This window comes from Streptomyces xanthophaeus (assembly GCF_000725805.1).
GTDB classification, from domain to species: domain Bacteria; phylum Actinomycetota; class Actinomycetes; order Streptomycetales; family Streptomycetaceae; genus Streptomyces; species Streptomyces xanthophaeus.
Genome location: NZ_JOFT01000046.1, coordinates 1 through 57,671, shown reverse-complemented (window position 1 = coordinate 57,671; position 57,671 = coordinate 1). Strand labels below are relative to the sequence as shown.

Below are 57,671 nucleotides of genomic sequence, written 5' to 3'. Positions count from 1 at the left end.
TGGAGGGCCACGTCGCCGGTGAGCTCGGTGGCCTGGATTCCGGAGCCGACCACGACCGCCACCAGCGCGGCGGTGCCGACGAGCTCGGCGGCGGCGCGGGCGATCAGCGGGGAGCGGGACGGGGTAGCGCCGGGCGCGGGCTGCGGGGCCCTGTCGACGGCTATGGCATCGCTCGCGGCGGGCTCGGTGGCGGTCAAGACGGGTTCTCCTCGGGCAGGTGAGGCGGGGCTGAGGGCTACGAGCTACGCCCTACGGGCAGGACCGCTTCAGGTTCGATGCGGCGGTGGCACGCGCGGTCCGGGCGAGGTCGGCGAACTGCCCGGCGAGGGCTTCGATGACTTCCGGGCGCAGGCGGTAGTAGGTGAACCGTCCGCACGGCTCCGTCTCCACGACCCCCGCCTTCCGCAGCACCGTGAGGTGGTTGGTGAGGTTGGTCTGCTTCGCACCGGTCTCCTCGACCAGGTGGGTGGTGCAGAGCGTCTCTCGGGCGAGCAGGGTCACGATCTGGAGCCTGAGCGGGTCGGCCAGGACCCGGATCAAGTCAGTGTCGACTGACGTCATCATGGACTGATACTTTCACATCAGCCAGGACTGACACCAGTCCGGGCTGATCTTATCCGCTCCCCTGGCCCGGCCCTCTGGCCCGACCCGGTCGTCCGACCCCCAAGGAAGAACGATGTCCTCCACCCCCGCTGCGTCCGTCCTCTTCGTCTGCGTTCACAACGCCGGCCGCTCCCAGATGGCCGCCGGGTTCCTGCGCCACCTGGCCGGCGACCGGGTCGAGGTCCGCTCCGCCGGGTCCCTGCCCGGTGACCGGATCAACCCGTCCGCGGTGGCAGCCATGGCCGAGGTCGGCATCGACATCTCCCGCCAGGAACCGAAGGTGCTCACCCCCGAGGCCGTCCGGGCCTCCGACTACGTGATCACGATGGGCTGCGGCGACGCGTGCCCGTACTTCCCCGGCAAGACCTACCTGGACTGGCAGCTGGAGGACCCCGCGGGCCAGGGCGTCGAGGCCGTCCGCCCCATCAGGGACGAGATCCGGACCCTCATCGAGGGCCTGATCGCAGAGATCGACGCCGGGCCGAAGGCCTGAGTCAGTCGCCCGCGCGGTGCCAGGGGATCTCGGCCCACACCTGCTTGCCGCCGCTCAGCGGCACCGAGCCCCAGGCGGCCGTCGTGGCCTCGACGATGAGCAGCCCGCGGCCACCGGTCGACTCCCAGCTCACCCACACCGGTTTGACGGGGCTGCGCGGCGACGCGTCGTTCACGGCGATCCGCAGCCGGTCCGCCGACAGGGTCAGATCCATCCCCACCTCGCCCTGCGTGTGCGCGATGGCGTTGGTGACCAGCTCGGACACGACCAGCAGAGCTGCGTCGAGCTCCTCCACCACCCCCCAGGACCGCAGGGTGCGCGCGGTGAAGCGGCGCGCATGCAGGACCGCGTCGGGCAGCCGCCACACCGTCCAGTGGCTCCGCAGCGGCCGTCCCCCCATGCCGTCGTAGCGCAGCAACAGCACCGCCACATCGTCGTCCCGACGGCCCACGCCGACGACCAACTCGTCGGCGATCCCTCCGGCATCGACCGGGTCGGCCACGGTGATCACGTCACGCACCCGCCGCATGCCCTCCTCCAGCGGCAGCCGGGCGGACTCGACCAGGCCGTCCGTCAGCAGGACGAGCAGGGTGCCGGGGAGCAGCCCCACCTCGGTCATGGGGAATTCGGCTTCCGCAAGGACCCCCAGCGGGGGCCCGCCCTCGACCGCCAACTCCTCGGTGACGCCGTCGGGATGGCGCAGGATCGGCGGCAGATGGCCGGCCCGTACGAACCTGGCGATGCCCTCCTCCATGTCGAGGTCCACGTATCCGCAGGTGGCGAAGAGATCGGTCTCCATGCCGACGAGCAGACGGTTGGCCCGTGCGACGACCACGTCGGGCGGATGCCCCTCCACCGCGTAGGCCCGGACCGCCGTACGCATCTGGCCCATGATGGTGGCGGCTCCCGCGCTGTGCCCCTGTACGTCCCCGATCACGAACGCCACGTGGCCGTCACGGAGCGGGATGACGTCGTACCAGTCGCCGCCGACCTCCAGTCCCGCCGTCGCGGGCAGGTAGCGGGCGACGGCGACCCCGCCCGGCAGCTCCGGCAGTTTGCGGGGCAGCAGGCTGCGCTGGAGCATGGTGGCGAGTTCGTGACCCGCGTCCAGTGCGTGGGCGCGCACCAGCGCCTGCCCCACCAGGCCCGCGGTCGCGGTCAGCAGCGACCGCTCCTCCGGGCCGAACCGGTGCTGCCCGTCCCACCCCACCAGGCACACGCCGACGATCCTGCCCTCGGCCGGCAGCGGCAGCACCGCGAGACCGCCGGGCCCGAGGCCCAGGAGACCGGGTTCGAGGTCCGCACCCGGCGGCCACAGGCTCATGTGCCCCCCGCGCAGCGCGCTCTGCAGGGTGGGGAGGTCACTGAGCGGCACGTCGGGCCACTCGGACCGCCATTGCGAGCGCCAGACATCGGGCCAGGCATCGGGTTCCGGCGGGCCGAGGGCGGTGACGATGAGCCGCTCGGGCTCCAGCTCGCCGACCGCGACCCGGGAGGCGCCGAGCGGCTCGCGCAGGGCGGCGACCGCCAGCCGGCTGACCTCCCGGATGGTCGCCGCCCCCGCCAGCGTGGCGGACAGCCGTTGCACGAGGGAGACCTCGTCGGCGCTCGGGCGCAGATAGGTGGCATCGGCCACCACACCCAGGACGCGCTGCGGCGTGCCGGCGGAGTCCACCTCCACGCGGCACCGCAGCCCCAGCCAGCGCAGCTCGCCGTTCGGTCGGCGGACGCGGAACGCCAGCTGCTGTCCGGCGGCGCCGAGCCGGTCCGGCTCCACGATCGCCATCAGTGCGGGCATGTCGTCGGGGACGGCGCAGGCGAGCAGGGTCTCCACCTGTCCGTCGAACTGCTCGGGCGGCAGTCCGATCAGTTCCAGCACGTGCGCGTGGGCCTCCATGCGGCCGGTGCTCAGTTCCAGGATGAACGCGCCGCCCTGGTGGGGCACCAGGGACTGGCCCAGATGTGCCTGCGGGGATTTGCGTCCGGCGAAGCGGGCGGCGACCGATTCGAGTCCGGCGGCCACCTGATCGGCGTAGAGCTCCAGGAGGCTGCGGTCGTCGTCGCTGAAGCCCTCCCCGGCCTCCCCGGCGACGATCAGACAGCCGAGCTCCTGCTGGCCATGTCCCAGCGGCAGGGCGCCCAGCGAGATCCTGGCCGGCGAGCTGGGGTCACCGCCCCGGACGCGGGTGGGGAAGTGGTGGGGGTCGTCCTCGACGAACGTGGCGAGTTCCTTGGGGGTCAGCCACAGCGGGCGGCCGGAGCGGAAGGCATTGGCGGCGGGCGAATGGCCGGCCACGGCGAGGATCGCGGGCAGTCCGTAGAGGACGCCGCGGTTCCCGGTCAGCTCGGCCAGATGGAGCTCCCGGCCCTCGTCGGCGACGACGTAGACGGCGGCCAGCTCGGCCCCGCAGAACGCAAAGCGATGCCTGGTCACCGTCCGTATCGCCTCCTCCCGAGGGCGGCCCGCCGACCGGCCTCCCTCCATGCTGTCGCGCCCTGGACCGTCCGGGCCAGTCGACAGGCGGGCCGGCCACGGCTGCCCGCCCACGATGCGCACCGCGATCGGCCCGTCGGCCCGGGATCAGGTGCGAAAGATGGTTACACGTGTAACACTGGCTCTGCCCCTTCCAGCCCGCAGGCTCCGGAGCGCAGATGTCCACCTCATCCCGGCCGATGCCGCTGCCCTTCTCCTGGGCCGAACAGGAACGGCACCTCGTCAGCCACCTTTCGGCACTGATCCGCCTGGACACCTCCAACCCTCCGGGCCGTGAGATCGCCGTCGCACGCCACCTCTCCCGCGAGCTGACCCGCTCCGGCATCGCCCACCAGGTGCTGGAGTCCGAGCCCGGACGGGCCAATCTCGTCGCCCGGCTGCCCGGGACGGGACAGGAGGCGCCGCTCATGCTGCTGGGCCACGCCGACGTGGTGGGTGCCCGGCCCGACGGATGGAGCCGTCCGCCGTTCTCGGGCGAGGTGGCCGACGGCCGTGTGTGGGGCCGCGGGGCACTCGACATGAAGGGGCAGGTCGCCGCGAGCCTGCTGATCATGCAACTCCTCGCCGCGCACCGGATCCCGCTGCGGCGGGACCTGCTGCTCGTGGTCACCGCCGACGAGGAAGCCGGCAGCCGGCTGGGGGCGTACTGGCTGTGGGAGAACCACCGCAGCCTCATCGAGGCCGAGTTCGCGTTCAACGAAGGCGGCGGCCAGCGCTTCGTGACTCCCGGCGGCCCCGTGTACACCGTGCAGGTGGCCGAGAAGGGCAGTGCCCGGATGCGGGTCACCGCGCGCGGGCCGGGCGGCCATGCCTCGGTCCCCCGCACCGGGTCGGCGGTCTTCACGCTGGCCGAGGCCCTGCTGAGGCTGCGTGCGTTCGCCCCGGAGTCGGTGCTGCAACCCGCCTCGCGGCGCATGCTGGCCACCTTGGCGGAGCTGTACCCGGGCCCGGGCGCGGAGGCGATCGGGCAGCTCCTGAAGGACCCCACCTGGGGCCGTACGAACAGCCTGCCGATCGATCCCGTCCTGCGGGAGTTCGTCGTCGCCGGGCTGCACAACACCGCCACCCCCACCGTGCTGTCCGCGGGGCAGCGCCAGAACGTGGTGCCCGTCGAAGCCGATGTGGTGCTGGACGGACGTCTCCTTCCCGGCGAGCTGCCCGACCGGTGGGCGGCGGCCGTCCAGCAGGCCCTCGGGGACCGGGTCGAGGTGTCGCTGCTGCACGGCCGGGTGAGCCGGGCCGGCCCCGACGCCCCGGAGCTCCTGCGGGTCCTGGGCGAGACCGTCGCGGCCCACGAACCGGGCGCGCGGCTGCTGCCGTACGTCAATCCGGCCGCCACGGACGCCCGCGCCCTCCCCGGCACGAAGGTCGTCGGTTTCTTCCCCTCCGCGAGCGACGCGGACGTCATGCGGCTCATCCACGCACCGGACGAGCACGCCCGGATCACCGACCTGATGTTCGGCGGGAAATGCCTGCTCGACGTGGTCCTCAGACTCTCCACGTGAAAGGAGCCCATCCCATGGGCGTTGTCATCGAGACCCTGACCGGCAAGGTGGAGGGAACGGCCGAAGACGGGCTGTCGGTCTTCAAGGGCATTCCCTACGCCCTCCCCCCGGAAGGGCCCCTCAGGTTCCGGGCGCCGGCTCCGGTCCCCGCCTGGGACGGTGTCCGTCCGGCCACGTCCTTCAGCGCCGCACCGCCACAGTTGCCGATGGTTCCCGGTATGCCCGCGGCCTGGCGGCCGGAGGACGGCCTGGACTGCCTCGCCGTGAACGTCTGGACCCCGGGGGGCGGCGGTGACCGGCTGCCGGTCATGGTGTGGATCTACGGCGGGGGGTGGAAGACGGGCCATTCCTCCGATCCGAGCTACGACGGGGAGGTGCTCGCCCGGGGCGGCGTGGTCATGGTGACCTTCAACTACCGCGTCGGCTTCGAGGGGTTCGGCCACGTACCGGGGGCACCCGCCAACCGCGGTTTCCTCGACCAGGCCGCCGCGCTCACCTGGGTACGGGAGAACATCGCGGCCTTCGGCGGCGACCCGGACAACGTGACGGTCTTCGGCGAGTCCGGCGGCGGCGCCTCCGTCGCCGCCCTGTTGTCCGCCCCGGCCGCGCGCGGGCTGTTCCGCCGGGCCATCGTGCAGAGCATGGCCGGGCGGTTCCTGCCCGAGGAGGAGGCCCGGCGGATCGCCGTGATGATCGGGGAGGCGGCCGGTGTGGGCCTCGCCGGTCTGGCGTCCGCCCCGCCCGAGGCGCTGCTGGCCGTGCAGGACGTGCCCCTGCCCTCGATGCGGGCGGATCCGGGGAACTGGACGACCCCCGAGGCCATCACCGCGTTCTCGCCGGTCATCGACGGGGTCACGGTGGTCGACAAGCCCTGGCTCGCCCTGAGTTCGGGGTGCGCCCGTGACGTCGACCTGATCTCCGGTTACACGCATGACGAGTTCACGCTCTTCGCCATGGAACGGGGCCAGGTCAAGATCGGGCTCGGCGCGATGGCCAAGGCCCTGCCCATGATGTGGGCGGCGGCGCGTGCGGGACGGCGCGAGCGCGCCCGGGCATCGCGAGGGCCGGCCGCCCAGCCCTCGGCCAGGATCCGCGACCTGGACCTCGGCGCCGTCGCCGACGGCCTGCGGCTCGGCCGTCAGGCCGCGGCCGACTACCGATCCGCCCACCCGGGCCTGACCGATGCCGAGCTGTACGTCGCCATGTACTCGGACGCGTTGTTCCGGATGCCCGCGACGTGGCTGGCCGAGGCACACGCCGCTGCGGGCGGACGGGCCTGGCTCTACGACTTCACGTGGAACAGCCCGGCCTTCGGCGGGACCCTCGGCGCCTGCCACACCGTGGACATACCGGCGACCTTCGGTCACACACGAGGGCCGCTGGCCGGCTTCCTGTTCGGCGGGAAGGCTCCGTCCCAGGACTTCGCGCGCCTGTCCGAGCGGCTCCGTGCCTCCTGGACATCCTTCGCCGCATCGGGGGATCCCGGCTGGGCGCCCGTCACGGCGGACCGGCGGACGACCCGCCTGTGGGACACCGAACCGTCGGTCGTCGAGGATCCGCTCGCGGCGTCCCGCCGGATCTGGCACGAGCAGTCCGGTCTCTGACGTGGCTGTGGGACGAGCCCCGGCGGGTGCTCGTCCCACAGCCCTCGGTCAGCCCTCGGTCAGGCGGCGGTCAGGCGGCGGTCAGGCCTCGTCCGGCCGGCGGCCGGGCATCGGTCAGTCGACGCCCAGCAGGCGCCGCCGGTCCTCGGGACTGGACCGGAAGTCCGCACAGGCCGCCTCGTGGACGATGCGGCCCTTCTGCATGACGGCCACGTCCTGGGCCACGGAGAAGGCCAGCCCCAGGTTCTGTTCGACGAGGACCACCGACATGCCCTGCGCACCCACCTCGCGGATGACCTCGCCGACCTGGGCGACGATCGCGGGGGCGAGGCCGTCGGACGGCTCGTCGAGGAGCAGGAGGCTCGGATTCCCCAGCAGGGCGCGGGCGATCGCGAGCATCTGCTGTTCCCCGCCGGAGAGCTGGTCGCCGCGGTGCCCGAGCCGCTCCCCCAGCCGTGGGAGCAGGTCGAGGATGCGGGCCCTCGTCCACGGGCCCCGGGCCGGTCGCCTCGCGGCGATCGCCAGGTGCTCGGCCACGGTCAGCGGCGCGAAGACCCGGCGGCCCTGCGGAACGACGCCCACCCCGGCCCGGGCGATCACGTCGACACGGGATCCGGCGAGCTCGCGGCCGCCGAGGGTGACGCTGCCTTGGTACGGCCGGACGAGTCCCATGACGGTCGATATGAGGGTGGTCTTGCCGACCCCGTTGCGGCCGAGGACCGCGACGATCCCGCCTTCGTCGAGGTCGAGGTCGACACCTCCGAGGACCACGCCCCCGGCGTAACCGGAGCTCAGGCCGCGGATGCTGAAGAAGGGCTTCACGAGGCGGCCTCCATCGTGCCGAGATAGGCGCTCTGGACCTCGCTGGAGGCCCGCACCTCGTCCGGGGTTCCGGTCAACAGGTGTCTGCCGAGGTGCATGACGGTCACCGTGTCGGCGAGCTCGAAGACCATGTCGAGGTCGTGTTCGATCAGGAGAACCGTCACTTCGGCGGGAAGGGCGGCGACGAGTTCGGTGAGCCGCGCCGTCTCCGCCGGGGACATCCCGGCGGCCGGTTCGTCCAGGAGCAGCAGCCGGGGTTCGGTGGCCAGGGCCACGGCGACCTCCAGCTGCCGCCGTTCGCCGTGCGAGAGGGCGGCCGCTTGGACCTCGTGCCGGGTGGGCAGGCCGACCCGCTCCAGCAGCGTCCGCGCCTGCGCGATCGCCGCCGTCCGGGCACTCACCCTGCGCCAGCCGCCGAGTCCGGCACCGGCCCGGCGCAGCACGGCGAGCAGTACGTTCTCCAGCACGGTCTCCCGCAGGAAGAGGCTGGAGTGCTGGAACGTCGCGGCGACGCCGAGTCCGACCCGGCGGTCCACGGGCAGCCCGGTCACGTCCAGCCCGTCGACGCGGATGGTTCCGGCGGTCGTCGCCAGCGTTCCCGAGATCAGGCCGAACAGGGTCGACTTGCCCGCGCCGTTCGGGCCGATGACCGCGTGCCGGGCACCCTGGCGCACGGTGAGGTCCACCTCGTCCAGGGCCCGGAAGGAGCCGAAGTGCCGGGACACCTGGCGCAGTTCCAGGAGTTCGTGTTCTGTCACGCCGTCCTCTTCCGGGTCAGCTGGGGCGGGAGCCGTACGCCGGCGAGCCCGCGGGGGAGCGCGTAGACGGCGATGACGAAGAACAGTCCGAGCAGCAGGGGCCCGCGGCCCGCGACGGCTTCGAGGTTTCCGAGGTAGTCGCGGGTGAGCCAGACGAGGGCGGCCCCGGCGCAGGCTCCCCACAGCGAGCCGGAGCCGCCGATGACGACGGCGAGCAGGGCAAGGGCTGCGATCTCGAATCCGGCGTCGCCGGGCGAGACGAACCGCTGCACCGACACCCACAGGCCGCCTGCGACTCCGGCCAGCGCACCGGCGCCGCAGTAGACGGCCAGGGCGTACCGGCGGGTGGGGTATCCGATCGCGCTCATGCGGCGCTCGTTGTCGCGGATTCCGCGCAGGGCGAGGGCGAACGGTGTCGCGCCCAGGCGGGAGACGGCCGCGAAGAGCGCCAGGAACACGGCCAGGACGTAGAAGTACACCAGCCCGTCGAGTTCCAGCGCGGCCATGCCCGGCAGCGGTACGACGGGCGGGATGCCCGACAGACCGTCGGTGCCGTTGGTCAGCGACTTCCAGTTGACGGCGGCGCTGTAGGCGATCTCGCCGATGGCCAGCGTCAGCATCAGGAACACCACGCCCCGGGCCCGCACCGCCAGCCATCCCGTGGGCACGGCCACCAGTGCGGAGACCGCGGCGGCGATGAGCAGTTGGAGCACCCCGATGTCGGTGAGCCGGGTCGCGACGACGGCCGCCGTGTACGCGCCGACGCCGAAGTAGGCCGACTGGCCGAGGGTCGGCAGTCCGGTCAGGCCGGTGAGCAGGTTGACGCTGATCGCGAGGAGGGCGAACACCAGGATGCGGGACAGGGTGCCGACGGCGTACGGGCCGAGGAGGAAGGGTGCCGCCGCGAGCCCGAGGACGACGGCGGTCACGGACAGCCGCCGCAGCCTGCGTGCGGGGGATCCGGCGGATCCGGAGGGGCTCATGTGCGTACCCCCGAGGGGACCAGGCCGTGCGGGCGGACGACGAGCACGGCCAGCATGGTGCCGAAGAGCAGGAAGGGCGCGTACTCCGGGAGCAGCGCCACCCCGAGTGTCTGCACCTGGCCGATGAGGAGCGCGCCGGCGAGCGCGCCGCGTACGGATCCGAGACCGCCGACGACCACGACGACGAGCGAGAGGACGAGGACGGTCTCGTCGACGCCGGGGCCGGGGCCCAGGATCGGCGCCCCGAGGACGCCGCCGACCACGGCCAGGGCCGCGCCGAGCGCGAAGACCCCGTAGAGGACCTTGCGGATGTCGACGCCCAGTGCGCGGACCATGTCCCGGTCGGCGACGGTGGCCCGTACCAGGGCTCCGAGCGAGCTGCGTTCGAACACGAGGTACACGGCGGCGGCCAGGCCGGCCGCGACGCCGATGAAGACGAGCCGGTAGACCGGATAGGCGTGGCCGAGGAGGTCCACCGTCCCGCGCAGGACGGTGGGCGGGTCGGTGGGGAGCACCTCGCCGCCGAAGGCGGCGGCGAGGAGGTCGGCGACGATGAAGGTGACGCCGAGCGTGAGCACGGCCTGGTCCAGGTGGCCGCGCCGGGCCAGCGGCTGGGTGAGGAACGTCAGCGCCGCTCCGCCCAGGGTGCCCACGAGGACACCGGCCGCCAGTGCGAGGAGCAGGCCCCACAGGCTTCCGTCGGACAGGGCGTAGGCGACGTAGGCCCCGGCGAGGTAGAGCGTGCCGTGGGCCAGGTTGAGCACGTCCATCATGCCGAAGACCAGGGAGAGGCCGACCGCGATCGTGAACAGCAGCAGACCGAAGGCGACCCCGTCGATGACGCTGACGAAGTTGCCGTCCAACCATCCGTACATGTCAGCCGCCCAGCCGGATGAGCTCGGAGCTGACGGTGTTGGTCCCCTGCTTGACCTCGCGCAGGTACCAGGGCTGGACGGGCGTGCCGCCGCTGTTGAAGCGCCAGGTGCCCCGGGGGCTGTCGACGTCCCCCGTCCTGGCGATGGCGGCGTTGACCGTTTCCGGGGTCGCCGTGTCACCGGCGGCCTTGATCGCCCGGTCGAGGACCTGCGCCGCGTCCCATGAGGCCATGGCGTAGGTGGTCGGGTCGGCGCCGTAGGCGGACTTGTAGGCGGGGGCGAACTCCTTGTTGGCGGCGTTGTCCAGGTCGGCGCTGTAGTTGAGCGCGGTGAGGACGCCCTCGGCCGCCTCGCCCTGCCCCTTGAGCACTCCGCCCTCGGTGAGGAAGCCGGGCGCGTAGAGGGGGATCTTGCCGGCCAGGCCGAAGTCCCGGTACTGCTTGACGAAGTCGACGGCCGCGCCGCCCGCGTAGAAGCAGAAGACGGCCTTGGCTCCGGAGCGCTCGATCTGTGCGAGGTACGGCTGGAAGTTCTTGGTCCCGGGGAACGGGGTGTAGACCTCCTCCCCCGCGAGTTGGCCGCCCGCCGGGAGGAAGGTGGACTTGAAGCCGTCCACCTCGTCCTTGCCCGCCTGGTAGCCGGCGGCGATCAGGAAGACCGGCCCGCCGGCCTGCTCGGCCACGTGCTTGCCGAGGGCCTTGCCGGGTTCGTCGTTGACGTACGAGGTGCGCCAGATGTACTGGGTCCCGGTGAGGGTGGTGGGTGAGGCGTTCGAACCGACGAGCGGGACCTTGCTGCTCTCGAAGAGGTCCTTGACCCCGTTGATGGTGGCGGAGCTGACCACGCCGCTCACCGCCAGCACGCGGTCCTGCTTGACCAGCTTCTCCGCCGCGGCCTTGCCCGAGTCGGCGGTCTCCCCCTCGTCCGCGATCACGATCTCCACCTCGCGCCCGCCGAGCTTGCCGCCGTGCCGTTCGACGTAGAGCTCGAAGCCCTGCTTCATGTCGTCGCCCAGCGCCTTGTAGGTCCCCGACTGCGGGACCAGGAGCCCGATCTTCACGGGCCCGTTCTGCTTGTCGCCGTCGCCTGTCCCCAGGCTGGCGCCACCACATGCCGTGGTCAGGAAGAGGGCTGCCGTCGTCACGGCGATCAGACCAACGGGACGAAATCGACCTGCCATGGAAACTCCGAACGTTGTCAACCGGCCCTGACGGGCCGGATGTTGCTGATGGGGCTGCCTTAAGGGGTCCCAGAGGAGGGGCCGGCTCCAGGGCCGGCCCGGCTGCCGGTCGGGATGCGCGTGTCGTCGCCGCCCGGACGGGCTCGAAGCGAGGCCGATGCCTGGGTGAGGGCGCTGACCGCCCGGCAGGGATATCGGAAGTGACACGTGTCTATCGCGTATCACCGACGCACGTCAAGAGTTCGCGATATTGCGTTACGTACGGGGAGTGCGGGCAGCACGCACCCCTTGACCCCGGCCTCAGGCATGTCGTAACACTGACCCTCGTCAAAATAACGCCATGCAAATTCGGCGACGGGCTCTTGATCAGTCAGGGAGTGAAGCACCATGACCGACGATCCATCGCGGCGCAAGATCCTCAGGAACAGCGGGGTACTGGCCGGTGCCGCGCTGCTCTCCGGCATGCCGGGAGCGGGCACGGCGCAGGCCGCCCCGCGCACGTCCGCGTCCTCGCCCGTGGTCGACGCGCCCGCGGGCCGACTGCGCGGAAGCGCCGAAGGGGGTCTCGGCGTCTTCAAGGGCGTGCCCTACGCGGCGCCGCCCGTCGGCCCCCTGCGGTGGCGGCCGGCCCAGCCGCATCCGGGATGGCAGGGGGTCCGCGACGCGGTCGCCTTCGGCCCGAGCGCCCCGCAGCCCTACCGGGAGGGCGGTGACCAGGTGCTCGGGACACACGGCTCGCCCCCCTTCGACGAGGACTGCCTCACGCTCAACGTCTGGACGCCCGGAACCGGCGGCGCCAAACGGCCGGTGATGGTGTGGATCCACGGCGGCGGGTTCATCTCCGGGTCCGGCTCGATGCCCAACTACTCCGGCGAGACCTTCGCCCGCAACGGCGACCTCGTCGTCGTGACCATCAACTACCGCCTCGGACCTCTGGGTTACCTCTACTTCGGGGAGGACGGCGCGGGCGGGAACTTCTGGCTCACCGACCAACTGGCCGCACTGAACTGGGTACGGGAGAACATCGCCGCCTTCGGCGGCGACCCGGACGACATCACCGTCGCCGGCCAGTCCGGCGGCGCGCTGTCGGTCGCGGCGCTGGCCGGCGCCCGGACCAAGGGCCGCCCGCTGTTCCGGCGCGCGATCCTGCAGAGCCCGCCGCTCGGGCTGAAGATCCCCACCAGGGCCGAGTCCCTGCAGCGCACCGCGACCTTCCTGAACATCCTCGGGGCCAAGGACGTGACGGAGCTCCGGGCCGTGCCCTGGCCGCGCCTGGTCGCCGCCACCTTCGAGATGTTCGGGCGCACCGGGCAGTGGGGGTACTGGTCGACCCCCTTCCTGCCGGTGATCGACGAGGTCACCCTGGACCGCCACCCGGCCGACCTGCTGCTCAGCGGGGCCGGGACGGACATCGAGGTCCTGATCGGCTGGACCAGGGAGGAGGCGAACTTCGCCTTCGCCCTCAGCGAGCCGTACGCCGCGGCGACCAAGGACCAGGTGATCGCCAGGGCCCGGAACACCTTCGGGAGCCGGGCGGCCCAGGCCTACACCGCCTACGAAGAGGCCCGGCCGGGCGCCCGCCCGCTGGACGTGCTCATGGACCTGATCACCGACGACCTGTTCCGCATGCCCTGCGTGGCACTGGCCGAACGGCGGGCGGCCCGCGGACGTCCGGTCTGGGCGTACCAGTTCAACCTCCCGACACCGGCGCACAACGGTCAGCTCGGGGCGGCGCACTGCCTGGAACTGCCGTTCGTGTTCAACAACTTCGACAAGTGGTCGCAGGCGCCCTTCCTGACGGGGCTGGGGCCCAGGGTCCGGGACGGTCTCGCCGCGACCGTGCACGCGTCCTGGATCTCCTTCATCCGCACCGGCGACCCCAACCACGGCCCCATGCCGCAGTGGGACCGCTACGGACGGGACACCCGCACGACGATGACCCTGGACTCGGTGACCACCGCCACCGAGGACATCGCCGGATACTGGCGCCGCCTGCACCACCCGGCGGTGCCGTAGCCACCTGCCTCGGAGCGGGGCCGTCCGGTATTCGTGTCCGACCCGTGATCCGATATGCGGACACCCGCTCCACCACCCCCTCTAAAATGATCATGTTCAAAACGAGGGGGAATCCAGAAGTGAAGATCAAGCACATCGCCGCCGTCGCGGCCGCCGCCGTCGTCGGTCCGGTCCTGCTGACCACGCCCGCGATGGCCGAGGAACAGAAGCAGCCGGCCGTGACCGCGCCGGACGTCCAGCCGAAGGACGACACCGCACCGGCCGCCGGAGCCGCGGCGCAGACGGCGAAGGCCGCGGCGGCCGCGGACCCCGCGGCAGCGACGTCCACCGGGACCCTCATGGGGCCCGGTGTCAGCGTGCAGGGGATCCCGAAGACCGGCTTCAAGGCCGACGGCAGCTGGACCCAGCTGACCGTGAAGGTCGACAACTCGGGGCACATAGCGGTCGCGAACTACACGCCCGAGATCTCCGTCATCCAGTGGAGCGGGAAGATCAAGGCCTCGCAGGTCAAGGTCGAGCGTCGGGTCACCGCGGCGGACGGCTCCGTCTCCTGGCAGCTGGCGAAGCAGGTCCTCGCCCCGCAGAACAGCCGCGCGTTCGTCTACGAGCTCGGCACGACCGCCTCCGTGGCCGTGGGCGCCGTCCACGACATCGACGTGCGGATCAGCTTCGCGGCGGACACGGCGGTCGTCCCGTTCGACATCGCCTCCGCCGGTGTGAGCCGCACCGGGGACAAGAGCAGCACCTCCCCCCAGGCCACGTACAAGACCAGCATCGTGGGCGCGACCCCCGACTCGGGCATGACCGTTCCGACCGCGGGCCCCGCGCTCACCGTCGAGGGCCTGCCGAACGGCCTCGCGGCAGGCGGGGCCTGGCAGGACCTCAGCATCCGCGTCGACAACTCCGGCAAGCCGGCCCTGGACGACTTCCACCTGTACCTCGGCCTCACCCGGCCCGACTGGGTGGCCATGAAGGGCGAGCAGCTGAAGGTCGAGTTCTACGGCAAGAACGGCTGGCAGCGCACGGAACTCGGCTACAGCCCCGGTCACTACGTCGTCAACCGCCTCGCGGGCTTCGCCATCCCCGCGGACAAGGCCTTCGACGTCAAGCTGCGCCTCCGGTTCACCGGTGACACCCCGCTCGGCTACGCGCAGTTCCGCGCCTCGGGCACCCCCCTCACCATCGGCTCGAACGTCAAGAGCGAGAGCCGCCCGGTCCTGGTGCAGATCCTGGCCGCCGCTCCGGGCACCGGCAACAAGCCCCACCCCAACGGCGGCGGCACCACCACGCCGATCAACAACACGGGCAATGGCAACAACACAGGCCCCAACAGCACCACCGGCAGCACCGGGACCACCACCGGCACCGGCACCGCGACCACCACCACCGGCGGTACCGGCACAACCGGTACGACCGGCACCGGCACCGGCACCACCACCCAGACCGGCGGCCAGCTCGCCTCCACCGGGGCCGACGCGGCCGCCAGCTGGGCCCTCGGCGGCGCCGGCGTGGCGCTGGCCATGGGCGCGGCCCTGGTGGCCGGCACCGGCCGCCGTCGCCGTACGACGGTCTGAGGTCCGAACAGCCGCCCGCAGCAAGCGAAGTGAAGGGCCCTCCAGGCGACGTCCTGCCTGGAGGGCCCCGGCACGTGCGCACCTCCGGTCCGGCCGGGGTGACCGCCCCGGCCCGGCCGGCCGTCCGCGCCCGGGGAACCGGTGAACTTGCCGATGTGTGCGCACCGGGTCCGCCGCCACCGTGTGCCTACCGCCGGCTCACCCGGCGGCAGCCACCCGGGGCGCCCGACAGCCGAGGACCGCCGAGGACCGCCGTCCTCGATCCCCCCTCCGGCGTGGCTCCCCCACAGCCGAGAGGACCCCCCGTGCGACAGCTCCCCCTCCTCCCGCTCCGCCGGCCCGCCGCAACGGGCCGCTCGCGTACGGTCCGGTCGGGCCTGGCGTCGGCCCTGCTGGCCGGCGCCCTGTTCACGGCGCTGATGCCGAGCGCCAACGCCGCCGACAACCCGTACGAACGCGGTCCCGCCCCCACCGTCGCGAGCATCGAGGCCTCCCGCGGTTCCTACTCCGTCGGCCAGACCAGCGTCTCCTCGCTGAGCGTCTCGGGCTTCGGCGGCGGCACCATCTACTACCCGACCTCCACCGCGGACGGCACCTTCGGGGCCATCGCCGTCTCGCCCGGTTTCACCGCGGACCAGTCCAGCATCGCCTGGCTCGGTCCCCGCCTCGCCTCACAGGGCTTCGTCGTCTTCACGATCGACACCAACACCCGGTACGACCAGCCCGCGAGCCGGGGCGAGCAGCTCCTCGCGGCGCTCGACTACCTGACCGGGCGCAGCTCCGTCCGCAGCCGGATCGACAGCACGCGCCTCGGCGTCATGGGCCACTCCATGGGCGGGGGCGGAGCCCTGGAGGCCGCCAAGGCGCGCCCGTCGCTGCAGGCGGCGATCCCGCTGACCGGATGGAACACCGACAAGTCGTGGTCCGAGGTGCGGACGCCCACTCTGGTGGTGGGCGCCGACGGGGACACCGTCGCCCCCGTCGCCACGCACTCGGAGCCCTTCTACACCTCGTTGCCCAGCACCCTCGACAAGGCGTACCTGGAGCTCAACGGCGCCACGCACTTCACCCCGAACACCTCGGACACGACCATCGCCAAGTACAGCCTCTCCTGGCTGAAGCGGTTCATCGACAACGACACCCGCTACGAGCAGTTCCTCTGCCCGCTGCCGCGCCCGAGCCTGACCATCGAGGAGTACCGCGGCACCTGCCCGCACACCTCCTGATCCCTGCCGGCCGGTTGCCGGTGGCAGCGCCGCGGACGCGCGCGGAGCCACCGGCAACTGCCGTACGGGGGCTGGGGCGCGGAGGGCCTGTGTCCCCGCACAGCGCGGGGCTCGTCTCGTTGGGAGCCGGTCCAGTACGTCCGCGGCCGCCGCGTCACGGATGGACGCGAGGCTTCCGGGCCCCGTTACGCGGAAGTAACGTACACGGCCGTGACCTCATCGAAGACCGTGCGCAAGCCGCCCCCGCTCTACGGCCGGAGCAGTGAACTCGCCGCCCTGGACACCCTGGTGAGCCACCTGGGACACGGGCGCGGCAGCACGCTCGTACTCGAAGCACTACCCGGCCTCGGCCGGACCGCCCTCGTGCGGCACGCCATGGACGGCTACGGCGACGGGCCCGTGCTGTACGCGTGCGCCGCGCCCGCCGAACGGCCGCTGCCCTACAGCGGTCTGCACGCCCTGTTCTGCTCGGCCCCCGGGCTGCTGCCCGCGCAGGCCGCCGACGCCCTGCGTCCCGGCCTCGCGCCCACCGCGCTCCTCGGTCTGCTCCACACCCTCGGAGCGCGCCGTCCGCTGCTGGTCTGCGTCGACGACGTCCATCTCTGGGACCGCGACTCCCGAGCCGCGCTCGGCTTCGCCGCCCGACGGCTCGAACCGGGCCACAGGGTCTGCGTACTCCTGACCGAAGGCCAGCACCTGCGCGAGGACGCCCACTTGGGCGGGCTCGCCCGCCTTCGGCTCGGCCCGCTCGACGACCACGCCGCGACCGCCCTCATCGACCGGCTCACCGACGGCCGGGCCGCTCCCGCCGTACGGGAGGAACTGCGGCGCGAGGCTGCCGGGAATCCGCTGGTCCTCAGTGCGGCGGCCGGCCGGCTCACCCCGGAGCAGTCGGCCGGGCGAGCCCCCCTCCCCCGCCCGCTGCCGGGGACCGAGCGCTTGCTGGAGTCGTACACGGCCCTCCTCGACCCGTTGCCCGGGGACACCCGCCTGTTGCTGCTCTTCGCCGCCGCAGCGCAGGAGCACGAACCCCACGGCTCGGGAGCGGATCCAGCCCTGCTGACCCGCGCCGGGCAGGCGGCCGGGCTCGACCCCGGCCTGCTGGAACCCGCCGAGCGGGCGGGCGCCGTGTACGACGACGGCGTACGGATCCGCTTCGCCCATCCGCTGCTGCGCACCGCGCTCCTGCGCCGCACCCCGCTCGCCCGCCGCCGCGCCGCACACCTGCTGCTGGCCACGCTCCTCGACGGCCCGGACCGCACGCTGCCGCGTCTGGTCCAGCTGGCCTGTGCGGCGGACGGCCCCGATCCGGCGCTGGCCCGGGCGCTGGTACGGGCAGCCGTCGCCCCCCGGCCGTACGCGGAGCGGTCCGTGGCGCTGGCGCGCTCCGCGCTGCTCTCTCCCGACGAGGCCTTGCGCGGCGCCCGGCTGGCCGCCGCGGCGGAGCAGGCCTGGCTCGGCGGGGACCCGGCCAGGGCCCGCGACCTGCTGGCCCAGGTGCGCATCGTCCCGGCGCCCGGTCGCGCCCACCACGTGCGCGGGCTCCTCGCCCTGCGCGACGGGCCGGTGGCCGACGCCCGGGAGGCGTTGCTCACGGCATCGGCGCTGCTCGCCCCGTCCGATGCCGAGCGGGCCGTGCAGGCCCTGCTGGGCGCGACGGAGGCCGCCTGGGCCATGGGGGACGTGCCCGCCTGCCTCGACGCGCTCCGCCGGATACCGGCGCCGCAGCCCGACCCGGCGCTGGAGCGGTACCGGGCGGGGCTGTGCGCGGTGTTCGGCGAGGGGCTGCGGCGGGAGGGCCTGGAGCTGCTGCGCGACCGGCCCGGCTCCGAGGCCGCCGCCGATGCGGCCGCGCTGCTGCGCACGGCGGGAGCCTCGCTCGTCCTCGGTGAGATCGACGCGGCATGCCGGGCCGGAGCCCGGGCGCTGGCCGCCGTCCGCGTCCACGGGCCGGAGTCGCTGCTGCCGCAGGTGCTGGAGCACCTCGCGTACGCCGAACTGCGGGCGGGCCGGCACGCGCGCGCCCGCGCCCATGCCGAGGAGGGGCTGCCGGCCGCCCACCGGCTCGGCCAGCGGAACAAGGCGGCCGATCTGCACGCCGTACTGGCCCTCACGGCCTCCGTGGAGGAGGGTGCTGCCTCGTGTGCCGAGCATGCGCGGGCCGTGGCGTCGGTGGCCGGTCCGCACGGCCTCGCCCAGGCCGCGACCCTCGTCACCTGGGCGCTCGCCCGCGCTGACCTGGCCGGCGGTAGATCCGCTGAGGCCGCCGCACGGCTCCTTCCGCTGGTCGGTCCCGGGCCACTGCGCGGTCACTTCGCGGCCCGGATGCTGCTGGTGCCCTGCTTCGTGGAGGCCGCGGTGCTCGCGGGCGGAGGGGACCGGCCCGCGGCAGTGGCGGCGGTCGAGGAGTTCGCGATGTGGACCGCCGCGACCGCCGACCCGCAGGCCCCTGCCCAGTTGGCCCGCTGCCGGGCCCTGCTGGCGCCCGGCCAGGAGGCCGCGGCCCGGTACCAGGAGGCGCTCGCCCATCACGCCGGGGCGGGTGGCGCCTTCGAAGGCGCCCGTACCCGACTGCTGTACGGGCAGTGGCTGCGCAGGCAGCGCAGGACCCGGGAGGCGCGCGGGCCCTTGCGCGACGCCCTGGTCGCCTTCGAACGCTGCGGCGCCCGGGTCTGGGCCGAGCGGGCCTCGGGGGAACTGCGGGCCGCGGGCGAGGCGGTACCGGTGGACGGCGGCACCGGGCCGCTGGTCCGGCTGACTCCGCAGCAGCAGCGCATCGCCCGGTGCGTGGCTCAGGGTGCGACGAACCGGGAGGTGGCGAGCCGGCTCTCGCTCAGCACCCGCACCGTCGACCACCACCTGCGGAACGTCTTCGCCCTCCTGGGCGTCCGTTCCCGGCTCGACCTGGCCCGCCTGGTGGACCGCGCCGACGCGCCCTAAGCGGTCTCTTCCAGGCCGGTGACCTGCTGTACGTGCCGCAGGCTCGGCGTGGCGAGCACCTCGTGGAGCTGCTGGAACATCTGGCGCGCGGCCACCGCGTTCCAGTCCGGCGGAAGCAGCTCGCTCGGCAGACCGGGGTCGAGGTAGGGCAGCCGGCGCCATTGGGTGAGCATGGGCACGTAGTGGCGGAAGGCCTCGGCGCCGTCGGTCTCGGGCTGCTGCGCGAGTCCCGCGGCGACGGGACCGTAGGCGTCGGTGAACGTGGCGTACTGGTCCTGGATCGCCGGGAAGTCCCACCACGAGCTGACCGTCCCGGGCAGGTCGCTGAAGGCGGCGTAGTCCGCGGCGAACAGGTGGACGTACTCGCTGAGCCCGCGCCGGACGAGCATGTCGCGGGCGTCGCCGAGGAGCCGGCCGGGTGCCAGCCACACGCCGGGGGCGATGTTGCCGAAGCCGAGCCAGGTCAGCCGGGTGCGCAGCTGGTAGCGGTACGAGCGCTCGGACTCCGGTACGGAGAAGACGGCCATCGCCCAGCCGTCGCTGAGCTTCGCCGGTTCCAGGCTGCCGAAGATGCGCCGGTCGCCCTCGTCGAACACGGGGTGCGCGGCCGGGCTGAGCCGGTAGCCGGTGGCGCCGCGGCGTTCCGGTTCGAGGACGCCCTTCTTCTTGAGCCGGGAGATCGCCGAGCGCGCCGCCGGGCCGTCGACGTCCAGCTCGGACATCAGGGTGATCAGGTCGGCGACGGAGATCCAGCCGCCGAGGCGGCGCGCGAACGCCCCGTAGACCGTGTTGATCAACGAGCTGGGCCTGAGGGGACTGTCCGCCATGATCGCCTTCCGTCGTCTGCGGTCGCGATCCTACCGAGCCCGGCGGACGGGACACCGTCCAGGTCCAGGTCACGGCGGGCCGGACGGCCGACGACGGGGCGGCGCGGCGGCGTCACGGCGCGGTGGGCGACTGCCGCACCGGCGGCGACTGCGCGTAGGCGCCGGACAGGAGGTGGCCCGCGCCGGGGGCCACGGCCGGGAGGTCCAGGGCGCGCAGCATCTGGTGGGCGGTGCACACGGCGGCCGAGACGACGGGCTTGCCGAGGAGCTGTTCGGCTTCCTCGATGGCGCCCAGTGAGGGCATCTGGACGCAGGCGGAGAGCACGAAGGCATCGGCGTCGGCGTGGTCGAGGGCCTGGGCGAGGCCGGGGAGGCGTGCGGGGTCGTGTGCGGCGACTTCGAGGTTGTCGGGGATCTCCAGCGCCTGGTAGTCGAGCACCTCGATGCCCTCGTGGGTGAGGTAGTCGACGACGGTCCTCGTCAGCGGGCGCATGTACGGGGCGATCAGGGCGATCTTCTTCGCCTTGAGGGTGTGCAGCCCGTGCACGAGGGCTCCGGCGCTGGTGACGACGGGGGCGGGGGCGCCGTTCTCCACGGTGCGGACGTGCAGGCGTTCCTCTGAGGTGCGGTGGTAGCCGAGCCCCATGCTCATGATGGCCACCAGGCAGGCGTAGCCCAGGACGTCCACGTGTGCGTCGGAGAGCTCGACGGCGCAGCGGTCCGAGTCGGCGTCCATGGCCCTGAGCTGTTCCGGGGTGACGTGGGTCATCCGCATCCGGCTGGAGTGGAAGGTGAAGCGTTCCGGCGCGACGGTCTCCCGGGCGCGCAGGATCGCGGGGACCTCGGTCTCCATGGTGACGTTGGAGCTCGGCACGATCTGGCCGATGCGGTAGGTACGGGGGGTGCGGGGGGACATGTCGCTCCTCAGCGGGCGTCGACGACGGGGTTGGTCAGGGTGCCGATGCCTTCGACGGTGGCCTCGACGGTGTCACCGGGGTGCAGGAACTCGGGCGGGACCATGCCGGCGCCGACGCCCGCGGGCGATCCGGTGGCGATGACGTCCCCGGGCTCCAGGGTGACGCCGGAGGAGATGTCGGCGATGAGGCGGGCGATGGGGAAGAGCATGTGGCGGGTGTTCGACTTCTGCTTGGTGACGCCGTTGACGCGCAGCGAGAGGTCGAGGTCCATCGGGTCCGGTATGGCGTCGGCCGTGACGACCGCGGGGCCGAAGGGGGCGTAGGAGTCCTGGCCCTTGGAGAAGAACCACTGGCCGGAGCGGCGCTGGTCGCGGGCGCTGATGTCGTTGACGATGCTGAAGCCGAAGATGTGGTCGTACGCGTCCTCCTCGCTCACGCGGAAGGCGGTGCGGCCGATGACGACGGCGAGTTCGCACTCCCAGTCCAGCTGGGTGGTGAGGTCGGCGTTGTGCAGGATGGGTGCGCCGGGGCCGGTGACGGCGGTGGCGGGCTTGCTGAAGAGCACGGGGCGCGTGGGCCGCTCCTTGTCGGTGTCCAGGCTGCGGCTGGACTCCTCCACGTGCTCGACGTAGTTCAGCCCGACCCCGATGATCTTGCCGGGGCGCAGCGGGGCGCGCAGGGAGACGGTCTCCATCGGGTGCACGGCCTCTGCGGGCCAGGCCGCGGGTCCGGCGGCCAGCAGGCCGCGCGCGGTGTCCTGGGCGGCGGCGCCGGCCAGGATGAAGGAGAGCAGGTCCAGGGGCAGTTCCACGCCGGCCTGATCGGCCAGGGTGGCGAGGTCGACCACGAGGTCGTCGACCTGCGCCCCGAGACGTACGGGGGCGTCGTTGAGGGTGTAGCTGACCAGCCGCATGGGGGCTCCTAGCGTTCGAGGGGAAAGGTGCGCACGGGGACGGTGCGAAGGGGAGGGGCGGTGCTCCGCCGCACCGGCGCCGGTGTCAGGGCCGGCGGCGTCCGGGGCGGCGGAGCGGTTCAGGCGGTGGGCTGGTGCCCGCCGTTGTCGGTGTACGCCTCTTCGCGGTGGAAGCCGAGCGAGCGCATGACGGGGAAGTCGTTGAAGGAGAACAGGCAGGCGTCCTCGGACTCGTCGAGGTTGCGGTGTTCGTGCCAGGCCCAGGAGGGCACGCAGAACATGTCGCCCTGCTGCCACTCGAAGCGCTGTCCGGCGATCACCGAGACACCGCGCCCCTTGGCCGCGGTGTAGATCACCGATCCGGTGTGGCGGTGCGCCCGGGTGGCCTGGCCGGGGCGCAGGAGCTGCATGTGGGCGCCCATGGTCGGCATGACGGAGCCGCCGGTGACCGGGTTGGTGTACTCGGCTATGACGCCGTCGTACGGGGAACCCTCGGTGGCCTTGGCGAGGCCCTGCAGGGCCGCGTAGGTGGGCTCCCAGGGGAAGGCGAGCAGCGGCGAGTACGGGCGGGTCCACTTCTCCACGCCGTACGGCAGCAGGTTCGCACCGTAGGTGAGCACGGAGGAGTTGATGACCTTTCCCGGGGTCTGGTACAGCTCGGGGTGGACCTCGTAGAACCCGGCGTCCAGGGCGTTGACGAGCGGGATGTCGAGGCCGTCCTGCCAGATGACGGGGGCGTCGTCGGCCTCGTTGCCGTGCTCGTGCCAGGTGCCGTTGGGGGTGATCGCGAAGTCGCCGGGGCCGACCCGCAGCTTCTGCCCGTCGACGATCGTCCAGGCGCCGGTGCCCTCATGGACGAAGCGCAGCGCGGCCGCCTGGTGGCGGTGGGCGGTCATCGCCTCACCGGGGCCCATGATCTGCAGGCCGGTGTAGAGGAGTCCCACGGCGGCGCTGACGTCCTTGCGGCCGGGGTTGACGAGCATCACGACGCGGCGGCCGGCGTCGTCGGCCTTGACCAGGTCGAGGGCCTTGCGGACCAGCGGCCGCAGTTCGCTGTAGCGCCACAGGACGGGTACGGACTTCGGCTGCGGGTACCAGGGCTCGATGTCGTTGGCCACGGTCCACAGCGCGCCGGCTTCGAGCTGGGCGAGTTCGCCGTAGAACGCGGTGAGTTCGGGCGAGTCGGACACCCGGGCTCGGCCCAGTCGGCTGTCGTCGTACTCGGTGGTCATGCGTCCTCCTTCGTGATGCCTGTGGTGTCGGTGTCGGTTCCGGTGTCGGTTCGAGAGGAAGGGGATGGGGCGAGCGAGAAGGGCGACGGGGGCGGCGGCGGGTCCGTCGCGAAGGTCACCGGGGCCTGCGGGCGGTTGTCGACGTGGAGCTGGAAGACGTCGAAGCGGTTGTAGTGGCCGACGATGTCGTGCATCTGCTTGGGCTGGATGCACCTGGCCAGGTCGATCTCGGCGTACACGATGCCCTCGGTGTCGATCAGCGGCTCGGTGACGGGCCGCCCGTCGGGGCCGAAGATGCCGGAGAGGGCGCTGCGGGGGCGGGCGAGCATGCGGCGCACGTCCTCGTCGTCGCCCGCGACGGCGTCCACGATCTCCGGGGAGATGGTGGAGCAGGCCACGACGGAGAAGACCTTGCCCTCGAAGCTGTGGGCGGCGGTGCGGACCGCGATGGCGTCCGCCATGTCGTAGTCGGCGGGTGCCACCGGCAGGGCGATGTAGCAGGAGGCGTGGACCAGTTCGCCCTGTGCGAGGAGGGTGAAGCGGGCCAGGGTGTTGGTGTTCTCCCCGCAGGCGAGGGCGCCCAGCGGGCCGACCGGTGTGGGGTGGACCTTCAGCGAGCTGCCGTCACCGCCGGTCCAGGTCAGCTTCTCGGCCCAGGTCGGCACGAGCTTGCGGTGGACGCCGAGGAGTACGCCGTCGGGGCCGATGGTGAGCAGGGTGTTGTAGAGGACGCCGAGGCTGTGCGGGCCCCGTTCGTTGACGCCGATGACGAGGACGATCCCGTACTGGCGGGCGGCCGCGCACAGTTGGTCGACGTACGGGCCGGGCACGTCGATGGCCGAGCGGTAGAGGCGCTCGAACCAGGGCGAGCCCTGGACCGGGTTCATCGTCCAGTTCCAGTACGGGTAGCCGGGGACGAACACCTCGGGGAAGACCACCAGTTCGGCGCCGCCGGCCGCCGCCTCCGCGATGAGGGCGACCGTCTTCTCCACGGTCGCCGCGGCGTCCAGGTACACGGGGGCCGCCTGCACGGCCGCGGCGGTGAAGCGTGGCAGATTGTCCATCGGTCCTCCAGGTCAGCAGGCGGATACGGCTGCGGTCGCGGCAGCGGGAAGGCGAGGGATCCAGCGCTGGTGCACCGGGGCGGACGCCTCGCGCAGGAGCTGGAGCCGCGGCGCGACCCGGTCGGTGCGCGCACCGGGCGGGCGACCGCTGCCCGCCCGCCAGGAGGCGGGCCACGGCGCCGCCGGGCCGCTGTAGCCCTGGGCCGCGGCGGCGTGCAGGGTCCACAGGGGGTCGTGCAGCTGCGCACGGCCGACGGCGCACAGGTCGGCCCGGCCGGCCAGGATGATCGAATTCACGTCGTCGTAGGTGGAGATCGCGCCGACGGCGATGGTGGGGACGTCCGTGGCGTTGCGGATCAGGTCCGCGTACGGGGTCTGGTAGCTGCGCCCGTACGCGGGCCGCTCATGGGCGACGACCTCGCCGGTGGAGACGTCGATGGCGTCGGCTCCCGCCTCGGCGAGCGCGCGGGCGATCCCGACCGCGTCGGCCTCGGTCAGGCCGCCCTCCGCCCAGTCGGCGGCCGAGATCCGGACGATCAGCGCCTTGCCGGCCGGCCACACCGCCCGTACGGCGCGCAGCACTTCCAGGGGGAAGCGCAGCCGGCCGGCCAGGCTGCCACCGTAGGCGTCGGTGCGGTGGTTGGTCAGCGGGGACAGGAACCCGGACATCAAGTGGCCGTGGCCGTACTGGAGTTCGACGGCATCGAATCCGGCCCGGTCGGCTCGCTGGGCCGCGCGCACGAAGTCCCGTACGAGGGTGTCCATGTCGGCGCGGGTCGCCTCGCGCGGCACCGGGCTCCGCTCGTCCCACGCCAGCGGGGAGGCGGCGATCGGCGGCCCGTCGGCGTGGGGCGCCGCGCGGCGGCCGGCATGGGTGAGCTGGATGCCCAGGCAGGTGTCGGGCCGGCCGTGGACGAAGTCGGTGATGTGGCGCCAGGCGGCCTCGTGTTCGTCGGTGTACAGGCCGGGGCAGCTGGTGGTGGCGCGCCCGCCGGCGCTGACGGCCGTCATTCCGGCGAGTACGAGGCCGCTGCCGCCGAGGGCCTGGGTGCTCAGGTGGACGAGGTCGAAGTCGCCGGGGACTCCCTCGCGTGCGGTGTACAGGGCGGTGGGCGGTACCACGACCCGGTTGCGCAGGAGCAGCCCGCCGATCCGGAAGGGGCGGAACATGGGCGGCACGGGCGAGGAGGCGTTGACGGCGGTGGTGAACTCCTCGTCGCGCACGCGCAGGTTGTCGTAGGTGACGCGGCGGCTGCGGGTGAGGAGGTTGAAGGCGAACTGCGGCGGCTCCTGATCCGTGTAACGGCCGATGTTCTCGAACCATTCGAGGCTGGCCTGGGCGGCCCGCTGGGTGGATTCGACGACCGGCCGGCGCTCGGTCTCGTACGCGGCGAGCGCCGAGGTCACGTCGGAGTGTTCGTGCAGGCAGGCGGCCAGCGCGAGCGCGTCCTCCATGGCGAGCTTGGTGCCGGAGCCGATGGAGAAGTGGGCCGTGTGGGCGGCGTCGCCGAGCAGGACGACGTTGCCGTGGCGCCAGGAGGCGTTGCGGACGGTCGTGAAGCGGATCCACTTCGAGGCGTTGGGTATCAGGCGGTGGCCGTCGAGGTGCTCGGCGAGGATCTCCTCGCACCGCCGCACGCTCGCCTCGTCGCTCTCGCCGCGCGCGAACTCCCGGTCGGCGAGGACTTCGAAGCCCGCCCGGCGCCAGTCGTCCTCCGCGATCTCCACGATGAACGTGCTGCGCTTGTCGTCGTAGGGATAGGCATGGACCTGGATGCTGCCGAAGTCCTGCCTCTCGACGATGAAGGTGAACGCCTCGAAGACGCGGTCGGTGGACAGCCACATGTAGCGGCAGTGACGCTCGTCCAGGTCGGGGCGGAAGCTCGACGCGTACGTCTCGCGGGCCGTGGAGCGGATGCCGTCCGCGGCGACCACCAGGTCGTAGCCCGCGGAGAGTTCCCCGACGGGCGGCGCCTCGGTGCCGTAGTGCACCTCCACCCCGAGGTCCGCGCAGCGCTTCTGCAGGATCTCCCGCAGCCGGTTGCGGTCCAGGGCCGCGAAGCCGTGACCACCGGATACGTGGACGTCGCCGCCGTAGCGGACGTCGATGTCGCTCCACCGGGCGAACTCCGCGGACATCGCCGCGAACACGGCGGGGTCGGCCTGCGCGATGCCGTCCAGGGTCTCGTCGGAGAAGACGACGCCGAAGCCGAACGCGTCGTCGCGGGCGTTGCGCTCCCAGACGGTGATCTCCCACTCCGGTGAGAGCTGCTGGGCCAGGGCGGCGAAGTACAACCCGCCGGGCCCTCCCCCGATGACTGCTACACGCACGGTGTTCCTCCTAGTGGTTCCGGAAACAGAATATGTTGCATATTTAGCGGTCGTCAAGAATCCGGCACATCCGGCACGGCGCGCGTACCTCGTCGCCCCGGGTCACGCGAAGAGCTCGGGGGCCTGCGGACCGGCCTTCGTGAGGACCTCCCGCACGTCATCGGGCCAGGCGGTGGATCCGCTGGCGCGCGCGGCCGAGTGGGCGATGACCATGCGCCCGGTGGCGGCGGGCTCCTCCCCCTCGCCGTGGACGGTGAAGGCGTAGTGCAGGGAGCTGGCCCCGACCTTGGTGACCTTCAGCTCGGTGCGGACGGTCTCGCCGAACCACAGCCGGGCCCGGTAGTCGGCCTCGAAGTGGACGCGGGGGGTGCTGCCGAAGAGGTGGGCGAGGCCCAGCCTGCGCAGCAGGACCGCCTCCGCCGCCTCGACCCAGCGCACCACCGTGGAGTGGTGGTAGTGGCCGGCCGCGTCCGTGTCGGGCCATTCGACGCGCCGCTCGACGACGACGCTCGGCAGGTTCTGCGCGAGGGCTTCGGGGCATCCTGCGGCGCAGCTGTCCGTGGCCGCGGGATCCGCCTGCCGCGGGCTGGATGTGTCCATGATCGTGCCTTTCGTTCGGCAGCTGGGGGTGACCGCACGGGGGTGTGGCCGCACGGGGGCCGCCCGGGAGCCGGGGAGGAGTGCCGGGGAGGGGTGCTACGGGGTGTGCTGGGCGAGCTTGCGCAGCTCTGCGCGCTGGAGCTTTCCGTTGCTCGTGCGCGGGAGGTCGGTCACGAACTCGACGGCGCGCGGGTACTTGTAGGGCGCGACGGTCCGCTTGACGTGATCCTGGAGTTCCTTGACCGTCGCCGCGTCGGGCGCGACACCGGGGCGCAGGACCACGTACGCCTTGACGAGCATCCCGCGCCGCTCGTCCGGGGCTCCGACGACCCCGCACTCCTCGACGTAGGGGTGGGTGACGAGCGCCTTCTCGACCTCGGGACCGGCGATGTTGTACCCGGAGGAGACGATCATGTCGTCGCTCCGGGCCACGTACCAGAAGTAGCCGTCGGCATCGCGGATGTAGGTGTCGCCGGTGATGTTCCAGCCGTTCCTGACGTACACCGTCTGGCGCGGGTCCTCCATGTACCGGCAGCCCGTCGGGCCGGTGACCGCGAGGAGGCCGGGCTTCCCGTCGGGTACGGGCCGGCCCGCCTCGTCGACCACCCGGGCCCGGTATCCGGGGACGGGCCTGCCCGTGGAACCGGGGCGGATGTCGGCGTCGGACGCCGAGATGAACACGTGGAGCATCTCGGTGGCGCCGATTCCGTCGATGATGCCGAGCCCGGTGGCGGCGTGGAACTCCTCCCACACCGCCGCGGGCAGCGCTTCGCCGGCGGAGACGCAGCGGCGCAGGCCGGACAGCTGGTGCACCGCACCGGCCACCATGATCGCCCGGTAGGCGGTGGGGGCCGTGAAGAGCACGGTGACCCCGTGCTCCTCGACGAGGTCGGCCAGCTGCTGCGGCGCGGCCTGTTCGATCAGCAGCGTCGCCGCGCCCACGGAGAGCGGGAAGACCACCAGTCCCCCGAGCCCGAAGGTGAAGGCCAGGGGCGGGGTTCCGGTGAAGACGTCGTCCCGGCGGGGCTGCAGGACGTGGCGGGAGAAGGTGTCGGCGTTGGCCAGGACGTCGCGGTGGAAGTGCAGGGTCGCCTTCGGCCGTCCGGTCGTCCCCGAGGTGAAGGCGATCAGGGCCACGTCGTCGGCCGCGGTGGCGACGGTGGAGAACCGCCCGTCCTTCGCGGCACACCGCGCGACCAGGTCCTCCTCGCCCGGACCTCCGTACGCCAGCACGGCCGGGCCGGAAGTGCCGGTGTCGGGGAGTTCGTCGAGGTAGCGGTGGTCGCACACGGCCACGGCCGGCCGGCTGATCCCGTAGAGCTCCCCGAGCTCACCGGCGCGCAGCAGCGGCATGGTGGTGACGGCGACACCGCCGGCCTTCAGCACGCCGAGCCATGTGGCCACGAGCCAAGGGTTGTTGGGGCCGCGCAGCAGCACCCGGTTGCCGGGGACGAGGCCGAAGTCCTCGGTCAGCACCTGGGCGACCTGGTTGGCGCGCTCCAGCAGGTCGCCGTAGGTCCAGCGGTCCGTGGGAGTGAGCAGGCAGGGCCGGTCGGGCCCCCAACGCCGGACGGCGTCGTCGAGTAGCCGCTGGGCGCAGTTGAGCCGGTCGGGATAGCCCAACTCCGGCAGGTCGAAGTGGAGTTCGGGCCAGAGGGCGAAGGGCGGGAGGCGATCACGACAGAACGTGTCGACATGAGCAGACGGGGAGAGCTCCATGGGGCGGCACCTCAATCTCGGGGCAGCGGGGAGAGTGAAGCAAGTATCGCGCTAATCTTGCGACCGTCAATGACGCGGCATAATTGATTTTGTTCACAGCGCGTCACGCAGGCCCGCCCGCCGACGCCGGGGCGCCACCCGTCCGGTCGCCGTCGTCGTGTTGTTACACGTGTAACATGCTAGGCACCGCCCCCAGGGAAGTTCAAGCATTTCGGACAAAAATCCCGAACCGCGAACTTCTGGATCTGCCCCGGCGCTCCTGTCGCGCCGCACGTCCCCGCACGACACACAGATACGGGCTGCCGGCACCGCCGCGGCCGCGAGAGGCTCTCATGTCCGGTATCCGGGTAGCTCCCCCGTCCGCCCCGGCCCCTCCCAGGCACCGCCGGCCCACACCGGCTCCCCCACGAGGCGGCGTACTCCCGCTCGGAGTCTTCTTCCTGCTGGTCACCTCGGCACTGGGCATCGCCGTCCACGCGCAGCCCGGCAGCCCGCCCTTCCAGGGGCTCGACGAGCGCTGGCTCGGCTTGATGACGGGTCCGCACGACGGCCCCTACGCCGCCGTGGCAGCCGCCTTGAACTGGTTCGGGGGCCCTTTGGGCGTGGTCGTCCCCGTCGGCCTGCTGATCTTCTTCACCGTGCGCAAGCGCTGGTGGTCACTGTCCTACCTGCTGACCGCCTACCTGCTGGGCGGCACGGCCTGCGTGCAGGTCATCAAGCACCTGGTGGACCGGCCCCGCCCGGAGAACCCCCTGGTCCGGGTCGACCACGGGTCGTTCCCCTCGGGGCACGCCGCAGGGGCCGCGCTGATCGTGGTGATCGTGGGCGCCCTCCTGGTACCGGCCGCGCGGCGGCGCGCATGGTGGATCTCGGGGGCGCTGTTCACCGTCGCCATGATGTGGAGCCGCACCTGGCTGTACGCCCACTGGCTCAGCGACACCGTGGCGGGCGCCTCGGTCGGCGCCGGCACCGCGCTGCTGCTCTGGTGGCTCTTCCGGCGGGCTCTGGCCCGGGAGGGCGCCGCCTCCCGGGACTGAGGGCTCCTCAGGAGCTCAACCGGTGCACCAATTCCGCCTCCACGCCCGGCACCGCGGGCGCCGCACCGTGCTCGATCAGCGCGTGGAGGGTGTCGGCGATCGTTGCCGCCGCGGGCAGGTGCAGGCGGACCGTCGTGAGCGGCGGCTGCTGCAGACCCGCGAGGACGAGGTCGTCGCAGCCGACCACGGCGACCTCTTCCGGGACGGCCACGCCCTCACTGCGCAGGGCGTGCATGAGGAGAGCGGCGTACTCGTCGTTGAAGGCGAAGACGGCGTCCAGGCCCAGGTCCTCCCAGCGCGCGGCCAGGTCCGTGGCGGACTCGCGCGTGTAGGCCAGCTCGACCGGCCGGACGACGGCCATGTGCCGGGCGGCGACGCGCCGGGCCCCGGCCAGCCGCGGCGCACCGAAGGCGTCGAGGCCGCGCTCGCGCGGCATGACCACACCGATCCTGCTGCGTCCACGGGCGATGAGGTGCTCCACGGCCACCTCGCCGATGCGCCCGTGGTCGAACGCGACGGTGTGGACCCCGTCCACGGGACGGGCGGCGACGGCGAGCAGCCCGCGCACACCGGCGCGGCGCAGGACGCCGGCGGCCTCAGGGGTGAGCCGGTCCCCGTTCATGGCCAGCACCGCCGCGGGCCGCAGCTCCGCCCACGCACGCGCGGCGCTCGCAGCGTCCGGGAAGCGGCCCGTGTGGAGCACCGTCGTGTAGCCGTGGCGGTCGAGTTCGCTCTGCAGGTCGTCCACCCAGCCACTGACCAGACTGCCGATCGCGGAGACCGACGCCGGCAGCAGCACCAGGTCGCTGCGCCCGGCGCGCAGGGAGCGGGCGGCGGCGTGCGGCACGTATCCGAGGTCCTTGGCCGCGGCCAGCACGCGGGCCCGGGTGCCGTCGCTGACCCGGTGGCCCTGGGTGTCGTTCAGTACGAAGGACACGGTGGCGCGGGACACCCCGGCGAGGCGGGCCACGTCCGTACTGGTGATGGAGGCGGCGCCGGACTTTTCTTCGGCCATGGCGTCCCCCCTCGCTCGCTTTTGCGGCCCGGCGGCCGCTTCGCCTCCAAGGTTACACGCGTCACCGAGGGGCTGGGCGTGAGCCGCCGACCGGGGGTGGCCGCCGTGCGGCGGTCACCCCCGGCGGAGCCGGGTGGTCGGCCGGTCCGGTCGGCCGGTCCGGTCAGCCGGCCCGGTCAGCCGATGCGGAGGCCGTGCCCGTGGGGGAAGAGGGGGTCCCCGGAGTCGTTGGGCACGTCCTCCTGCCCCGCGACGACGCTCTCCATCGAGCGGGGGAGCTCGAAGGGCAGCCGTCCTTCGGCCGCCACCCGGCCGAAGAGGACATCCAGCAGTGCGGTGTCCGAGGCGCCGAAGTCGGCCACGAGGGCTGCCGCCCGCTCCGCGATCTCGGGTATGACAGCCGCCCGGTCCAGGAAGATGTCGACGACGGCCGGTACGGCGGAAGCGACTTCGAGCACGGGCCGCAGCTCGTCCTCGGTGAAGTCGAGGCGGCCCGCCCGGAAGAAGGATTCGAAGCCGGTCGTCCGCTCCTTGTCGTACGGGGCCGCGATGCGCAGGACGGCGACATCGGCCTCCTGCGGTGTCTCCACGACGGTCGCGTACCGTGCCGCGACAGCGGGGTCGACGCCTTCGGTGTAGATCCGGATCCCGGGAGCGAGCGGCAGCAGGGGGTGCGCGGCGTCGCCGGCACGGTCCTTGAGGACGGTGATCGAGCGGCTCTGCGCGGCGAGGCCGGCCGCGGTGAACTCCGGGTTCCCGCAGATCCGTGCGGCGCCGTCGGGGTCCACGTACGGATCGTCGAAGAGGCCGAGGAGGAACTTCTCCCTCAGCAGCCGCGCGACGGAGCTGTCGATGCGTTCGGCCGTCACCCGGCCGGAGCGGACGAGTTCCACGATGAGATCGGGGGCCGCCTCACCGCCGAGCTGGTCGGCTCCGGCATCGAGGACGAGCTCCACCCGGCTGAGCCGGTCCAGGTGCTCCACGCCCCAGGCACGGGCGGGGAAGGGGCCCCCGAATATCTGCGTGTCGGTGACCAGGCCCCAGTCGGTGCAGATGATCCCGTCGAACCCGTACTTCTCGCGCAGCAGGCCGGTGATGACGCCCTTGTTGAAGCCGAAGCCGACTTCGTCGTAGGGCGTGCCGACGGGCATCGCGTAGTACGGCATGACCTGCGAGGTGCCGGCGGCGAAGGCGGCTTCGAAGGGGATGAGGTGGTAGTCGAAGTTGCCGCCCGGGTAGACCTGTTCGCGTCCGTACGGGAAGTGCGCGTCCTCGCCGTTCAGCTGCGGTCCGGCGCCGGGGAAGTGCTTCGTCATCGCCGAGACGCTGTCTCTGCCGAGCACCTCTCCCTGGAGCCCCCGGATGTACGCGGCGACCAGGCGGGCGGCCACTTCGGCATCGGAGCCGAAGGTGCCGAGGACGCGGGGCCAGCGGGGCTCGGTGGCCAGGTCCGCCGTGGGGTGCAGGGCGAGGCGGATGCCGACCGCGAGGTACTCCTGACGCACGATGTCGGCGTGGCTGCGCACGAGTTCCTCGTCGTCCACGGCGGCCAGGCCGGGGGGTTCCGGCCACAGGGAGAACCCCTCGGTGTGCACGCTCGCCGCGGGATTGTCGACGAACCCGTTGCGGGGGTCCGTGGAGACGGTCACCGGGATCCCGAGGCGCGTCGTGGCGGCCAGGTCCTGAAGGCGGTTGTTCCACTCGGCCATGCGGCGCGGGGCCGCCGCCCCGAACAGGTTGAAGTGGCTCATCAGCTTGCCGGTGACCATCGCGGAGGTGGAGGCCCGCATGGGGTCGTCGTCGGGTGCGCCCGGCTCCGGTTCCACGAGGGAGCCGTCGGGGTTGATGGTGATCATGGTGTGGAAGAGGAGGCCGGCCTTCTCCTCCAGCGTCATGCGGGCCAGGAGGTCCGCGACCCGCTCGGCCACCGGGAGCCGGGGGTCTTCATAGGGCTCCATGACGCCGTTGCCGTTGAGATCGCGGAACGGGGTGCCGTCCGGGGCGGCAAGGACGCGCGGCCGGGCCGCCGGGGTGTGTGCCATCGATTTCTCCTCCGGGCTTCGCTTCAAAAGGGGCGTGCGGACCGCCCTCCGGGACTGCGGGGTTCCAGACCGGGCACCCCACCGGCCCCGGGCACTCCCGCCGCACCCGGGGCCGGTACGCCGCATCCCCCCCAGAGCGGCGTCCCCAGCACGAGATTACACGTGTAACTCAGGAACGGACCCTGGATTCGCAGCCGATTCTTCGCGGCGCCTCAGACCACGCGGTGGCCACGCCGCCACACCCCGGCGGTGCCCTCTCAGAGGTGCTGGAGGAGGGTGGCGGTGAATTCGGCGGTGGAGGCGACGCCGCCGAGGTCGCGCGTGCGTACCGGGGTGGTGGCCAGGACGCGGGCGATGGCGTCGGTGATGTCCGTCGCGGCCGCGGGGTGGCCGAGGTGGTCGAGCATCATGGCGGCGGACCAGATCGCGCCGATCGGGTTGGCAACGCCCTGCCCGGCGATGTCGGGGGCCGATCCGTGGACCGGCTCGAACATGGAGGGGTGCTCGCCCCGCGGGTCGAGGTTGGCGGACGGAGCGATGCCGATGCCGCCGGCCACCGCCGCCGCCAGGTCGCTGAGGATGTCCCCGAAGAGGTTGGAGGCGACGACCACGTCGAAGCGTGCGGGGTCGAGGACGAACTTGGCGGCCAGCGCGTCGATGTGCTCCTGGTTGCACTCGACCGCGGGGTACTCGGCGGAACGCTCGGCCACCAGCTCGTCCCAGAACGGCATGGTGTGCACGATGCCGTTGGACTTCGTCGCCGACGTCAGGGGCCCGCCGCGCCCTTCGGCCAGGCGGAAGGCGAAGTCGAGCACCCGCGTCACCCCCGCCCGCGTGAACACGGCTTGCTGCACGGCCATTTCCTCGGGGAGCCCGCGGTTCATCCGACCGCCGATCTCGCTGTACTCGCCCTCGGTGTTCTCCCGGACGACGACGAAGTCCACCTCGCCGGGCACGGCCGCGCGCACCGGGCTGGGAAGGCCCTCGAACACGCGGATGGGGCGGAGGTTGACGTACTGGCCGAAGGCCCGGCGGATCGGGATGAGCAGACCCCACAGGGAGACGTGGTCCGGCACGCCCGGGTAGCCGACGGCGCCGAGCAGGATCGCGTCATGGCGGCGGAGCTGCTCCAGCCCGTCCTCGGGCATCATCGCGCCGTGGCGGAGGTAGCGCTCGCAGGACCAGTCGAACTGCTCGTAGGCGAAGGTGATGCCGTGGCGCTTCCCGACGGCGGCGAGGACCTCGCGTGCCGCCGGGAGGACTTCGGTGCCGATGCCGTCACCGGGTATGAGGGCGATGCTGTGGTCGGTCATGGTCCGCATTCCAGCAATCGGGCGCGGTCCGGGTCCAACACGTATCCCCGATGTGGCTCATAGGCCGTCCCTATGTGCCGCCGGGACGGCGATGTCCAGGAAGGCGCGGGCGGCCGGGGTCAGCTGCGCCTTGCAGCTCACGAGGACGTTGTGCTGGACGGAGGCCGGTTCCAGGTCGAGGACGAGGGCTCCGGCCCGTTCCGACAGGTCGGCCCAGGACTGCGTCACGACCGCCAGCCCGACGCCCGCGAGCACCAGGGGCAGGAAGGCCATGCGGTGTTCGCTCTCCACGGCGATGCGGACGTCGATGCCCCGGGCCGACAGGCCGTCGACGTAGGCGCGGATACCGGTCCCCCGCTGCCCGACGATCAGCCTGTGCCCTGCGAGCTGCTCCGCCCGCACGGCCCGCCCGGGCGGGAAGGGGCCGTCGATCGGGGTGATCAGGACGAGCCTGTCGTCTCCTACGTGGTGCGGCACGACGTCCCGGACCGGCAGCGGCGACGAGGTGCTCAGGAGCCCGAGTTCACAGCCTCCCGTGCGCACCGTCTCGACCACGTCCTCGCGGGTGAGGGCCACGCGCAGGCTGATCGAGACGGCCGGATACCGCTCGGTGAAGGCCTGGAGCACGGTGCTGAGGGGTTCGATGGTGGGCGAGGCCATCGCGGCGATCTCCAGGCGCCCGCCCCGCAGTTCGCGGACGGCGCCGACCGCCGCCCTGGCCAGCTCCAGCGCGTGCAGGGCTTCCCGCGCACGGGGTACGAGCGCCCTACCGGCCTCGGTCAGGAGCACCTTCCTGCCGGTCCGGTGGAACAGGCTGCTGCCGAGGTCGCGTTCCAAGGCCTGCACGGCCTGCGACAGGGAGGGCTGCGATACGTAGAGCGCCGCGGCGGCGCGGTTGAAGCCGCCCTGGTCCACGATGGCGAGGAAGTAGGTGAGCCGGCGGAAGTCCACGGTTCACCGCGGGCCGGCCGCGACGAAGCGCACGGCCGCGTCGCCGCCGCGCCGGAGCAGGCCGGCCGTGGGTGCGGGGAAGTGTGTGCCGATGACGAGCGTTCCGGTGTCGGCGTACCGCTCGACGAAGGCGCGGCGGGTGGCGGCTGCCTGCGCCGTGTCGGTGTCTGCGAGGGAGGCCACGTCCGGTTCGATGAACTGCACGGGGTGGTGCACGAGGTCACCGGTGATCACGGCGCGCTCCTCGCCGGATTCGACCACGACGGAGACCTGGCCCGGGGTGTGCCCGGGAGCGGCTTCCAGGCGCACGCCGTCGCACACCTGGTGATCGGCCGCGACGAGGTCGAGGAGGCCGGCGTCGGCCAGCGGCCGCATCGTGTCGTCGAGGTCCGCGTCCGCCGCGCCCGCCCAGTGCTCCCATTCCACGCGGGTGACCAGGTGGCGCGCGCGGGGGAAGGTCGGCAGCCATTTCCCTTCCACCCGGCGCGTGTTCCACCCGATGTGGTCGAAGTGGAGGTGGGTGCACACCACGGCGTCGATCGCCTCCGGCGGGTATCCGAGGGCGGTGAGGTCTTCGAGCCACGCCGAGTCCTGCATGCGCAGGAAGGGCACCGATGCCCGGGCGTTGCCCACGCAGGTGTCCACGAGGATCCGCCGCCCACCGGTGTCGACGAGCAGCCCGTGGACCGAGAGCACGAAGGTGCCGTCCGGCCTGCTGAAGCCGGGAGCGGGCCACGGGTACCTCTTCAGGAGCGCGGTGTCCTGCGTCCGCAGGGCTCCGGTGAGGGGCACGGTGATCTCTGCCTCCAGCACCTTGTGGATCACCGTGGTGCCGATGCGCCACGTCGTCATGCGAGCCTCCGCTCCTCGATGGATCGAATAATATTGACGTTCGCCATAAAATCGCAATAACTTGAGGTGGCCCAAGCTCTCGCTCGGATCCCGCTCCGGAAGGACGCACTGGATGGCTCTCGCCCATGACCGCACCGCGCCCGTGGTCCGCACCCGCTCGGGCCCGGTCCGCGGCGTCACCGAAGACGGCCTGGCCGTGTTCAAGGGCGTGCCGTACGCGGCGCCGCCCGTCGGGCCCCTCCGGTGGCGCCCCGCACAGCCGCACCGGGGATGGAGCGCCGTCCTCGACGCGACGGCGTACGGACCCGGTTCGCCGCAGGCCGTCCGCGAGGGCGATCCGGTACTCGGCGGACACGGCTTCCCGCCCTTCGACGAGGACTGCCTGACGCTCAACGTGTGGACGCCCGGGCCCGACGACGCCCGCCGTCCCGTGCTGGTCTGGATCCACGGCGGCGCCTTCATCTCCGGGTCGGGGGCGATGCCGAACTACTCCGGCGAGACCTTCGCGCGCGACGGCGACCTCGTCGTGGTGAACCTCAACTACCGGCTCGGGCCGCTCGGCCTGCTGTCCTTCGCGTCGGACGACGACGCCGGGTGCGGCAACCTCTGGCTCACCGACCAGCTCGCCGCGCTCCGTTGGGTGCAGGACAACATCGCCGCCTTCGGCGGGGACCCCGGCAACGTCACCGTCGCCGGCCAGTCCGCCGGCGCCCTGTCCACCGCGGTACTCGCGGGTCACGGACGTGACCGCCGGCTCTTCGGCCGGGCCGTCCTCCAGAGCGTCCCGCTCGCCATGCCCCTCGCCACGCCGGCCGAGTCCCGGGCCCGCACCGCCGCGTACCTGGAGATCGTCGGCGCGAAGGACGAGGAAGAACTGCGCACGCTGCCGTGGCCGCGCCTGGTCGAGGGCACTGCCGGACTCCTCGCGGCCACGGCGCAATGGGGGCACTGGACCGCTCCGTTCATGCCGGTGCTCGACGGCGGGACGGCGGCGCGGCAACCCGCCCTGAACCTGCTCGACGGTCCGGGCGCGGACATCGACGTCCTCATCGGCTGGACCGCGGAGGAGTCCGCCTTCACCTTCGCGCTGGGCGAGACGTACGCGTCGGCGGGCAGGGAACAGGTGCTCCGCCGGGCGCGGGACAGTTTCGGTGACGGCGCGGTACAGGCGTACGCGGCCTACGAGGCCGCCCGCCCGGGCGCGCGGCCGGTCGACGTACTGATCGACCTCAGCACCGACGAGCTGTTCCGGAAGCCCACCCTGGCGTTCGCGGAAGCGCGGGCGGCCCGGAGCCGCCCGGTCTGGGCGTACGAGTTCGCCTTCCCCACCCCCGCGCACGACGGCCGCCTGGGCGCCCCGCACTGCCTGGACCTGCCGTTCGTCTTCGACAATTTCGGCGCCTGGTCGCACGCGCCGTTCCTGGCGGGGATGGACACCCGGATCAGGGACGGGCTCGCACGTACGGTGCACCGGGCCTGGATCTCGTTCGTCCGCACCGGCGACCCCAATCACCCGGCCATGCCGCGCTGGGACCGCTACGACCGGCGGTCCCGCACCACGATGCGCTTCGACACCGTCACCAAGGCCGTTTCACAGCCCGCGCCCCACCGGTGACGGAGCCGCGGCCGGCTGCCGTACCTCAAGGACGAAGAAGAGGAAGCAGGTCTTGGTCGAGAGGGCAGAGAAGTCTTCGGGGAACAGCTCACGGGCGGCCGGGTCGGGCTGCGGCTCGCTGAGGGCGGAAAGACGGAAGCCCGCGGCGGTGAAGGCAGCCGTCATCTCGTGCAGGGGCCTGCGCCAGAACTTCATCGGGGCGGACCGGCCGCCGAACGACCACTCGAAGCTGTAGCTGGTGGTCGCGAAGTAGTCGGGCCGGGGTTCCTGGATCGCGTAGGCCACGAAGGGGTGGTCCACCGACACGATCAGCCGGCCGCCGGGCCTGAGCACGCGCCGTAGCTCGGCCAGCGTCGGCCCCCAGTCCTCCAGGTAGTGCAGCACCAGCGACGCGACCACGTCGTCGAACGCCGCGTCGTCGAACGGCAGGCGGTCGCGCAGGTCGACCACGTGCAGGGGCGCGTCGTCACCGAGTCGGCGTCTGGCCAGCGCGAGCATCCCGGCGCTGGCATCTATGCCGGTGACGACGGCGCCTCGGTCGCGCAGCTCGGCGGACAGGGCGCCCGCGCCGCAGCCGGCGTCCAGGATCCGGCGGCCGGTGACCTCTCCCGCGAGGGCCAGCATCCCGGGGCGTTCGTAGTACGCGTTGACGAGGCTGTTCTCGTTCTCCGCCGTGTACGCCTCGGCGAAACTGTCGTAGTCGTTCACCCGGGCCGGATCTGCGGACCCCGCGGGACTCTCGGGCACATCGGTTGCACGCTCCATCGTCGCAGCCTAGTAGTCACATGATCAGCCGGACAGGCCCTCGGCCGGGGGGCCGCCTATGGGCTGTTCGGTCCAGATGGTCTTGCCCGTGCTCGTGAACCGGCAGCCCCAGCGGTCGGTGAGCTGCGCGACGAGGAACAGCCCTCGTCCTCCCTCGTCCGTCTCCCGTGCACGGCGCAGGCGCGGCTGGGTGCTGCTGGGGTCGGACACCTCGCAGACGAGTACCCGGTCGCGGATCAGGCGGAGCCCGACCGGTCCCCCGGCGTAGCGGATCGCGTTCGTGACGAGTTCGCTGGCGACGAGCTCCGTCACGAAACTCAGGTCGTCCAGCTGCCAGTCGGCCAGCTGGCCGACCACCAGCTCACGGGCGTGCGCGACGTGCGACAGGTCGGGCTCCAGCTCCCAGGCGGCGACCTGATCGGGCGGGAGGGCGTGGGTGCGGGCGAGCAGCAGGGCGACGTCGTCGGCGGGTTCGTGAGGCAGCACGCCGGCGAAGACGCTCTGGCTGACCTCACCCAGGGAGCGGCCGGGGTCGGCGTCGGCGAGGGCGCTCCTCAGCCTCTCCATCCCCTCCTCGATGTCGCCGCCGCGGCTCTCGACGAGTCCGTCGGTGAAGAACGCGAGCAGGCTGGCGGGCTCCACATCGAACTCGGTCACCTCGAACGGCATTCCGCCGACCCCCAGGGGCGGTCCGGGCACCAGGCCGACGAAGACCGGCTCCTCACCGGGCGGGAGCAGTGCGGGCGGCGGATGTCCCGCCGTGGCAGCGGCGCACCGCCTCGTCACCGGGTCGTAGACGGCGTAGAGGCAGGTCGCTCCGAGCACCGCCGTCTCGGATCGGGAGTCGCCGGTCGTCTCCTCGCCGGAGAGGCCGAGCACCAGGTCGTCCAGGTGCGTGAGGAGCTCGCCCGGGTCCAGATCGAGGTCGGCGAGGGTCTGCACCGCGGTCCGCAGTCGCGCCATGGCCGCGGTGGCATCGAGGCCGTGGCCGACGACGTCGCCGACGACGAACGCGATGCGCAGCGACGGCAGGGGGATCACGTCGAACCAGTCCCCGCCGACTCCCGAGCCGACGCCCGCCGGCTGGTAGACGCCCACCGTCTCCGCGGCGGCGCAGTCCACGGCCGAGCGCGGCAGCAGGCTCCGCTGCAGGGCCACCGCCGACCGGTGTTCCTTGGTGTAGCGGCGGGCGTTGTCCACGCCGAGTGCGGCTCTGGAGACGACGTCCTGGAGCAGGGCGGCGTCCTCCTCGCCGTACGCGGAGGGCAGCTGGCTGCGCCAGACCGTGACGCAGCCGAGGACCAGACCGCGCGCGTAGAGCGGAACCGCCACGGAGGAGTGGGCCCCGCGGGGGACGAACAGGCGCAGGCCCTGCGGATCCACGCCGAGCTTCGCGTGCAGGACGGCGATGTCGGGCACCAGCACGGGCAGCCCCTGCATGAGGGGACGCATCAACGGGCTGTCCCCGACGGGAGGGAGCGCCTCCCCCACGGCCAGGAGGTCCTCGGCGGATATCTCCGGGCTCTGCGCGGCTGCGGTCCGGCGCAGGCGGACGTCGCCGCTGGCGTCGAGGTGCGGGGGCTCGTCGCCCACCAGCACCTGCTCTGCGATGTCGACGGTCGCCAGATCGGCGAAATCCGGGACGAGCAGATCGACGAGGGTCTCGGCCATCTCCGTCACGTCCAGGGAGGTGCCGATGCCCGCGGCGGCGGCGTGGGACAGCCCGGTCCGGCGTCGCCGCGCATCGCGCTCGGCCGCCTCCGCCGCGGTCTCCGCCGGGGTGATCAGGACGAGCCACCGGGCGGGGGCGGGGGTTGGGGCTGCGCCATCGCCCGGAGTGCGAGCGGTGAGCCGGACGACCGTGCAGTCCAGAGCCAGCTGTTGACCGCCCAGATCGCCCGGACCGTCACTCGGAACGGTCATCGGGCGCGCTGCCGGTCCCGTGTCCGTGCCAGCGGGCGGCAGCAGCCCCAGCAGGGGCGCACAGGTCTGCCCCGGCGGGCAGTCCAGCAGCCTCGCGGCCCCCTGCGTACGGGCGACGACCACGCCGGTGTCGTCCAGTACGACCGCTGCCGTCTCGCTGACGGGCACCGAGGGCGGGCTCGGGGCACGACGCTCCGGTTCACGCATGTCGCCTCCACGCACCGTGACCTTCAGTATCGTCCCCGGGGCCGGACCCGGCGACCCGCAGCGCGCCCTCGCCGGGCGGCGCCCGCGAGCCCGGCGGCCGAGCCCGGCGGCCGGTCGCGGCGGGCGGTCGTGGCGGGCGGTCCTGGCGGGCGGTCCTGGCGGGCGGTCCTGGCGGGCGGGAAGGAGTCCCGGTCGTGCGTGTCACTCCGGATCGTTCCGGATGTCTTGCCCGGCGCTCCCCCCACTACCTTGTCGACGGCGCCCGTCAGACCGCCCAGCCCGGCGCCCGGGGAGCATCGATGCCGACGACCGCCACCACCGACCGCCCCGATGCCGCCGGGCTCGGGCAACAGGAGCGCAGGGTGCTCTCCGCGGTCGGCTGCGGCCTGCGGGACGAGGAGATCGCCGCGGCCCTCGCCGTCCCCGAGGAGGCGGTGGCCGAGCACCTCGCGCGGATCCTCGTGAAGCTCGGTCTGCGCGACCGGGCCGCCGCCATCGTCCACGCCTTCGACTGCGGCCTCGTCGTCCCCGGACATGGCCCCCGCACGCGGTCCGCCGGCCCGGTACTGCGAGCCGCCGCCGGCCGGGCGGCCGGACCGAAGGTCCACATCTCCGTCCTCGGACCGCTGCGGGCGTGCCGGGACGGGCGGCCGCTGAACCTGGGGCACCTGCGCCAGCAAGCGGTGCTGGCGGCGCTGGCACTGTGCGCGGGGCGGACCCTCAGCCAGCAGGAACTGCTCGACGACGTATGGGGGATGGAGCCGCCGGTGGCGAACGTGGTGCCGGTGTACGTCTACCGATTACGCAAGAGCCTGCGCCTCGGGGACGGCCCGGACTCGGTCATCGAGCACGCCCGGCACGGATACCGGCTGGTTCCCGGCGCGGTCGACGTGGACGTGGCGCGCATGGAGGAACTGGTCACCGACAGCGCTGGGGCCGACCGGGCGGGCGAACCGGCCGAAGCGGTCCGCCTGTGCGCCGAGGCCCTGGCGCTGTTCCGCGGGGAGCTCCTGGCCGGTCTGCCCGGGCCGCTCGCCGAACTGGAGCGGATGCGCCTCACCGAGCGCAGGATCGCCATCGTGCAGCGGAAGCTGGAGTGGCAGCTGCGCCTGGGCCAGGAATCGGAAGCGATCGCCGAGCTGTTCGCCGTGTCCGCGGAGCACCCCCTGAACGAGCCGTTGGCCGCGATGCTGATGCGGGCGCTGTACCGCAACGGCCGCCAGGCCGACGCCCTGGCCGCGTTCGACCGCACGCGGCGCCGTCTGGCCGACGAACTGGGGGTCCTGCCGAGCCAGATGCTGCGGCGTACGCACCGGATGATCCTGCGCGGCGACGAGACCGGGCTCGGCGCGGCTCCCTCGGCCGGGTGGCCGCGGGCACGTCGTGACGGGACGACGAGACATCGCTGACGCACCCGGCCGACGGGTGGTACGTGCCTACCAGGGATACCAGGCGCCGTTGTACCACTGCTCGTGGGCGCCGTCGTTGTGGTGGTCCATGTTGAAGTCCATGGGGTAGTTCTTGATGTGGTTCTCCGGGTAGGTCCAGATGCCGGCGGACTCGTCGCAGACGTAGTCCCAGTGGCAGATCGACTTGACGGGGATGTTGCCGAAGAACCGGTCGGCGCCCGCGAGCGGAGCGCCGATGAAACCGCCGAACGGTACGGCTCCGCCGTTGGCGCCGGGCGGGGCCTGGCGCTTGGGGTCCGCGATGAGGATCGCGTTGACGTTGTCGAAGGTCTGCCAGTTCTCGGTGACCCAGATGTGCACCACCGCGGCGCCCAGCGAATAGCCGCCCATCTTGACGTGCTGGCCCGGACATGCGGCGCGCTGGTCGCGGACCAGCCGGTTCAGCTCGTTGACGCCGGCCCGGGCGCTCGCGCCGTTGGGAATCTGGGTGGGGTACCCGACGTGCTGCTGGATGTTGCCGGTGAAGCCGTCGTTGTTCCATGAGCTGCCCGTGCCGCCGACGACGATCGTGTAGGTGCCCTCGCACGAAGCCGCTGCTTGAGCCGTGGACCCCTGTGCCACTGAAAGCCCGGCTGTCAGCAGGAGTCCGGCCAGGGCGGCCGTGATCCTCTTTGCTCGCATTCGATCCTCCCCATGTTGTCGGCCTGTGCGTCTGCTTCCCGATGCGGTACGCGGTCGGCCGAGGTCACCGCACGACAGTGGCAGCCGCCGATGACATCCCGATGAAACGCGCAGGGCCCGGCCACCGGTGAGGAAGCGGCCCATTCCATCGGCATTTCATCGGCTCCCCCTACTGTCGGCCGCCGACGAGCTGAGCTCCGTGCACCACACCTCACCCGACCTCAACTCACGCCGGAAAGGCACACCATGGCAAGAATCGGCTTATGCCGCGTGTTCACCAGACTGGCCTTCGTGGCCGGCATCTGGGCATTGGTCATCGCGATGACCACCTCGGTGGCAAGCGCCCGACAGGACCCCGCTCCGCGCCCGGGCGACGACCGGTCCGGCGTCTCCCGCTATTTCAGCGGCCCGCAGGGGCTGGCCATTCCGACCGTGCCCTGCGATCCGGCCGGTCCGTCGGCCACCGACGGCATCATGGCCGACCAGCTCAACCCGCAACTGCACGCGAAGATGGCCGGCTACCTGAACGCCTACAAGGTGTCGTGCGCGCGGATGGTGACGCAGGCGGTGAAGGACCGGGGCCTGAACCCGCGGGCCGCGACGATCGCCATCGCCACGATCATCGTGGAGAGCAGCATGAACAACTACGCCCAGGCCGTCGACTACACCAGCCTCGGGCTGTTCCAGCAGCAGGACTGGTGGGGTACCCGGGAGCAGCGCCTGAACCCGGCCTACGCCACCAACGCCTTCCTCGACGCGATGGAACAGCAGTACCCGGGCGGCTCGTGGAACAACGAGGCGATCGGCGAGGTGTGCTGGCACGTGCAGCGGCCGCGGGAGGACCTGCGCGGCCTGTACGCGATCGAGGCGGACGACGCGGCGCTCATCGCAGGCGCCCTGTGGTCCGGTACGGGCGGCGGCCCCAAGCACCCCTACGCCTCGGGCCGGGTGGTGTCCGGGCGGTCCGCGGACGGACGGCTGGAGGCCTTCGCCGCCGGTGCCGACGGCGTGTACCACGCGTGGCAGACCACGGTGAACGGCGCGTGGTCGCAGTGGCGGTTCGCGGGCGGTCCGCGCAACGCCCAGCTGGCGGTGGCGTCCAATGCGGACGGACGGCTGGAGTTGTTCGCGCTGTCGGACAGCACCTTCGACCACATGTGGCAGACGGCGCCCAGTGCGGGTTGGTCCACCTGGGAGAACTTCGGCGGCGGCGGATACCGACTGGCGGCGGGCACCAACACGGACGGCCGGATCGAGGTGTTCGCTTCGAATCCGGGCGGGGTGTTCCACCGGTGGCAGACCGCGCCCAGCGGCGGTTGGGCCGGCTGGGAGGGCACTGGCGGCGGCCCGGCCAACGCACGGCTCGCGGTCGAGAACGCACCCGACGGGCGGCTGGAGGTGTTCGCACTGTCTGACTCGACGTTCGAGCACCTCTACCAGACCGGTGTCAACGGCGGTTGGTCCGCCTGGGAGAACTTCGGCGGCGGCGGGCACGCCGTCACCGCCAGCTACAACCAGGACGGCAGGCTGGAGGTGTTCGCCTCCAACGCCACCGGTGTGTTCCACCGCTGGCAGACCAGCCCGAGCACGTGGTCGGAGTGGGCGGGCACCGGCGGGATCCCCAACGCCGAGCTGACCACGTCACGTTCGGTCGACGGCCGGGTCGAGGTGTTCGCGATCAACGGCGACACCGCGAGCCACGCCTGGCAGACCGGCCCGAACGCCGCGTACGCACCGTGGGAGACCTTCGGCGGCGGTGGCACCGGGATCGGCGCGGCCAACAACGCCGACGGCCGCATAGAGACCTTCGGCACCAGCCGGGCCGGCGTCTTCCACCGCTGGCAGACCGGGTTCACCAGCTGGTCGGAGTGGAGCTGGCTGAACGACTCCGGCCCCGCGGTCGGCTAGGTCGTCTCTTTCGGATCTTGGGCTGCCGTGTACTGGACGTACTCGGTTGCCCCGGCAGTGCGGCGAGGCGCGGTGCCGGGCGGCGCGGACCCGGCAAGATCCGAAAGAGACGGCCTAGTGGTGTGACCGCCCGGCCCGAGCCGGATGCGGTCCGCCCGCCGCCCGCTGACCTGGTCCGACGATCGGGAACAGCGGGCGGCAGCAGCCGTCCGGACCCGGTCCGTCGATGCCTGCTCGCCACTGATCACAACCACCCTCAGATACGACCTCGCAGAGCTACGCCGACGGCCAGATGCTGGGGTCGCTTCTCGCCGCCGCTGTGGCCATGGCCGTCATCTGGTTCGCCACCCGCACCTGGCGCCGCGGTCCCGTGCCGACCGGTGCGGTGGACGCCGAGCGAGCCGGCGCGCTGGCCGTACGCCGCAGCAACATCATCCGCGGCGTGCTGCTGGCCGTTGCCGCCGCCGGTCTGGTGCAGGCGTTCACCTCCTCCGGCGGGGAGCCCCCTGCCGCCGAGGCGGCCCCCGTCGGCCAGGAGACCGCAGACCGGGCTCCCGCCGACGGATCGAAGCCCCCGGGGCCCGGGCGCGTCATCGACGCGGCCCCGCAGGTCGGCGCGTACCGGCTGCTCACCGGCGCGGAAGCCGCCGCATACGACCAGCAGACCTCCGGGAAGGGGTACTCGGGCAAGCAGTGGTTCTACGACGGCCCCGGTCAGGGGCCGGTGGGCGCCGTGCTCCGGATCACCGCCGCCGAGTGGGACGCGCGCCTGGCCGCGGAGAAGCGCTCGGACACCACGGCGCAAGAACTGCGGAACTTCTTCGCCGGGGCGCGGGCAACCGAGGTCACCAGCTTCGAGGCGGGGCCCTGGGGCGGCTCGTTGAGCTGCGGGTTCCTGCCGTCCGCCGGACGTCCGATCCTGTGCGCGTGGACCGACGCCGGCACGTCCGGCAGCGTGTTGCTGGCGGACGAGAAGGGCCTCTCCGAGGCCGCCGGGACCGCCCTCCAGTTCCGCACGGCCTCGGAGAAGCGCACCTGACGACGGTGTGGCTCGGGGCGTCGTGCCCGAGCGCGTGGGAAAACGGCCCGTAGCCGAAGTGCGCCCGCCTGTCAGTCCGTAACCTTCCGGGGTCTGCCGGCCGGCACTCCGTTGCTACCTTCCAGAGCGCCGTTCGGCGCCCCTGGCACCGCACGTCCGTCCCACTCACCCCGAGCTTTCCAAGGGGAGGAGCATCTCGTGCTTCCCGGACTGTCCCGACGCGCTTTGACCTGTGTTCTCGCGGCGGCGGCCGCCCTGCTGCCCGCGCTGGTGGCCACGGCTCCCGCCGCGGCCCGGACCACCGACGCCACCGCGGCGTGCCCGGCCGCAGGCATCGTCTCCCAGCACTTCCACAGCGGCCACAACGGCGTCGACATCGCCAACGGCGTCGGGACACCGATCTACGCCGTGGGCGACGGCGAGGTGACCATCTCCGGGTACACCGGCGACTACGGCCAGTGGATCCGCGTCCAGCACCCCGACGGGAAGATCTCCGAGTACGGGCACATGTCCCGGCGGGACGTCTCCGTCGGCGACCGCGTCACAGCCGGCCAGCAGATCGCCCTGATGGGCTCCGAGGGGAACTCCACCGGCCCCCACCTGCACCTGCGGATCTGGGGCGACCGGTCCGCCTCCTACGGCATCGACCCCGAGGCCTACCTCGCGGAGCGCGGGGTCGTGCTTCCCTGCAACCCGGGCAGCGGTCCGCGGCCCAAGCCGCTGGTGTATCCGGCGGAGTCGGGCCGTGTGGTGTCGGCGCGTTCGGCGGACGGGCGCCTCGAAGTGTTCGCCTCCGGTGCCGAGGGCGTGCACCACGCCTGGCAGCAGGAAGCGAACGGCAACTGGTCGGCCTGGGAGCCGCTGGGCGGACCGGCCAACGCCGAACTGGCCATCGCCCCGAACGCGGACGGCCGCCTGGAGATGTTCGCCCTGGGCGGCAACACCTTCCAGCACCGCTGGCAGTTGTCCCCGTCGGGCGGCTGGTCGAACTGGGCGGACTTCGGCGGCGGTGGCAAGGACACCGCCGCCGGAGTGAACGCAGACGGCCGCATCGAGGTCTACGCCTCCGGACCGGTCGGGCTCATGCACCGGTACCAACTGGCCCCGAACGGCTCCTGGTCCGCATGGGAACCCACCGGCGGCGGCCCCGCCGACAGCCGTGTCGAGATGGAGAAGTCGCCGGACGGCCGCCTGGAGGTGTTCGCCCTGGGCGGCAACACCTTCGAGCACCAGTACCAGACGGCCCCCAACGGCGGCTGGTCCCCGTGGGGCGCCTTCGGTGGCGGTGGCCATGACCTGACCACCGACCACAACGCCGACGGCCGCCTGGAGGTCTTCGCCTCCGGTCCGGTGGGCGTGTTCCACAAGTACCAGACGAGTGCGACCAGTTGGTCGGAGTGGGAGCCGACGGGCGGCCCCGCCGACGCGCAGCTCACCAGCGAACGCACCCCCGACGGCCGCATCGAGGTCTTCGCCATGAACGGCAGCACCGCCATGCACTCCTGGCAGACCGCCGTCAACGCCCCCTACAGCGAATGGGCAGCGTTCGGCAACGGGGGCACCGAAGTCACCGCCGCCGCCAATGCCGACGGCCGGATCGAGATCTTCGGCACCAGTGCGGCCGGCACGTACCACCGGTGGCAGACCGGCTTCTCCACCTGGTCCGAGTGGGTGTGGGTCAACAACACCGCCGGCCCCACCGTCGGCTGACCCGTCCGCGACCTCCCCGCACCCCCGTCCCGGGGCCGGCCGTGCCCGTACGGCACGGCCGGCCGCCACGGCCCGTCTGGAGAGACCCATGCCCCCGATCACCAGGCGGAACCTGCTGCGAGGCGTTGCCGGGGCGGGCGCCCTCACCTTCCTCGGCGACGGCCTGACCGTGGCGGCGACCGCGACCGCGACGGCGACGGCCGAGGACGGCCCGCCCCCTCAGTGGGTCGGCGCGGGACCCATGGCGTTCGTCCACGACCCGTCGACCTCCGCCGGACCGCGCTACCTCAACGACCACACGCTGATCAAGGCTCAGGGCCGCTGGCACCTGTTCGCCATCGTCGGGGACAGTGCGCCGCGCGGCGAGTCCCCGGACAGTACGGCGGAGATCTCCTTCGCCCACGCCTCCGCGCCGAGCCTGCAGGGTCCGTGGACCAGCCATCCCGACGCGCTCACCGTCGACCCGTCCTATTTCGGCGAGGAACACCTGTGGGCGCCGCACGTCGTGGAGGCGGACGGCAGGTTCTGGATGTTCTACGCCGCGGGCGGCGCGAGCGGCGCCGCGGTCAACCTCGCCACCTCGACAGACCTGTTCACCTGGACCCGCGAGCCGTCCGGCCCGCTGTTCCGGGGGATCGCAGCGCGTGACCCGATGGTGCTGCGGGTCGGCGGCGAGTGGGTCATGTACTACACCGAGGTCTCGGGCGCGGGCGGCCACCACGTCGTGGCCCACCGGCGCTCCGCAGACCTCCTGCACTGGAGCGATCCGGGCATCGCGTTCACCGACGCGAGCACGGACGCGACGGTATCGGTCACCGAGTCGCCGTACGTCGTCGAACGGGACGGCTGGTACTACCTGTTCATCGGGCCGAGGAACGGCTACGAGGGCACCGACGTCCTGGCGTCCCGGAACCCCTTCCGCTTCGACCTCGCCGGATACGCGGGACACGTGCCCGGGCACGCCGTCGAGGTGGTCGCCGACGGGGGGACCTGGCACGCCAGCGCAGCCGGCTGGTTCCGGCACGGGCTGTACGTGGCGCCCCTGTTCTGGCGGGACACGCCACCGCCGTGGCAGAGCCCGGACAATCCGGTGGCCGGGCTCGATGCCGACGGCCGTCTGACGCTGTTCGCGCTCGACGCGTCGGACCGCTCGATGCTGCGCCGCGTCCAGCTCGACCCGTCCACCGACACCTGGTCGCCGTGGGAGCCCTTCGGAGGGCCGGCCGGGGCGGTGCCCACGCTCGGCCGCACCACCGACGGCGCGCTGGAGGTGTTCTCGCTCGCCCCGGGCGGCGCGAACCTGCACCACCGGGTGCAGCGCCCGGACGGCGGCTGGCACGGCTGGGAGGAGTTCGGCGGCCCGGCCGGGGCCGCCCCCGCCGTGGCCCGCGACGCCGACGGGCGGCTGGAGGTCTTCGCCCTGAGCCCCGGCGGCGCCTCCGTCGCACGGCGTCGCCAGAGGTCACCCGGATCACTGGCCTGGGACCCGTGGGAGCCCGGCTTCGGCGGTCCCGCGGGGGCGCCCCCGGTGGTCGCGGCCAACGCCGACGGCCGGCTGGAGGCGTTCGTCCTCTCCCCCGGCGGCTCCGGGATCCTCCACCGGTGGCAGGAGGCCCCGGGCGGCCCGTGGACCGCCTCATGGCACCACTTCGGGACCGCGGCGGGAGCCGCGCCGCGGGTGGCCCGGGACGGCAGCGGCCGGCTCACCGTCGCCGCGATCGGGCCCTCGGGCGTGGGGACCTTCTCCCGGCGGCAGGCCGTGCCGAGCGGCGGCTGGGACGGATGGCTGCCGATGTTCGGCTGGAGCGCCGCGGCACCGGCGTTCGCCGCCAATGCCGACGGGCGGCTGGAGGCGTTCTCCCTGACGCCCGCCGGCGCCCGGCTCAGCCACCGCTGGCAGGTCACTCCGGGCGGGAGCCCGGATCCCGGCGGGGAGTTCGGCGAGCCCGGCGTCAGGCTCGCCGGCACGCCCACGGCCGCGCTCGACCCCGCCGGGCGGATGCACGTCTTCGCCGTCACCGCCGAGGGCCGGATGCGGACCCGCGTCCAGGTCCGGCCCAACGGCGGGTGGCAGCCGTGGACGGCCTTCGGCGATCGCGCGGTCGCGCCCCTCGTTCCGGGCAGTCCCGCTCTCTGAGCGCCGGGCCGGGCGCGGAGTTCGGATTTCGCCAAGCGAAAGGAGCGAACGGTGGTCCGGTCGCACCGCGAAGCTGCCGAACCGCCGGTTCCGCCCCTCGTCGCACGGTGACTTTCCCCACCTTGCGGGGCGTACGACGAGGTATCCGCGCCCGGCGCGGGAGGGCAGCTTCCGCTCCCCGGCCGCCGGCCCCGGCCGGCCGTCCCCGCGCTCCCCGGCCTCGGGGATGGGGCCGTACCGCCCGGCAGGGGCCCGGAGAATGCCCCGACCGTCACTCCTGTCACGCGGTCGTGGTGACCCCGCGCCACGACGCCGGACGCCCCTTGCCGGATGCGTCGCCGGGCGCCCCTCGGAGCACGGATCGGGGAGTGTCCTCGCGCCGCCGGGGGCCGGCGGCCCGCCCCGCCCGCGGGCCCCTGCCGAAGTGGCCGAAGTACGCCGGTGAACTCCCCTGAGAGATGAGTATCGTTCCGCTCGTCGGACAAGCACGACGCGTGGAACAGGGGGAACGGTGAGCGGCGTAGTCGTCCATCTGCCGCCGGGAAGCGGTGGCACCGGCGGCGGCGAACCGTGCGGTGACGCGGTGACGTTACGGCTCGGCCCCGGCGAGGTCGCCCGCTTCGGGCGGGGCTCCGCGACGATCCCCGTCGAGCTGCGGCTCGCCGATGCGGCGATCTCCCGGCTCGCCGGGGAGATCCGGGTGACCGACGACCACTGGCAGCTGACGAACCACAGCACCACCCACAGCTATCTCGTGGAGAACCCGGAGGGGGCGGGGGAATACCTGAGGGTCCCGCCGCGCCGGGTCGGGGCGCCCATCCCGTTCGAGTTCTCGCGCGTGGTGCTGCCCACTCGCAGTGACGTCGCCGTCTCCTTCCAGGTGTTCGCGCCCGACCACGTCTATCTGGACCCGGAGGCCATGGGCGTCCCCTGGGGGAACCACACGGTCACCGCGTACTCCCTGGACGAGACCGCCACGTACTTCCTCGTCCTCGTCGCGCTCTGCGAACCACGTCTGCGCGACCAGTCCCGCGTCGCGGTCCCCACCACCCCACAGATCGTCGAGCGGCTCAGGTGGCACGCCAACTGCGGCACGCTGACCGCGCGGGCGATCAGCTCGCACATCGACTACCTCGCCGAAGAGAAGCTGCGCATCGGCGTCCCGGACTCCACCGAACGCGGCAAGGGCGACCGCCGCAACGGCAAGCGGGAGGAGATCGTCGGGCTCGCCCTGCGGTTCGGGCTCGTACGCGAGGAGCACCTCGCGCTGCTGCCGCCCCTGTCAGGGGCCGGCGGGCGGGAGCGGCAGGCCGAGCGATGACCCCGCCGCTCGGCGTGGGGTGCACGACGGAGTGCGACCGCTCCGACCTGCTCCCGCCCGGCTACCGGGTGGGAGACTGGGCGGTCACCGAACTGATCGGGTCCGGAGGCTGGTCCACGGTCTACGGGGCGCGGCCGGCCGACGGGCATCCGGACCGGACCGGCGGGGCAGGCGGACCGGACCGCCCTTCGGGCCCCTCCGACGTCGCGCTCAAGATCATGCCGACCGCCGGGCTGGCCCCGCGCCAGGCGCGCCGGATCGTGGAATCCGCCCGCCGCGAGGTCGAACTCGGGCGCAGGGTGGGGCATCCGCGGCTGATCGGGTTCCTGGAGACCTTCGTCCTCGCCGCCCCGGACCGGCCCTCCCTGGACGGGGCGATCGTACTGGTCATGGAACGGGCCGCGGCCAGTCTGCGGGAACTCGTCGATGCCGGGGTACCCGAGGGCGACCGCGGCCGGCTGATCGCAGGGATCTGCGAGGGGCTCTCCCACCTCCACCGGTCGGGCTGGGTGCACGCCGACCTCAAGCCCGAGAACGTCCTGCTGGGCACGGACCGTTCCGTGAAGCTCTCGGACTTCGGCCTGGCCACCGAGCTGACGGGGACGCACGGGTACGTGCCTCCCATGGGCACCCTGGACTACCTGCCGCCCGAGCGCTGGCGGGCGCCCCTCGGGGAACTCGGCGTACAGGTCCGGCCGAGCGCCGACATCTGGGCCCTGGGCATCGTCATCCACGAGGTGTTCGCCTCCGGTGCCTCACCGTTCGCCGGGGCCACACCGGTGGCGCGGGGGGCCGCGGTCCAGGAGTACGGCGCCGGGCGTGCCCCGCTGCGCATGGACCACGCCCTGCCGCCGTTCTGGCGCGCGCTGGCCGCCGACTGCCTCGCCCCGACCCATGCGGCGCGAGCCCGGCACACCGCCGACAGCCTTCTGGCCCGCATCGTCGCGCACCAGGGGACGTCAGGTGCGGGTGCGGGTGCGGGTGCGGGCAGGTTGCAGGGCCGGGCCCGGGCCGCGCTCCTCGCCACCGCGCTCTGCGGGATCGCCGGGGCGGGCCTGTGCTCGGACGCCGCACGGGTGGGCCCGTCCGCACCGGGCGGCCCTGCGGACGCGGCGGCCGGCACGGTCCGGGTGTTCAACGCGGAGCGTGGCTGCCAGGAGCGGGCCGACCGGGACCCGCAGTGCAGTCTGGGTCTGGCGATCGATCCCCTGGAGCCGTACGCCGCGGGCAACGTCGTACCGACCCGGGTGTGGCACGGCGACGTCCTCGCCGCCGAGTGCCAGCTGGCCGACGGGCAGCCCGTCATCAACGAGGAGGACCTGCGGTCCACCCGCTGGTACCGGGTCCGCCTCCCGTCCGGATCCGCGGCCCCCGGGGCATGGCTCCCCGCGGTACGCACGAAGGAACGCCCGGCCCTGCCGGGGTGCCCGCACCCCACGTCGCTGCGCTGACGCCCGGGCCGTCCCTTCGGGATCGTGCCGGGCCCGCGCTGCCCGGCACGGTCCGAAAGGGACGGCCTAGGCTGGTCGCAGGGATTCGATCAAGGAGCAGGGCAGTGCACATAGAGCGTCACCAGGTGAGCGGGGCCGTCGTGTCGGCGGCACGCGAGGACTTCACGAACCGCATCGGGGGTCAGGTGCGGTCCATGTCGCGGGCCGGCCGGATGGCCACCTACGAGTGGCAGTCGATCGCCGACGAGTTCCTCGACTACCTGGGCGCCCTGTCCGTCGAGACGACCGATCTCGACACCGCGGAGGCCAGGACCGCCCTCAAGGACGCCTCCGAGGCCGCGGCCGGCGCCGTCGCGTACGCGGCGTACCACCCGCACTGCAGCTTCAACGTCTTCCTGGAGTACGTGAACTTCGGCATGAGCTACGAACCGGGTGCCGACGCACCCGCGGAGAGCGTCACGCCCGGGGATTGGATCGATGCGCTCTGCCTGTCGGTCCTCAGGGACAAGGCCAAGTGGCACGGCGAGGAGTTCACCTTCGCGCGGCAGAAGTTCGCCGAGCAGGCGAAGGGAACCCCCGCCGGCGAGCTCGCCACGGGGTTGACGGCCGTGGCCCTGGACGACGCCGGCGACGGCGCGTACCCGCCGAGCGGGCAGGCCAAGCTGGCCGCCGTCGACGCCGCCCTGGACCGGATCGGTACCCGTGCGGCGGAGACGGGCGAGCCCCTCCTGGACCAGCCGAACGGCCTGGCGCTGCGGACGTTGCGGGCGCTGGTCGCCGAGGACCGCCCGGGGTTCGACGCCGCACTGGCCGAACTCCTGGTCAGGCACGGCGCTCTGCACGGTCCGGCGGACTCCCCGAGCAGCCTGCTCCCGCTCGTGCCCATCGCCCTGGCCGCGATCGCGTACCGGACGCTGGGCTGGGCGCCGGCCGTTCGCACCGACTACCTCCCGCACGCGCTGGTCACCGGCTTCGAGACCCGGGGGCCGCGGGTCGCAGGGCTCGGCCGGAACCGGCGTCCGGACGCGGTCGCCGCGCTCGCCGCGGGCCCGCTGGTGGTGGAGCGTCCCGCCTGTGAACGCGAGGGGATCGCGCGGATCGAGGCCATGTACGAGGAGCACCTGCGGGAGGCGTTCGCCCCCGCCGACGGGGAGCCGCTCGCCGTCTGGCGCCTCGGCAGCGTGATGGACGATCAGGAGCGCCTCTTCCAGTGGCGGGCGGGCAATCCCGGCGACACCCTGGACGCCCAGCTCGCCACCCTTCGGCTGGCCTCGCGCGCGGGGGCGGCCCTGTTCCGCATCGCGCTCGCGGAGCCGGGCACCGAGGTCGAGGTGAATGTCGACGGCCGCACGCTGCGCTACCGGGCCGAGCGCGGCAGGGATGCCGGTGCCGGGCGCTGGCAGACGGCCACCGCCTTCGCCCTGATCACCGGCGTACGCGAGGACCTCGCCCCGCTGGTCCTCACCGGTCCCGCCTTCGCCCGCCCGGACGGCTCCGCCTGCACCGCGTACCGCGAGGCCCTCCACGCCTATCTGAAGGGCGCCGAGCCCGAAGCGGCCGCGCAGCGGGCGCTCGACGAGGCCGAGAGGGCCAAGGACTGGGGCTTCGCGATGCCTCCGGCCGTGCTGCTCTCCCAGCTGGTGGAGGGTGACGAGGAGAGCTTCAACCTTGCTGTGGCCGACGCGCTGGAAGCCCACCGTGCGTACTACGAGGTGGGCGACCGCTCCGACTATCCGGAGGTCTCCGTCGACCTCGACGTCCTCGCGCTGGCCTGCCACGCCCGCCGACGCGGCTGGGACATCCGCGTCGAATCCCCCTACCTCCCACAGGAACTCCTGCGCGCCGCCGAACCCTTCTAGCCGTCCGCGCCCGGTGGACCTTTCCGGTCACAGCACTAGCGCTGGGCGGGCGCGTACTTGTAGCCCACGCTGCGCACCGTGGTGATGCGGTCCCGGTGGGCGGGGCCGAGCTTGCGGCGCAGCCGGGCCACGTGGACGTCGACGGTGCGGCCGTCGCCGACGTGCCCGTAGCCCCAGACGCCCGTGATGAGGGCGTCGCGCGTGTGGACCGTGTACGGGTGGGCCACGAGGTGGGCCAGGAGGGTGAACTCCAGGTAGGTCAGATCCAGTTCGCGTCCGTCGACCTCGGCCGTCCGGCGTGCCTGATCGATGCGGACGGCATCGTCGGAGGGGGCGGGTCCGAGGTGGGGTGCCGGTCCCGGCTGCGGAGCCGGAGGCGTTCTGGAGTCCAGGGGGCGGAGCTCCGGGCGGATGCCGTGCGACTGCATCAGCGGTGCCGGGTCGACGTCGGCCGGCAGGAACACGAGGTAGCCGACACGGCTGCCGTCGGTCCCGGCCGCGGGCGCGCCCGGCAGGCGGTCCGCAACCAGCTGGAGACGGGGGGCCGGGGAGCGGGGGGTGGAGTGTGCGGGAAGTGCGGTGGTCACGATGAGCCCCTTCGGCTGCTCGGACTGACGTACGGATGCCGGGCGTCGGCCGCGCCTGGGCATACGGGCGTCCGTGACGGATCCGACCGTGCGGGGCGGCGCACCGTGCAGAGGGAAGCGGCGGCCGGGAGGCCTGCGCGCCTCGAAGCGGTGCCCTGGCGAAGATGCCCGAAAGAGACGGCCTAGAAGGGTCGGCAGGCGGCGCTGGCCACGAGACGGAAGTCAACGTGCCTGCGGCGCACGAGCAACGGCTGCGACGGGGACATGGTCACATCGTGCGGTGCCCGACGAGCACACGTCAATACTTCCCTACTGATCACATAGGAAATAGCGTCCGGGCCCGGACTGCGGACAGGCACGGGCCGTCGAGCCTGACGGGCTGAAATCTGACGCTATGTCATCTCTCATCACAAGACGGCACTGTCCACCATGCGGTCGCGGTCTTGCCGGGAAGGTCGCTTCGGGCGATCATCCCTATCAATCCGATGGGAAAGGTGGGGATTCGGTCCGCCTCGCACCCGGCCGACGCCACCCGACAACGCTCCGGAGTAGCCGACATGACCTCTGCCATGCCCCGTGGCACCGCTGTCCGCCCAGCCCCCGCGCCAAGCGGCGGCGTCCGGGTCTGTCGGTGACGCCGCCCGTGCCCAAGACGCCGAGCACCACCCTCCGACGGTCCGCCGAGGAGCAGCGCCGCGCACTGCTTCGTACCGCCCGGGACGTGGCGGACGACCTCGCCGCGGACGCCATCGCCCGCGACCAGGCGGGCGAGCCGCCGACCGACGAGGCGGCCCGGCTGCGCGAGGCCGGCCTGCTGGCGGCCCTCACCCCGCCCTGGCCGGACCGCGGGGCGGACTGGCTCACCGGATGTGCCGTCATCCGCAGGATCGCCTCGGCGGACAGCTCCGTCGGCGAGGTGCTCGCCCGCCACTACGCACACGCCTGGAGCGGACGCTTCTACGCGAGCCGGCACCACGCGGCCGCCCTCGAAGAGGAGTCGGTGCGCGAGCAGTGGCTGTGGACCGGCGCGATCCGCACCCCGGAGCCCGACGACGACACCGAGGGCCCGGACCTCACACTGGTTCCGCGCGACACCGGCTACGTACTGAACGGGTGCCGGTCCGTGGACACGGCGGTGGGCGTCGCGGACCAGATCGTGGTCGACGCCCTCTGCGCCGTGACCGGCGACCTCCTGGTGGTACTGGTCCCGCCCGGCGCCCGGGGCGTGAGCATCGAACCCGCCCGGGGCCGGCTCGGGCAGCGCGTCGTGGGCGCGGGCGAGGTGGCGTTCGACCGGGTCACCGTCCCGCCCGGGCAGGTGCTGGGCCGCCGGCCGCACGACGAGGAGTCGACGGCGCCCTTCACCGCGCTCGCCGAGCCGGCGCTCCGCCTCGCCCTGTGCCACGTCGGCCTCGGAATCGTCGAGGGCGCCCTGACCGAAGCCCGCGACCTCAGCAGGGGCGGTCGCGCGCACCGGCTGCCCGGCACGGACCCGGACCTCTTCCTGACCTACGGGGAGCTCGCCTCGGCCGCCCAGACGGCCACCGCCGTGGTCGACCGGGCGACGGAGGTGATGGCGCAGGCCCTCGACACGGGTGCGCGGCTCGACGCCGAGGAGCCCGCGGACGTCGCCGCCCTGGTCGCCACGGCCGAGACGGTGACCTCGAAGGCGGCCCTGCACGTCTCCGCGCGGGTGCTGGAACTCGCCGACGCCCCGGGCCTGGACCGCTTCTGGCGCAACGCCCGCGTCCTGACGGCCCACCGTCCTGCCGCGCACCGTCTGCGCTCCATCGGGCAGCACTATCTGAGCGGCTCCCACCACGCGGTGGCGGCCGCCTTCCACTGACGCGGGGGTCCCCACGGGTCACGATGCCGGGGGACCGCCCGCGCCGGGCGGTCGCGGCCGCGGGTCGCCCCGCCGCCGCGACCCGCGGCCCCGAGCCGTACGGGATAATGTCCGCATGCGGATCTCAGCAAGGGCGGACTACGCGGTACGTGCCGCACTGCAGCTCGCCGCGTCGCAGGACGACGGGCCGCTGAAGGCCGAGGCGATCGCCGACGCCCAGGACATCCCGCACAAGTTCCTCGAAGGCATCCTGAACGACATGCGCCGGGGCGGTCTCGTGCTCAGCCAGCGCGGCGGCAACGGCGGCTACCGGCTGGCCAAGCCCGCCGGGTCCATCAGCATCGCGGACGTCATCCGCGTGGTGGACGGACCGCTCGTCTCGGTGCGCGGGGTCCGCCCCCCGGACCTGTCCTACACCGGCCCCGCCGAGGCGCTGCTCCCCCTGTGGATCGCACTGCGGGCCAACGTGCGCGAGATCCTCGACGGCGTGTCCCTCGCCGATGTCGCGGCGTCCGACCTGCCCGTCGACGTGGCCGCGCTGAGCCAGACCCCCGACGCCTGGACCAATCCCTGACTCCTCGGGGCCCCTCCGCCTCCCCTCCGTTTCCCCCTCCGACTGCCCGGCCCACCTGCGCTTTCTCGCATCGCGAGATGAGAGCGTCCAGCATGCGGTCAGCCTCTTGGGGCGGTTCTTCCTCTCTGCCAATATGCCTACCAACCAGGTGGGAAAACTAGGAATCAAGTGAGGTGGCCATGCGAACACTGCTCCACGCGGGCCCCATGCCGCCTCTCACATCCCGTCGGCACATCGACCTGGTCCGTACGTCCAGCGCCATCTGTCAGCCTGTCTGACACTTCGCTGGACCAGGCCCGGGCCGCAGAACACCGCTGCGGCACCGCACCGTTCCGCCCGCCGCAGGCGCCCGGCCGACGTCACCGCCCGCGCGCCACGCGTCCAGTTGCGCGACGTACGGGCCCGTCATCCAGCCCGGGGCACCGGCCACCCGTCCGCTCCCAGCCTGCGATCCCGCCGCCGACGCCGGGACCGGGCGCCGGGTGCGCCGCCACCCCTGCCTGTGCTTCTGGTCCTGCCTCTGCTTCTGCCCCGCCCTTCCCCGTAGCCCACTGAACGCCCTCCCGTGAAAGGACACCTCCGTGTCTGCCGCAAGACCGCTCACCCTCCTGCGCGCCGTCGCCGTCACCGCGACGCTCCCCCTGCTGCTCACCGCTTGCGGCTACGGCTCCGAGGCCAAGAAGGACGACCCCAAGGACAAGGCCGCCAACGTGGCCGACTCCGGCCAGAAGCTCTCCGCGTCCGAGGTCCGCA

At 72.8% G+C, this 57,671-nt stretch carries 45 protein-coding genes (1 of these 45 running past the window's edge); 20 read left to right on the top strand and 25 right to left on the bottom strand.

Going from position 1 to position 57,671, the window contains the following annotated elements; translation table 11 throughout:
* Both IO30_RS0125380 and IO30_RS0125375 read right to left on the bottom strand, forming a co-directional pair.
* Positions 1–197: the beginning of an aquaporin gene (locus IO30_RS0125380; RefSeq protein WP_031146492.1), read on the bottom strand. It extends 595 nt beyond the left edge of the window; the window shows 197 of its 792 coding nt (coding positions 1–197); it begins with the start codon at positions 195–197; its stop codon lies off the left edge, out of view.
* A gap of 52 nt (positions 198–249) precedes the next feature.
* Positions 250–564: an ArsR/SmtB family transcription factor gene (locus IO30_RS0125375; RefSeq protein WP_031146490.1), complete on the bottom strand. Its 315-nt coding sequence runs from the start codon at positions 562–564 to the stop codon at positions 250–252.
* A 112-nt stretch (positions 565–676) separates the two neighbouring features.
* On the opposite strand from IO30_RS0125375, the gene IO30_RS0125370 reads away from it, so the two are divergent.
* Positions 677–1,096, top strand: coding sequence for an arsenate reductase ArsC (locus IO30_RS0125370; RefSeq protein ID WP_031146488.1), 420 nt, complete (start codon positions 677–679; stop codon positions 1,094–1,096).
* Position 1,097: 1 nt separating this feature from the next.
* Here the strand turns inward: IO30_RS0125370 and IO30_RS0125365 are convergent, their stop codons facing one another.
* Positions 1,098–3,581 carry a SpoIIE family protein phosphatase gene (locus IO30_RS0125365; protein WP_107066927.1) on the bottom strand — a complete coding sequence of 828 codons (2,484 nt, stop codon included), beginning with the start codon at positions 3,579–3,581 and terminating at the stop codon, positions 1,098–1,100.
* Positions 3,582–3,748: 167 nt separating this feature from the next.
* On the opposite strand from IO30_RS0125365, the gene IO30_RS0125360 reads away from it, so the two are divergent.
* Together IO30_RS0125360 and IO30_RS0125355 are read left to right on the top strand one after the other, a co-directional pair.
* The gene (locus tag IO30_RS0125360; RefSeq protein ID WP_078904817.1) at positions 3,749–5,095 is read left to right on the top strand and encodes a M20/M25/M40 family metallo-hydrolase; all 1,347 of its coding nucleotides are present in this window, start codon (positions 3,749–3,751) and stop codon (positions 5,093–5,095) included.
* A 14-nt stretch (positions 5,096–5,109) separates the two neighbouring features.
* Positions 5,110–6,699, top strand: coding sequence for a carboxylesterase/lipase family protein (locus IO30_RS0125355; RefSeq protein ID WP_031146483.1), 1,590 nt, complete (start codon positions 5,110–5,112; stop codon positions 6,697–6,699).
* Positions 6,700–6,813: 114 nt separating this feature from the next.
* On the opposite strand, the gene IO30_RS0125350 is transcribed toward IO30_RS0125355, so the two are convergent.
* From IO30_RS0125350 to IO30_RS0125335, 5 genes are read right to left on the bottom strand one after another with little or no spacing between them, the layout of a single operon-like run.
* Positions 6,814–7,521, bottom strand: a complete 708-nt coding sequence (locus IO30_RS0125350) for an ABC transporter ATP-binding protein (RefSeq protein ID WP_051902575.1) — start codon at positions 7,519–7,521, stop codon at positions 6,814–6,816.
* Complete coding sequence (locus IO30_RS0125345) at positions 7,518–8,279, bottom strand: ABC transporter ATP-binding protein (protein WP_031146480.1); 762 nt, start codon at positions 8,277–8,279, stop codon at positions 7,518–7,520. Before IO30_RS0125345 ends, IO30_RS0125350 begins: the two co-directional genes overlap by 4 nt.
* Positions 8,276–9,262 (bottom strand): branched-chain amino acid ABC transporter permease, encoded by a 987-nt coding sequence (locus IO30_RS43755; protein ID WP_037895094.1) that lies wholly within the window; start codon positions 9,260–9,262, stop codon positions 8,276–8,278. Before IO30_RS43755 ends, IO30_RS0125345 begins: the two co-directional genes overlap by 4 nt.
* Positions 9,259–10,137 carry a branched-chain amino acid ABC transporter permease gene (locus tag IO30_RS43750; RefSeq protein WP_051859498.1) on the bottom strand — a complete coding sequence of 293 codons (879 nt, stop codon included), beginning with the start codon at positions 10,135–10,137 and terminating at the stop codon, positions 9,259–9,261. The genes IO30_RS43755 and IO30_RS43750 overlap by 4 nt, the downstream gene beginning before the upstream one ends.
* 1 nt (position 10,138) lies before the next feature.
* Positions 10,139–11,281 (bottom strand): ABC transporter substrate-binding protein, encoded by a 1,143-nt coding sequence (locus tag IO30_RS0125335; RefSeq protein WP_234321783.1) that lies wholly within the window; start codon positions 11,279–11,281, stop codon positions 10,139–10,141.
* Positions 11,282–11,704: 423 nt separating this feature from the next.
* On the opposite strand from IO30_RS0125335, the gene IO30_RS0125330 reads away from it, so the two are divergent.
* The 4 genes from IO30_RS0125330 (at position 11,705) to IO30_RS0125315 (ending at position 19,073) form a co-directional block, all read left to right on the top strand.
* Positions 11,705–13,333 (top strand): carboxylesterase/lipase family protein, encoded by a 1,629-nt coding sequence (locus IO30_RS0125330; protein ID WP_051859497.1) that lies wholly within the window; start codon positions 11,705–11,707, stop codon positions 13,331–13,333.
* Positions 13,334–13,452: 119 nt separating this feature from the next.
* Complete coding sequence (locus tag IO30_RS42150; protein ID WP_031146474.1) at positions 13,453–14,907, top strand: hypothetical protein; 1,455 nt, start codon at positions 13,453–13,455, stop codon at positions 14,905–14,907.
* Positions 14,908–15,212: 305 nt separating this feature from the next.
* Positions 15,213–16,133: a bis(hydroxyethyl) terephthalate hydrolase gene (gene bdeA / locus IO30_RS0125320; protein WP_031146473.1), complete on the top strand. Its 921-nt coding sequence runs from the start codon at positions 15,213–15,215 to the stop codon at positions 16,131–16,133.
* A 210-nt stretch (positions 16,134–16,343) separates the two neighbouring features.
* On the top strand, positions 16,344–19,073 hold the full coding sequence (locus IO30_RS0125315) for a helix-turn-helix transcriptional regulator (RefSeq protein ID WP_234321782.1): 2,730 nt from the start codon (positions 16,344–16,346) through the stop codon (positions 19,071–19,073).
* Here IO30_RS0125315 and IO30_RS0125310 read toward each other — a convergent pair.
* The 8 genes from IO30_RS0125310 to IO30_RS0125275 all read right to left on the bottom strand — a co-directional run bounded on the left by IO30_RS0125310 (position 19,070) and on the right by IO30_RS0125275 (position 28,676).
* The gene (locus tag IO30_RS0125310) at positions 19,070–19,900 is read right to left on the bottom strand and encodes a PaaX family transcriptional regulator (RefSeq protein WP_031146469.1); all 831 of its coding nucleotides are present in this window, start codon (positions 19,898–19,900) and stop codon (positions 19,070–19,072) included. The genes IO30_RS0125315 and IO30_RS0125310 overlap by 4 nt on opposite strands.
* A gap of 112 nt (positions 19,901–20,012) precedes the next feature.
* Positions 20,013–20,816 carry a maleate cis-trans isomerase family protein gene (locus IO30_RS0125305; RefSeq protein ID WP_031146467.1) on the bottom strand — a complete coding sequence of 268 codons (804 nt, stop codon included), beginning with the start codon at positions 20,814–20,816 and terminating at the stop codon, positions 20,013–20,015.
* An 8-nt stretch (positions 20,817–20,824) separates the two neighbouring features.
* Positions 20,825–21,730 (bottom strand): fumarylacetoacetate hydrolase family protein, encoded by a 906-nt coding sequence (locus IO30_RS0125300; RefSeq protein ID WP_031146465.1) that lies wholly within the window; start codon positions 21,728–21,730, stop codon positions 20,825–20,827.
* Between the two features lie 119 nt (positions 21,731–21,849).
* Positions 21,850–22,962, bottom strand: coding sequence for a cupin domain-containing protein (locus IO30_RS0125295; RefSeq protein ID WP_031146463.1), 1,113 nt, complete (start codon positions 22,960–22,962; stop codon positions 21,850–21,852).
* The gene (locus IO30_RS0125290) at positions 22,959–24,026 is read right to left on the bottom strand and encodes a carbon-nitrogen hydrolase family protein (protein ID WP_051902573.1); all 1,068 of its coding nucleotides are present in this window, start codon (positions 24,024–24,026) and stop codon (positions 22,959–22,961) included. The genes IO30_RS0125295 and IO30_RS0125290 overlap by 4 nt, the downstream gene beginning before the upstream one ends.
* A gap of 12 nt (positions 24,027–24,038) precedes the next feature.
* Complete coding sequence (locus IO30_RS0125285; RefSeq protein WP_031146460.1) at positions 24,039–26,357, bottom strand: oxidoreductase; 2,319 nt, start codon at positions 26,355–26,357, stop codon at positions 24,039–24,041.
* 102 nt (positions 26,358–26,459) lie between these two features.
* The gene (locus tag IO30_RS0125280; protein ID WP_031146458.1) at positions 26,460–26,957 is read right to left on the bottom strand and encodes an acyl-CoA thioesterase; all 498 of its coding nucleotides are present in this window, start codon (positions 26,955–26,957) and stop codon (positions 26,460–26,462) included.
* Between the two features lie 96 nt (positions 26,958–27,053).
* Positions 27,054–28,676, bottom strand: coding sequence for an AMP-binding protein (locus IO30_RS0125275; RefSeq protein WP_031146456.1), 1,623 nt, complete (start codon positions 28,674–28,676; stop codon positions 27,054–27,056).
* 332 nt (positions 28,677–29,008) lie between these two features.
* Here IO30_RS0125275 and IO30_RS0125270 point away from each other — a divergent pair, with 332 nt between their 5' ends.
* Positions 29,009–29,713 carry a phosphatase PAP2 family protein gene (locus IO30_RS0125270; RefSeq protein WP_031146454.1) on the top strand — a complete coding sequence of 235 codons (705 nt, stop codon included), beginning with the start codon at positions 29,009–29,011 and terminating at the stop codon, positions 29,711–29,713.
* A 7-nt stretch (positions 29,714–29,720) separates the two neighbouring features.
* Here IO30_RS0125270 and IO30_RS0125265 read toward each other — a convergent pair whose 3' ends face one another.
* The 5 genes from IO30_RS0125265 to IO30_RS0125245 form a co-directional block, all read right to left on the bottom strand.
* The gene (locus tag IO30_RS0125265) at positions 29,721–30,728 is read right to left on the bottom strand and encodes a LacI family DNA-binding transcriptional regulator (protein WP_031146452.1); all 1,008 of its coding nucleotides are present in this window, start codon (positions 30,726–30,728) and stop codon (positions 29,721–29,723) included.
* A 176-nt stretch (positions 30,729–30,904) separates the two neighbouring features.
* Positions 30,905–32,770 carry a glycoside hydrolase family 3 N-terminal domain-containing protein gene (locus IO30_RS0125260; protein WP_308443086.1) on the bottom strand — a complete coding sequence of 622 codons (1,866 nt, stop codon included), beginning with the start codon at positions 32,768–32,770 and terminating at the stop codon, positions 30,905–30,907.
* Between the two features lie 257 nt (positions 32,771–33,027).
* Positions 33,028–34,083, bottom strand: coding sequence for a tartrate dehydrogenase (locus tag IO30_RS0125255; RefSeq protein ID WP_031146449.1), 1,056 nt, complete (start codon positions 34,081–34,083; stop codon positions 33,028–33,030).
* Positions 34,084–34,140: 57 nt separating this feature from the next.
* Positions 34,141–35,034, bottom strand: a complete 894-nt coding sequence (locus tag IO30_RS0125250; protein ID WP_031146447.1) for a LysR family transcriptional regulator — start codon at positions 35,032–35,034, stop codon at positions 34,141–34,143.
* Positions 35,035–35,037: 3 nt separating this feature from the next.
* Positions 35,038–35,886 (bottom strand): MBL fold metallo-hydrolase, encoded by an 849-nt coding sequence (locus tag IO30_RS0125245; RefSeq protein WP_031146445.1) that lies wholly within the window; start codon positions 35,884–35,886, stop codon positions 35,038–35,040.
* Positions 35,887–35,998: 112 nt separating this feature from the next.
* Here IO30_RS0125245 and IO30_RS0125240 point away from each other — a divergent pair, with 112 nt between their 5' ends.
* Positions 35,999–37,501: a carboxylesterase/lipase family protein gene (locus tag IO30_RS0125240; RefSeq protein WP_031146443.1), complete on the top strand. Its 1,503-nt coding sequence runs from the start codon at positions 35,999–36,001 to the stop codon at positions 37,499–37,501.
* Here IO30_RS0125240 and IO30_RS0125235 read toward each other — a convergent pair.
* Positions 37,478–38,266, bottom strand: coding sequence for a class I SAM-dependent methyltransferase (locus IO30_RS0125235; RefSeq protein WP_037895090.1), 789 nt, complete (start codon positions 38,264–38,266; stop codon positions 37,478–37,480). The genes IO30_RS0125240 and IO30_RS0125235 overlap by 24 nt on opposite strands.
* Positions 38,267–38,290: 24 nt before the next feature.
* Complete coding sequence (locus tag IO30_RS0125230; RefSeq protein WP_078904816.1) at positions 38,291–40,396, bottom strand: ATP-binding SpoIIE family protein phosphatase; 2,106 nt, start codon at positions 40,394–40,396, stop codon at positions 38,291–38,293.
* A 299-nt stretch (positions 40,397–40,695) separates the two neighbouring features.
* On the opposite strand from IO30_RS0125230, the gene IO30_RS0125225 reads away from it, so the two are divergent.
* Positions 40,696–41,805, top strand: coding sequence for a BTAD domain-containing putative transcriptional regulator (locus IO30_RS0125225; RefSeq protein ID WP_031146438.1), 1,110 nt, complete (start codon positions 40,696–40,698; stop codon positions 41,803–41,805).
* Between the two features lie 27 nt (positions 41,806–41,832).
* On the opposite strand, the gene IO30_RS0125220 is transcribed toward IO30_RS0125225, so the two are convergent.
* Positions 41,833–42,486 (bottom strand): cutinase family protein, encoded by a 654-nt coding sequence (locus tag IO30_RS0125220; protein ID WP_031146436.1) that lies wholly within the window; start codon positions 42,484–42,486, stop codon positions 41,833–41,835.
* A 246-nt stretch (positions 42,487–42,732) separates the two neighbouring features.
* On the opposite strand from IO30_RS0125220, the gene IO30_RS0125215 reads away from it, so the two are divergent.
* The 7 genes from IO30_RS0125215 to IO30_RS0125185 all read left to right on the top strand — a co-directional run bounded on the left by IO30_RS0125215 (position 42,733) and on the right by IO30_RS0125185 (position 53,911).
* On the top strand, positions 42,733–44,394 hold the full coding sequence (locus tag IO30_RS0125215) for a PLL family lectin (protein WP_031146434.1): 1,662 nt from the start codon (positions 42,733–42,735) through the stop codon (positions 44,392–44,394).
* 292 nt (positions 44,395–44,686) lie between these two features.
* On the top strand, positions 44,687–45,433 hold the full coding sequence (locus tag IO30_RS0125210; protein WP_031146432.1) for a hypothetical protein: 747 nt from the start codon (positions 44,687–44,689) through the stop codon (positions 45,431–45,433).
* Between the two features lie 198 nt (positions 45,434–45,631).
* Positions 45,632–47,143 carry a DUF8189 domain-containing protein gene (locus IO30_RS0125205; RefSeq protein ID WP_031146430.1) on the top strand — a complete coding sequence of 504 codons (1,512 nt, stop codon included), beginning with the start codon at positions 45,632–45,634 and terminating at the stop codon, positions 47,141–47,143.
* Between the two features lie 88 nt (positions 47,144–47,231).
* A complete protein-coding gene (locus IO30_RS0125200) occupies positions 47,232–49,280 on the top strand; it encodes a DUF8189 domain-containing protein (protein WP_031146428.1) in 2,049 nt (682 codons plus the stop codon).
* Positions 49,281–49,791: 511 nt separating this feature from the next.
* A complete protein-coding gene (locus tag IO30_RS0125195) occupies positions 49,792–50,601 on the top strand; it encodes a hypothetical protein (RefSeq protein ID WP_031146426.1) in 810 nt (269 codons plus the stop codon).
* Positions 50,598–52,052, top strand: coding sequence for a serine/threonine-protein kinase (locus IO30_RS0125190; RefSeq protein ID WP_031146424.1), 1,455 nt, complete (start codon positions 50,598–50,600; stop codon positions 52,050–52,052). Before IO30_RS0125195 ends, IO30_RS0125190 begins: the two co-directional genes overlap by 4 nt.
* A gap of 104 nt (positions 52,053–52,156) precedes the next feature.
* A complete protein-coding gene (locus IO30_RS0125185) occupies positions 52,157–53,911 on the top strand; it encodes an immunity 49 family protein (protein WP_031146422.1) in 1,755 nt (584 codons plus the stop codon).
* A 35-nt stretch (positions 53,912–53,946) separates the two neighbouring features.
* On the opposite strand, the gene IO30_RS0125180 is transcribed toward IO30_RS0125185, so the two are convergent.
* Entirely contained in the window at positions 53,947–54,498 is a 552-nt protein-coding gene (locus tag IO30_RS0125180) for a winged helix-turn-helix domain-containing protein (protein WP_031146420.1), read from the bottom strand.
* Between the two features lie 643 nt (positions 54,499–55,141).
* Between IO30_RS0125180 and IO30_RS0125175 the strand changes: the two genes are divergently transcribed.
* The 3 genes from IO30_RS0125175 to IO30_RS48165 all read left to right on the top strand — a co-directional run bounded on the left by IO30_RS0125175 (position 55,142) and on the right by IO30_RS48165 (position 57,196).
* Positions 55,142–56,344 carry an acyl-CoA dehydrogenase family protein gene (locus IO30_RS0125175; protein WP_037895087.1) on the top strand — a complete coding sequence of 401 codons (1,203 nt, stop codon included), beginning with the start codon at positions 55,142–55,144 and terminating at the stop codon, positions 56,342–56,344.
* 115 nt (positions 56,345–56,459) lie between these two features.
* Complete coding sequence (locus tag IO30_RS0125170) at positions 56,460–56,918, top strand: RrF2 family transcriptional regulator (RefSeq protein WP_031146417.1); 459 nt, start codon at positions 56,460–56,462, stop codon at positions 56,916–56,918.
* Between the two features lie 179 nt (positions 56,919–57,097).
* The gene (locus IO30_RS48165; protein WP_386582087.1) at positions 57,098–57,196 is read left to right on the top strand and encodes a putative leader peptide; all 99 of its coding nucleotides are present in this window, start codon (positions 57,098–57,100) and stop codon (positions 57,194–57,196) included.
* Positions 57,197–57,671 lie beyond the last annotated feature (475 nt).

Bases quoted from the DNA above. Each gene is read 5' to 3' on its own strand.
- IO30_RS0125375 (WP_031146490.1), bottom strand. From the start codon at position 564: ATGATGACGTCAGTCGACACTGACTTGATCCGGGTCCTGGCCGACCCG.
- IO30_RS0125370 (WP_031146488.1), top strand. From the start codon at position 677: ATGTCCTCCACCCCCGCTGCGTCCGTCCTCTTCGTCTGCGTTCACAAC.
- IO30_RS0125365 (WP_107066927.1), bottom strand. From the start codon at position 3,581: ATGGAGGGAGGCCGGTCGGCGGGCCGCCCTCGGGAGGAGGCGATACGG.
- IO30_RS0125360 (WP_078904817.1), top strand. From the start codon at position 3,749: ATGTCCACCTCATCCCGGCCGATGCCGCTGCCCTTCTCCTGGGCCGAA.
- IO30_RS0125355 (WP_031146483.1), top strand. From the start codon at position 5,110: ATGGGCGTTGTCATCGAGACCCTGACCGGCAAGGTGGAGGGAACGGCC.
- IO30_RS43755 (WP_037895094.1), bottom strand. From the start codon at position 9,262: ATGAGCCCCTCCGGATCCGCCGGATCCCCCGCACGCAGGCTGCGGCGG.
- IO30_RS43750 (WP_051859498.1), bottom strand. From the start codon at position 10,137: ATGTACGGATGGTTGGACGGCAACTTCGTCAGCGTCATCGACGGGGTC.
- IO30_RS0125330 (WP_051859497.1), top strand. From the start codon at position 11,705: ATGACCGACGATCCATCGCGGCGCAAGATCCTCAGGAACAGCGGGGTA.
- IO30_RS0125310 (WP_031146469.1), bottom strand. From the start codon at position 19,900: ATGGCGGACAGTCCCCTCAGGCCCAGCTCGTTGATCAACACGGTCTAC.
- IO30_RS0125305 (WP_031146467.1), bottom strand. From the start codon at position 20,816: ATGTCCCCCCGCACCCCCCGTACCTACCGCATCGGCCAGATCGTGCCG.
- IO30_RS0125300 (WP_031146465.1), bottom strand. From the start codon at position 21,730: ATGCGGCTGGTCAGCTACACCCTCAACGACGCCCCCGTACGTCTCGGG.
- IO30_RS0125295 (WP_031146463.1), bottom strand. From the start codon at position 22,962: ATGACCACCGAGTACGACGACAGCCGACTGGGCCGAGCCCGGGTGTCC.
- IO30_RS0125290 (WP_051902573.1), bottom strand. From the start codon at position 24,026: ATGGACAATCTGCCACGCTTCACCGCCGCGGCCGTGCAGGCGGCCCCC.
- IO30_RS0125280 (WP_031146458.1), bottom strand. From the start codon at position 26,957: ATGGACACATCCAGCCCGCGGCAGGCGGATCCCGCGGCCACGGACAGC.
- IO30_RS0125275 (WP_031146456.1), bottom strand. From the start codon at position 28,676: ATGGAGCTCTCCCCGTCTGCTCATGTCGACACGTTCTGTCGTGATCGC.
- IO30_RS0125270 (WP_031146454.1), top strand. From the start codon at position 29,009: ATGTCCGGTATCCGGGTAGCTCCCCCGTCCGCCCCGGCCCCTCCCAGG.
- IO30_RS0125265 (WP_031146452.1), bottom strand. From the start codon at position 30,728: ATGGCCGAAGAAAAGTCCGGCGCCGCCTCCATCACCAGTACGGACGTG.
- IO30_RS0125260 (WP_308443086.1), bottom strand. From the start codon at position 32,770: ATGGCACACACCCCGGCGGCCCGGCCGCGCGTCCTTGCCGCCCCGGAC.
- IO30_RS0125255 (WP_031146449.1), bottom strand. From the start codon at position 34,083: ATGACCGACCACAGCATCGCCCTCATACCCGGTGACGGCATCGGCACC.
- IO30_RS0125245 (WP_031146445.1), bottom strand. From the start codon at position 35,886: ATGACGACGTGGCGCATCGGCACCACGGTGATCCACAAGGTGCTGGAG.
- IO30_RS0125240 (WP_031146443.1), top strand. From the start codon at position 35,999: ATGGCTCTCGCCCATGACCGCACCGCGCCCGTGGTCCGCACCCGCTCG.
- IO30_RS0125235 (WP_037895090.1), bottom strand. From the start codon at position 38,266: ATGGAGCGTGCAACCGATGTGCCCGAGAGTCCCGCGGGGTCCGCAGAT.
- IO30_RS0125230 (WP_078904816.1), bottom strand. From the start codon at position 40,396: ATGCGTGAACCGGAGCGTCGTGCCCCGAGCCCGCCCTCGGTGCCCGTC.
- IO30_RS0125225 (WP_031146438.1), top strand. From the start codon at position 40,696: ATGCCGACGACCGCCACCACCGACCGCCCCGATGCCGCCGGGCTCGGG.
- IO30_RS0125220 (WP_031146436.1), bottom strand. From the start codon at position 42,486: ATGCGAGCAAAGAGGATCACGGCCGCCCTGGCCGGACTCCTGCTGACA.
- IO30_RS0125215 (WP_031146434.1), top strand. From the start codon at position 42,733: ATGGCAAGAATCGGCTTATGCCGCGTGTTCACCAGACTGGCCTTCGTG.
- IO30_RS0125210 (WP_031146432.1), top strand. From the start codon at position 44,687: ATGCTGGGGTCGCTTCTCGCCGCCGCTGTGGCCATGGCCGTCATCTGG.
- IO30_RS0125200 (WP_031146428.1), top strand. From the start codon at position 47,232: ATGCCCCCGATCACCAGGCGGAACCTGCTGCGAGGCGTTGCCGGGGCG.
- IO30_RS0125190 (WP_031146424.1), top strand. From the start codon at position 50,598: ATGACCCCGCCGCTCGGCGTGGGGTGCACGACGGAGTGCGACCGCTCC.
- IO30_RS0125170 (WP_031146417.1), top strand. From the start codon at position 56,460: ATGCGGATCTCAGCAAGGGCGGACTACGCGGTACGTGCCGCACTGCAG.
- IO30_RS48165 (WP_386582087.1), top strand. From the start codon at position 57,098: ATGCGAACACTGCTCCACGCGGGCCCCATGCCGCCTCTCACATCCCGT.